The following is a 57671-nucleotide window of genomic DNA, read 5'->3' as shown; positions in this document are numbered from 1 at the left end:
AGGATCTTCAAGTCGATGCTGTCGAAGTTCATTGTGCTTCTACTTTTATTATTCGAAGTGTTTTATGCCGCCGAGCGCGGAAGTTGGGGGGTAGAACAGTCAGAAAAGTTGTTGGCTGCGGCATAGACTAATAAAAAAGCGAGGAGGGTGCCATGAGCCGTTTTGATTACATTAACCCTGTCAGTGCGCACGACCAGGCCGACATCGACGAACTTCAGGAATGGCGTGAATCCCTGGAATCGCTGGTGGCCAACCGAGGACCGCAAAGGGCCCGGCAGTTGCTCGATATGCTGAGCGACATCGCCCGTGATCCCGCGATTGCCTGGCAGCCTTCGCCTAACACGCCATACATCAACAGCATCCCGGTCGAACAGCAACCACGCTTCCCGGGCGACCTCGCCACCGAAGAACGCCTGGCCTCGATCATGCGCTGGAATGCCCTGGCCATGGTGGTGCGCGCCAACCAGGCCTATGGCGAGCTCGGTGGCCACATCGCCAGTTACACCAGTGCGGCGGATCTGTTCGAGGTGGGCTTCAACCACTTCTTCCGCGCACGGGGCGAGCGATTCGACGGCGACCTGGTGTTCTATCAGCCGCATTCCGCGCCGGGCATCTACGCCCGTGCCTTTCTCGAAGGGCGCTTGAGTGAATCCGACCTGGAGCACTATCGCCAGGAACTCAGCGCACGCAAGGCCGGTGCCCAGGGACTGTCGAGTTACCCGCATCCGTGGTTGATGCCGGACTTTTGGCAGTTCCCCACCGGGTCCATGGGCATCGGTCCGATCAGCTCGATTTTCCAGGCGCGGTTCATGCGCTATCTGCAGCATCGCGGTTTGCAGGACACCACAGACCGGCAGGTGTGGGGCGTGTTTGGCGACGGTGAAATGGATGAACCGGAAAGCATGTCGGCGCTGACCCTGGCCGCCCGCGAGGGGCTCGACAATCTGACTTGGGTGGTCAACTGCAACCTGCAGCGTCTCGATGGGCCGGTACGCGGCAATGGCCGGATCATCGATGAGCTGGAAGCCTTGTTCAGCGGTGCCGGATGGAATGTGATCAAACTGGTCTGGGGCTCGGATTGGGATCCGCTGCTGGCGCGGGACGCCAGTGGTTTGCTGGTGCGCACGCTGTCGCAAACGGTGGATGGCCAGTTCCAGACCTTTGCCGCCAAGGATGGCGCGTATAACCGCGAGCACTTTTTCGGACAGGACGAAGCGCTGGCCAGCCTGGTAAAAGACCTGAGTGATGAGCAAATCGACGGCCTCAAGCGCGGTGGTCACGACATGCTCAAGATCTACGCCGCCTACCGCGCGGCGAGTCTGCACGAAGGCAAGCCGACGGTGATCCTGGCGCAAACGAAGAAGGGCTTCGGCATGGGCGCGACCGGGCAGGGCAAGATGACCACGCACCAGCAGAAGAAGCTGGATCGCGAGGCGCTGATTGCCTTTCGCAACCGCTTCCAGTTGCCGCTGACGGACGATCAGGCCGCCGCGTTGAGCTTCTACAAACCGGCCGACGACAGCCTCGAAATGCGTTACCTGCACCAGCGCCGTGCGCAACTGGGAGGCAGCCTGCCGGTGCGCAACCGCGACGCGGCCAGGGTGGCAGTGCCGCCCATCAACGGTTACGCGGAGTTTTCGACCCAAGCCGACGGCAAGGAAATGTCCACCACCATGGCTTTCGTGCGGATGCTCAGCAATCTGCTCAAGGACAAACAACTGGGGCCGCGCATCGTCCCGATCGTCGCGGACGAGGCGCGCACCTTCGGCATGGCCAACCTGTTCCGGCAGATTGGTATCTATTCCAGCGTCGGGCAGCGTTATGAGCCGGAGGACATCGGTTCGATTCTCAGCTATCGCGAAGCCACCGACGGGCAGATTCTCGAGGAGGGCATCAGCGAGGCCAACGCCATCAGTTCCTGGGTCGCGGCCGCCACCAGCTATTCGGTGCACAGCCTGCGCATGCTGCCGTTCTACATCTACTACTCGATGTTCGGTTTCCAGCGCGTCGGTGACTTGATCTGGGCCGCCGCCGACCAGCGTGCCCGCGGCTTCCTGCTCGGCGCCACGGCCGGACGCACCACACTCGGCGGCGAAGGGCTGCAGCATCAGGACGGCTCCAGCCATCTGATCGCATCCACCATCCCCAACTGTCGCGCCTACGATCCGGCGTTTGCCGGTGAGTTTGCGGTGATCCTCGATCACGGCATGCGCCAAATGATGGAACGCGAGGTCGACGAGTTCTACTACGTCACCCTGATGAACGAAAACTACGCGCAACCCACGTTGCCTGAAGGGGTCGAGCAATCGATCATTCGCGGCATGTACCGCTTGAGCGAGCATGCGTCGCCGACAGCGCGAGGCCAGGTGCGGTTGCTCGGTTCCGGCACGATCCTGCGCGAAGCGCTGGCCGCCGCCGAGTTGCTGGCGAGCGAATGGCAGATTGAAAGCGAGGTTTGGAGCATCACCAGTTTCAGCGAACTGGCGCGGGAAGCTCGCGACGTCGAACGCTGGAATCGCCTGCACCCGCAACAGATCGCGAAAAGCAGCCATCTGGCCGACTGCCTGCCAAAAGGCGCGCCGGTGATTGCCGTGTCGGACTATGTGCGCGCGCTGCCGCAACTGATCGGTTCCTACCTCGAGTCGCGCTACACGGTGCTTGGCACTGACGGCTTTGGCCGCAGCGACACACGGGCGGCGCTGCGCGACTTTTTCGAAGTGGATCGCTACCACATCGTGCTCGCGGCCCTGTCGTCATTGGCCGACGAAGGTCATCTCGATCGCAGCGTCTGCGCACAGTGCATCGAGCGGTACGCACTGGATGTGGATGGCCCTGGCGCCTGGACCTGTTGAGATGAGCAAACTCAGGCAAATGGAAGTGTTCGTCGCCGTGGTGGAGGCCGGCAGTTTTGCCGAAGCCGCCGTGCAGGTCGGTATGTCCGCAGTGATGGTGGGCCGACATATTCAGAGCCTGGAAACGGCGTTGAACACCAAATTGATTCAAAGGACCACCCGCCGGCAATCGGTCACCGGTGAGGGGCGGCTGTTTTATGAAGAGTCCAAAATCGCGCTGGAACAGGTGAAGTACGCCTTCAGCAGGGTTGAAGAAGCCACGGGTAAACCGGGCGGGCTGTTACGGATCACGGCGCCGATGACCTTGGGCGTGTCGTTGGTCGGTCCGCTGATTGCCGAGTTCATGCAGCGTTACCCGGATGTCCACATCGAGTTGATCCTGAGCAATGAAGTCGTGGATCTGTACGAAAGCACCTACGATCTGGCGTTCCGCATCTCCGAGCTGATTGGGGCCAATCTGGTTTCAACACGACTGCCGCCGTACCGGATGGTGATCTGCGCCGCCCCCGGCTATCTGGACCAGTGGCAAGCACCGCAAACCCCGGAAGACCTTTATAAACACCGGATTCTGACCCATACGTCCTGGAACAATCGATTCGCCTGGCCGCTGCGGCACGGCAATAAACAGGTGCCCTGGCCCGAGCGTGCGGTATTGAAAAGCAATGACGGTCAGGTGCTTCTTCAAGCCGCCATTGCCGGCGGCGGGATATTGATGCAGCCCGATTTCCTCGTGGCGGCTGCGCTGCTCAAAGGTGAACTGGTGACCATCATGGAGGCTTGTGTGCCAGCGCCCAAGCCTGTGCAAATGGTCTATCCACGCTCAAAGAAGTCGCTGCCAAAGCTGAATGCGTTTATCGCGTTTGTACTGGAGAGGCTGGGCGCGACGGGGATGGGATGACAGTGGGCGCCTTCCTGGCGCCCATAGCGTTCAGAACGGGCTTAGACGAACACGATTTCATACGGTAATCGAATCCGCTCCAGCAGCGCCTTGGGCAGCAGCGGGGGAATGCCGATGGCCGGTTCGCCGTCGAGTTGGCTGGCGTAGGCGTGGGTGGCGTGGCTTTTGCGGGCGATGGTCCAGGTGTCGAGGCGCACCTTGCGCGCGCGGTGCCAAGGGATCATCCCTTGTTCGCGCATCGGCCAGTGCCAGGCCCAGACGGGGAGTTCGTGGTACGCCACACCGACAATTGCCGCTGCCCTGGCGGCAGCGCGGCCGACCGCGTCGTGATCGGCGATGCCGTCTTCGCGCCAGGTACTGAACACCACATCCCCCGGTCGCAGGTAGCGTGCAATGTAGTGGCTCAATTGCTGCTCACGCTCGGCCAGGGCGTTATCGGTGAAGCCGCCGCGAATCCACTTCAGGCTGTGCATCGGCAAACCGAGGCGGCGCACGGCTTCGACACTTTCCTGCGGTCGAAACACGCTCAGGCGTTTTTCCGACCATTGCTGCGAGCCGGGGTGGCTGGCGCTGCCGTCGGTGATCGAGATCAATTGCAGGGGGTGGCCAAGGGTAGACAGCAGTTGCAGCAAGCCGCCGCACATGACCACTTCGTCGCCGGGGTGAGGCGCGATCACCACGGCGCGTGCGCCTTCGGGGACCAGACTCTGAGTGTTGATGACCGGAATGTTGTCCAGTTGCGCAGCGTTGTTCCAGATCTGTGTCGGCAGGGTACTTTCGTTGAGGTAAACCGTTTTCATGGCTACGTCCTTGTTCTGTCTCGCCCTCAGTCATGCCACTTGAATGTTCAAGCCTGGCCGACCCGTGAAGGCTGGTTGATAGCAATGTGCCGCGCTCCGAACCCTGGATTGCGGCCAGCAGAGTATTGCTCATACAAGTGCATTCGTCGCGTGACTACGCAATCTGATACGGTTTTTTTTAGTCCATCTGTACTAGATTCCGTAAAAAATCCCCGAAACCACCCCGTGCCCGACTGTCCAGACGCGCACTGGTCAGCACTTGCGGCTGATGGCTCCAGGCGATATTCGCGCCACAGCGTTCGAGCTGCCGCACCAGTTGCACATCTTCATCGCAGGCCAGCGGTTCGAACCCGCCAGCGCGCTGATACGCCTCGGCGCTGATGCCCAGGTTGGCACCGTGAATATGCCGGTGACCGTCCCGGGCCTGGTAATGCTGGCGATAGCGAATCTGTGCTGACTCGTCGAAATCGGCGGTCCACTGATCGACCGTCACCGTACCGCACACCGCGTCGGCGCCGAGGGCCAGCTGTGCCACCAGCCAATCCTTCGACACCAGGCTGTCGGCATCCGAGCAGGAAATCCAGCGTGCCCCCTGTTCCAGCAGATAGCGCGCCCCGGCAGCCCGGGCTTCCCCGACATTTCGGGCGTTGATCGCGAGGCTGTGCACCGGGTATTGCGCGACGATCTGTGCCGAGCGGTCCGTGCAACTGTCGAGCACCACCAGCACCAGCACCGGTTCACCCTCCAGCTGTGCATGGCACCCGGCCCGCAGGGCCGCGCGGATGCACGGTTCGAGCAGGTCTTCTTCGTTATGCGCCGGGATCAGGATTCCAATCATCGCAAGCCCTCCAGAGACGCCACGGAGCGGGGTTCTCGGCTCCAGAGTTCCAACAGGAAATCCGCTTCCTGATGCAAGACCAGGCGCGGCAAGTGCAAATGTTCGTGGAGCAAGTCATGGACCTGGCGGGCGTTCAGCGGGCAGCCGTCGATAGGCGGACGCCAGTGGCAGGCGAGCAGTTGGCCGTCGGCCGTCAGTGACTGCTCCGCCTGGACGATCAGGCGTTTCAGGTCGTCGGCATCCAGGTAGTAACCGATCTCGCTGATCACAATCAGGTCGAATTTTTCCTCGGGCCACTCGGCGGGCAAACGGCTTTGCCGGACTTCGGCGTGGTCGAACAGGCTCAAGCGTGTGCGGGCCAATGCGACGGCGGCGGCCGCGGTGTCACAACACAGCAAGCGGTCGCAGCGGCCGGCCAGTTCGGCGCTCAGCTCACCGTTGGCGCAGCCCGGTTCGAAGATCGCGCGGTAATGCGGTCGGGGCAGGGCGGCGAGGGTGACCGCGCGTTTGCGTTGTTCGTACCAGCGTTGGCGAAACGCCCACGGGTCATCGCTGCCTGAGAACAACCCGTCGAAATAGCGATCCTCGACGCTCATAGAAACACCACTTCGAAGGGTTGCAGCAATCGCTCCAGCACATAGGGCGCGAGCACCGGCGGCAGACCGACCTGCGGATCGCCTTCCAGCTGGCTGGCGAAGGCGTGGATGGCGTGGCGCTTGCGCGCGACCAAATGCGGGTCGAGCAGAATCTTCCGGGCGCGATGCCACGGTACAAAACTGTCTTCCGGGGTTGCCCAGTGCCAGGTCCAGACCGGCAGTTCATGCAGGGTTGCGCCGACCCGCTTGGCCGCGTCGGTACTGGCCCGCCCCACGGCTTCGTGGTCGCAATGGCCGTCCTCGCGCCATGTGCTGAAGACCACGTCGTCGGGGCGCAAGTGACGTTCGATGAACGCGCTCAACTCGGCTTCCCGCGCCGCTACCTGACTGTCGGCAAAGCCTCCGCGCAGCCATTTCAGGCTGTGTAGCGGCAGGCCGAGCCGGCGCAGGGCTTCGGCGGACTCCTGAGGTCGCACCGCGCTCAAACGCTCCACGGGCCAGCGCCGGGAGCCGGGGTGACTGGCGCTGCCATCGGTGACCGAGATCAACTGCAAGGACCGGCCAGCGGCGGCGAGCAATTGCAGGAAGCCGCCGCAACCGAGCACTTCGTCATCCGGGTGCGGGGCGATGATCACCGCGCGAGCGCCTTCGGGCACCAGTTCCAGAATGTCGATCACCGGCAATTGCGCCAGATGCCGGGAGGTTTGCCACAGGTGCAGCGGCGTGCCCTGGCCGACGATGGGGTTGGCTTTCATAGCGTCCATGCCCCGTTGACCACCTGTTGGCCGAGGGCGGCGAGGTCCCGTTCGGCGTGGCTTTGGCGCAGGAACACCGGTAAGTCAGCGATCAACCGGGCGAACTGTCGATCCTTGCAATAAGGGCCGGCACCGAGGGCATGGCCGACGTGCTGGATCACCTGTTCAGCGCTGTGTTCGACCACGGCTCGGGCGCGCCGGGCCAGCAGCTCGGCGTCGTCCAGCGGTGTAGTGTCGATGGTCAAGGCACTGACCCGCAGCACTTCGGCCGCCGCGTGCAATGCACGGTCGACCGCGCCGAGATGCGCCAGGGCATGGGGTTCCGGCCGTTGCGCGCAGTGCCGGCGCAAGCGCTCGGCAATGCTCTGCGCCGCGCCATACCAGCACGCGGCAATCCCGATTCCGCCCTGCCAGAAACCGGGCCGCTGCAAATAGTCGCCGGGGTTGCCGATGGCTTGGGCTTCGGCCCCTTCGAACAGCACTTCGACGCTGCCGGTGGCGCCCATGCCCACCGCGTGCCAGCCATCAGCGGTGATGTTCACCCCCGGCTGGTCCAGCGCCACCGCCACCAATTGCTGGCGGTCCTGCTCATCCCAGGCCGTGAGCAACGCATGGCTGAGGACCGCCGCGCCCGAGCACCAGGCCTTGCGCCCATTGAGCAACACCATGTGCCCCGAAGGGCTGAGCCGAACCTTGGCTTGCGGCGGCTCGGCGGCCCACATGCCCCAGGTGCTGGCAGGCGTTGGCGAGCCGCCGAGTTGCTGGATGATGGCCAGCGCGTCGGTATGGCCTTCATACAATTTGCACAACCCGAGGTCGTGGCCACCGACCTCGGCCAAGCGCTGAAAGCGTTCCAGCGTCCGGCCACTGCCGGGCAGCGGCAACTGATCCAGGCCAGCCTCCACCAGCGCCCGCAGGCACCGACCTAACGCTTGGGTGTCGGCGTAGTCGGTGGGCTGCTGTTGCAGAAACGTCTGAAGGTCCATTTCACTCATCTTCCTCATGCTGCAATTCGAACAGCAGCAGCGAACGGCCGGTGACCGAATATTCGTGACCGATCTCGAAGCGTTCCTGACCGCGAATCGACGGCTGATTGGTGTCGATCATGCAGGTCCAGTGACCGCCATCCGGGACTTCCGGCAACGTGAAGTTGACGATGTCATGGTGGGCATTGACCACCAGCAGCAACGTCGCATCGCCACCCTTGCGACGGATGCCGGTTTCCTGGGCGCGACCGTCGAGCAGCATGCCCAGGCAGCGACCGTGGGCTTCCTGCCATTGTTCGGTGCTCATCTCGCTGCCGTCCGGGGCCAGCCAAGTCACGTCTTTTACGCCGATGTCCTCGTTGTAATTGCCCACCAGGAAGCGCCCGCGACGCAGGATCGGGTAGGCCAGGCGCAGCTTGATCAGGCGTTTGACGAATTTGAGCAAGGCCTTGCCGTCTTCGCTCAGGTCCCAGTTGACCCAACCGATGTCGCTGTCCTGGCAATAGGCGTTGTTGTTGCCGTCCTGGGTCCGGGCGAATTCATCGCCGGCCACCAGCATCGGCGTGCCCTGGGACAGCAGCAGCGTGGCGAAGAAGTTGCGCATCTGGCGCAGGCGCAGTTCATTGATTTCGGGATCGTCGGTCGGGCCTTCGACGCCGTGGTTCCACGACAGGTTGTTGTTGCTGCCGTCCTGATTGTTTTCGTCGTTGGCTTCGTTGTGCTTGTCGTTGTACGACACCAGGTCGTTGAGGGTGAAACCGTCGTGGGCGGTGATGAAGTTCACCGAGGCATACGGCCGCCGTCCGCGCTGATTGAACATCTCGCCGGACGCGGTCATGCGGCTGGCGAAGTCCGCCAGTTGCCCGTCATCACCTTTCCAGAAGGCGCGCACGGTGTCGCGGAACTTGTCGTTCCACTCGACCCAACCCGGCGGGAAGCCACCGACCTGATAGCCGCCGGGGCCGCAGTCCCAAGGCTCGGCGATCATCTTCACCTGACGCAACACCGGGTCCTGGCGACAGGCAACGAGGAAGCTGTGGCGTTCGTCGAAACCGTCGTGGTAGCGCCCGAGGATGGTCGCGAGGTCGAAGCGGAAACCGTCCACGTGCATTTCCGTGGCCCAGTAGCGCAGCGAGTCGGTGACCATTTGCAGCACGCACGGGTGACTCAAATCCAGGGTGTTGCCGGTCCCGGAATCGTTGATGTAGAAGCGTTTGTCATCGGGCATCAAGCGGTAGTACGAGGCGTTGTCGATACCGCGCATCGACAGGGTCGGACCTTGTTCGTTGCCCTCGGCGGTGTGGTTGTAGACCACGTCGAGGATCACTTCCAGATTCGCTTCGTGCAGGTGCGCGACCATCTCCTTGAACTCGGCGATCTTGCCGCTGGCCAGGTAGCGCGGGTCCGGGGCGAAGAACGCGATGCTGTTGTAGCCCCAGTAATTGGTCATGCCTTTGTGCAGCAGATGCTGGTCGTTGACGAAGGCGTGGATCGGCAGCAATTCCACGGTCGACACACCGAGTTTGCGGATGTGTTCCAGCACGTCATCGACCATCAACCCGGCGAAGGTGCCACGCACGTTCTCGGGGACGGAAGGGTGACGCATGCTGATGCCGCGCACGTGGGTCTCATAAATGATCGTTTTGTCCCACGGCACACTGACCCGATGGTCATGGCCCCAGGTGTGGGCCGGGTCGATGACTTTGCACTTGGGCACGAAGGGTGCGCTGTCGCGCTCATCGAAACTGAGGTCGGCGTCGGGGTGGCCGATGGTGTAGCCGAACAGCGCTTCGGACCATTTCAACTGGCCGACCAGTTGTTTGGCGTAGGGGTCGATCAGCAATTTGTTGTGGTTGAAACGATGGCCGTTGGCCGGGTCGTAGGGACCGTAGACCCGGTAGCCGTAGATCAGCCCCGGATGGGCGTCGGGCAGGTAGCCGTGATAGATCTCGTCGGTGTATTCCGGTAGCTCGATGCGTTCCAGTTCCACTTCGCCGGCGTCGTCGAAGATGCACAGTTCTACTTTGGTGGCGTTGGCGGAGAACAGCGCGAAGTTGACCCCCAAACCATCCCAGGTCGCGCCCAGCGGGAAGGGCAAGCCTTCACGGATTCGCGAGGCCTCGGCTTGAGGTTCTGGCGCGGCTTTCTTTGGATTGGTCATAGATGCTCCTGCAAATGGGGTGCGGGTGATGTCTGTCAGTCAGTGTGGACGACCTCTGTGGGAGCGAGCCTGCTCGCGAAAGCGGTGTATCAGTCAATATCGATGTCGCCTGATACTCCCTTTTCGCGAGCAGGCTCGCTCCCACAGGGATTGCGGTGTTTCATTTATTCCGGGCGAGTGCGCCCACAATGGCGAGCGAACTCGCCACGAGATCAATCAGGACAAGGCGTGAAGCGTCAAACCGTCGGTGGCTTTTTCGCGGCGCGAGGTTTTTTCTCGGCGGCTTTTTCACCCGGCGGGGTTACTTTGGCCGCCGCAGCAGGTTTGGCTTTGGCTTTTGCCGCCGGGGCCTTGGCATCGGCTTGACCGTTGAGTTTGCCGCCGGCTTTGGCGGCGGCTGGTTTGGCGGCAGGTGTCTTGCTGCCGGCAGCCTTGGGCGATTTCTTGGGCGCCAGGGCTTCAGCTTCGGCCAGCTTGCGCGCCATCTCCCAGTGGCGGGCGTCCTGGCCTTCGGGTTTCCCTTCCGACTCCCAGATTTGATAGGCAAATTCGCGAACGCGTTTATCTTCGGTACTCATCGCAATGCTCCTGAACTGAACTCAAGTGTCGATAGTTTGGATAAAGAGATTGACCGGGAAGTCCCCCAGCGCGGCGCTGATTTCCAGCTCCATGTTTTTTGTGACTGCTGCGTTTGAAAAAAGTCCCTTCAGGTTCTGGTTTGGGGCGGCGAACGGTAATTTCACCCGCGTATCGCCCCATCGCAGCGCGTCCACCTGAGGCGTGGCACTGTTTTCCAGCAGCCCGGCACAGCGTATCGGTACGATCACGATGGCGCGTTTGCCTTCCAGCGAGCGCGTAAACGCCAGCACTCGATGCGCCTCGCTGCCGACCACTTCAAGGGCATCATAGGCCCCTTGACGAAACAGCTCGGCGTGGTCGGCCCGACGGTTCAACGTCGTGGCGATCAGGCGTTGCTTGATGCGCCCGTCACGCCAGTTCGCCAACAGCCCGGACAACTCAAGTGGCGTCTGCAACGCCTGTTGTCGGCTGGCGTAATCCACCGGCCGGCGGTTGTCCGGATCGACCAGGGTAAAGTCCCAGAAGTCGTTGCCCTGATAGAGGTCCGGCACCCCCGGCACAGTCATGCGCAGCAAGGTTTGCGCCAAACCATTCAACGCGCCGGGCGTGGCAATCGACTGCGCTGCTTCGCCCAGCGCTGAACGCAAAGGCAGACCTTCGGGGCTCAGCAGCAAGCGATTGAGAAAGGCTTCGGTGGCCTGTTCGTAAGCGTCGTTCGGTGCGCTCCAGCTGCTTTGCAACTTGGCTTCGCGCAGGGCTTTTTGCTGCCACTGCCACAGGCGTTTGGCGTAGTCCGCCAGCGCCGCTTGATCATCGCTGCGCAGTTCCAATGGCCAACTGCCGAGGAGCGCTTGATAGAGAATCAACTCGTCACCAGCCGAGGGTGCGCTGTCGTCGCTGCGCAGTTCCCGCGCCAGGTTGCGCCAGTGTTCGACCTGTTCGGCGTACCAGTCGCTGCGTTCGCTCAGTACCGCGAGCCGCGCCCGGGTGTCTTCGCCGCGCTTGTGGTCGTGGGTCGCGGTGGCCAGCAGGTTGTTCGGGAAAGCTTCGAAGCGTTGCAGGCAGGCGTCATGGAAATCGCTGACCGGTGCACTGAACTGTTCGGTGCTGAAGCCCACGTCATTGCGCGACAGCAATACCGCCGAGCGATAGAACGCGGTGTCTTCCACGGCTTTGGCCGCAGCGGGAGAGGTCAGTTGCTGAAAGCGCACACAGGCGTGCTTGAGGATCTTGCGCTGGCGACCCACCGGACGTTTGCGCCAAGGCTCGCCGCCGAGCCAGCCGGCCAGGCAATCGAGCACCGGCCAATCGGCCTCGCCCAAGGTCTGCCGTGCGCCGTCCATGGCCTGTTGGAAAAACACATCGTCTTCCTTCGAGCGACCACAGGGGCTGATGTAGGTGCGGTACACCGGGAAGTGCACGATCAATTCCTGCAACGCCCGGCGGATCGCGCCGAGGGTCAGGTCGCGGGTCATCAGGTCATCCCGGGCCACTTGCAACAAGGCCTGGGCGACACTTTCAAAGTCCCCGGCCAGCGAACCGTTGAGGATTTGCTGCCGCGCCAATTGCGCTTCCTGGATGAACCCGGCGGGGCGTTCACTGTGGCGGTTCCACAATTCGCCCAAGGTCTCGGCGCCTGCCGGATCGTGTTGCAGCAACGACAACTGGTTCATGAATTCATAACCGGTGGTGCCATCCACCGACCAGTCCCGGTGCAGGGTTTCACCTTCGCCGAGGATCTTCTCGACGTAGATCGGCAGATGTCGCTGGGGTGACAGGCTATCGACCCGACGCCGCAGTTTGCGGCAGTAACCCCGTGGGTCGGCGAGGCCGTCGATATGGTCGATGCGTAAACCATCCACCAAACCCTCGGCGATCAGTTCGAAGATTTTCGCGTGGGTTTCTTCGAACACCGCCGGACGCTCGACCCGTAGGCCGCCGAGTTCGTTGACATCGAAGAAGCGCCGCCAGTTGATGTCGTCCGCCGCCGTGCGCCAACTGGCCAGGCGATAACTCTGGCGCTCCAGCAGGTTGTGCAGGTTTTGAAAGCCTTCTGTTGTCAGCGAGTCATACGTGCTGATGTGCTGTTGGATGGCGTGCAGGATGGCCGGGTCGCCTGCCAACTCGCGCAATTCCTCTTGAAGGAGAATCGCCAGGCTGTGGGCGTCGGTCTGGTAGCTCAGGGCCGCAAAACGATCGCTGAGGAATTTCAGTTGTTCGGTTTGTTCGGCATTCAACTGCTCGTTGGGCTTGAGCAGTTCGCCGTAGCCGGTCGGGCAAATCGGAAAGTGATGGTCGTAGTGCTCGACGTAAAACGCGCCGTGCTCGGCGTCGAAGCGCAAGGGCAGGGTGCCGTCCTGTAAGGCGACGCCGTAGTCGCTGCCCAAAAACGGCAGCAGCAACTGGCCTTCCATCAACGGGTCGGGGGAGTGCCACTGGATGTCGAAAAACTCGCCGTAAGGACTCAGGCGACCCCATTCCAGCAAGTCCAGCCACCACGGATTGTCGCTACCACCGACGGCCATGTGGTTGGAGACGATGTCGAGGATCAGCCCCATCTTTTGCTGGCGCAGGGCATCCACCAAGCGCCGCAACGCGGCCTCACCACCGAGCTCCGGGTTGACCGTGGTCGGGTCCACCACGTCGTAGCCGTGCATCGAACCGGCGCGGGCGCTCAGCAGCGGCGAGGCATAGACATGGCTGATGCCCAGACTGGCGAAGTACGGCACCAGCGGCACGGCATCGTCGAGGGTGAAGCCTTTATGGAACTGCAGCCGCAGGGTCGCCCGCAGCGGTTGGATGAGCGTCTGGTTCATTGGTCACGCTCGGCCGCCTGGAGTCGCGCGCAGGCGAGCAGTTCAAGGCGTCGGGCGGCGTCCGGGTCATCGAGCAAGGTTTCACTGGCACCGGGCAGGCGCCGTGACCAGTTGGGGTGCGTGTCGATGGTGCCGGGCAGGTTGGCTTGCTGTTCGATGCCCAGGGCATCTTCCATCGGCAACAGCACCAGCGGCGCACGGGTATGGCCCAGGAAACGGATCGCGGCGTCGAGCACTTGATCGGTTTCGTGGGACTCTTCGCGGAAGTTTTGCGGGTCCTCGCTTAACACCCGGCGCAGGCCTTCGCGCTCCCGTTCGCGGTGATGGCGCCACTCGATCTCGCCACTGGCATCCACCAGGCCGAGGCGGGCAGTCCAGTCGATGTCGTGGCCATGCCACCAGCCATTGAGCGTGGGCAGGTCATGGGTGCTGGTGGTCGCCAGGGCGTTGTCCGGCCAATCGAGGATCGACTTGAAGTGGCTGTTGTCCTGTTCAAACAACAGCACGCGCATGCCAAGAATCGAACGGGCGATGAGTTTTTCCCGCAGGCCGTCGGCCACGGTGCCCAGGTCTTCGCCAAGGACGATGGCCTGATGCCGATGGGATTCGAGGGCCAGCAAACGCAGCATGTCGTCCACCGGGTAATACAGATAAGCGCCGTCGGCGGGAGGCGCGTCATTGGGGATCACCCACAGCCGTTGCAGGCCCATCACGTGGTCGATGCGCAAGCCACCGGCATGGGCGAAGTTGGCCCGCAGCATTTCAATGAACGCCCGGAAACCATTGCGCACCAGACCTTCCGGGGAAAACGCAGAAATCCCCCAGCCCTGGCCGGAACGGTTGAGGATGTCCGGCGGCGCACCGACGGTCAGGGACGCGAGCAATTCGTCCTGGCGGCTCCAGGCCTGACTGCCACCGCCATCGGCGCCGACGGCCAGATCTGCCACCAGACCGATGCCCATGCCGGCGCCGAGGGCTGCGGTTTGCGCTCGCGCCAGGCAGCGGTCGATTAACCATTGGCAGAAGGCGAAGAAGCCGATGCGCCCGGCGTTTTCTTCGGCGAAGTCGGCCAGGGCGGCGCTGCGCGGGTCTTGCCATCGTTCCGGCCAGTGGCGCCAGTCCAGGTCTTCACCACGGGCGGCCCGGGCTTCCTGGATGGCTTCGAAGCGACAATGGTTTTCCAGCGCTTCACCACCGGCATGGCGGAAGCTGCTGAAGTCTTCATGCAAGGGATGTTCACCCTGGACAAAACCTTCGTAGAGCGCCTGCAACAACCGATGTTTGGCTTCGGCGGCTACCGGCCAATTGATCAGCGGCAGGGCTTCAAGTGCTTGCAGTTGCTCGGCCAGCCCGGTGGCGTCAATCGCATCACGCAAGGCGCGCTCGCCAAGGATCGCCCCCGGCGCGGCGTAGAGGCTGTTGAGGAACAAGCGGCTGGACGGCGAATACGGGCTGTAGCGATGGGTATCGCTGCTGAACATCGCGTGCATCGGGCTGATCGCCAGCGCCTCGGCACCCCGTTCACCGGCCACGCGGGCCAGGTCTTCCAGGGCTTGGGTATCACCGAAGCCGCCGTCGCCGGGACGCCGCAGGGAATACAACTGCACGCTCAAACCCCAGGTGCGCGGGATCGGGCTGTCCACGGCATCGCCGACGCTGTAGCAGCGCTCGGGGGCTACGGCCAGCGTGAAGGATTGGCCGTCGATGCTGACGTGTTGATAGCCGACCGGAATCAGGCCCGGCAGGATCGCCTCGGCATCGAGTTTCAGGTGCAGGCGCGAGCCGTCTTCAAGATGCACCTCGCACGGCGTTTCAGGTTCGAAATAGCGCGCCAGGTCGAGGCCTTTGCCGACGTCCGCGGTGATCAGCGGCGGCAGGTGGCGGGTCTGTTGCACTTGCTGCAATTGCAGCAGGCTGGCGTCGATTTCCTGAGTCGTGCTGGCCGGGTGGCCGAGCCCGATCAGCACCGCGCGCAACACGGCCGGAGCGACTTTCTGTGGGCGTCCGTTGGCGTCGATCCAGTCGACTGCCAGGCCAGCACGGCTGGCCAGTATTTCCAGTTGCGCATCGCTCATAGGCGCTCTCCATCAGGTAGCAAAGGGTTTGCAGCCGTGAGGCTGACGAGCACGCAATAAGGGGCGAGGCTGCTCTGGTTCAACAGGCCGGACGCGGGTGGGTGTTCGAACAACAGCGAAGCATCGGCCTGTGGAGGGTGGACCACGGGCGCGTCGCTGAGGTTCAGGTCAATACGCAGCAGATTGCCGTTGCCCAGGCGCCAACTCGCTGAAACGGCGCCTTCTCCCAGCACTTCAGTGCCCAGGGCACGGGAGCCGGGCAGGTGCGGAATGATGTGTTCATGACGCAGCTTCAGCAGTTGCCGATACAGGTCGTGAATGGCCTGTTGCGCCGGCTCATCTGCCGGGCGTGGCTGCGACGCTTCAAAGGTTTGCGGCGCATTCGGGTCGGGAATCTGCTCGCGTTTGTGCGGATCCTGGAAGGCACTGAACGCCGCGAATTCGTTGCGTCGGCCTTCGCGCACCAGTTCCGCCAGTTCGCCGTGGTGGCTGGTGAAAAACAGGAATGGTTGCTCGGCGGCGAACTCGTCACCCATGAACATCAGCGGAATCATCGGCGACAACAACAGCAGCGCCGTCGCCGCTTTCAACGCGTCGGTCGGGGCCAGTTGATGCAGGCGTTCGCCAAAGGCGCGATTGCCGATCTGGTCGTGGTTTTGCAAAAACAGCACGAAGGCACTCGGCGGCAAGTGACCACTGGGTTCGCCCCGGGACTCACCGTGGCGATTGATGTGGCCCTGAAACACGAAGCCTTCGCTCAGGCAACGGGCCAGTTGTTCCGTTGGGTTTTCGGCGTAGTCGGCGTAGTAGGCGTCGGTTTCTCCGGTCAGCAGCACGTGCAGGGCGTTGTGGCCGTCGTCGTTCCACTGCGCATCGAAACCTTGCTCCAGCAGGCTGGCCTGGTTGTGTTCGTTTTCCAGGTTCAACCACACGTGCCGGCCCGGCGCGGCCTGTCGGCGTACCCGTTGCGCCAATTCCTGGAGGAAATCCGGGTCTTCGATGGCGTGCACCGCGTCCAGGCGCAAACCGTCGAAGCGGTATTCGAGCAACCACATCAGCGCGTTTTCAATGAAGAAGTCCCGCACTTCGCGACGGCGGAAGTCGATGGCGGCGCCCCACGGGGTGTGTTTGTCTTCGCGAAAGAAGCCTTTGGCGTAGCGATGCAAATAGTTGCCGTCGGGGCCGAAGTGGTTGTAGACCACGTCGAGAATCACCGCCAGACCATGGCCGTGGGCGGTGTCGATCAGGTGTTTGAGTTGTTCGGGAGAGCCGTAGGAGGCTTGGGGCGCGTAGGGCAGGACCCCGTCGTAGCCCCAATTGCGCTCGCCGGGGAATTGCGCCAAGGGCATCAGTTCGATGGCGGTGATGCCCAGTTCAACCAGGCGCGCCAGGTGTTGCTCGACCTCGCTGTACCCACCGAGCGTCCCGACGTGCAGTTCGTAGATCACCGCTTCATTCCACGGCCGACCTTGCCAGTCGTTGTGTTGCCAGTGGTAGGCGAGGGGATCGACCACCACGCTGTGGCGGTCGAGGTCCCCGGCCTGGGCGCGGGAGGCCGGGTCGGGCACCTCCAGTTCGCCATCGATGTTGTAGCGGTAACGCGTGCCGGCCGGGCAGCGGGTCTTGATCACAAACCAGCCATCACCCTGGGGCTGTAGTGGTATGGAGTGTCCATCATCCAGTTCGACACTGACGTCAAACGCATCTGGCGCCCACAAGGCAAAACGCGTGTGTTCTGCGTCCAGCATGATTGCGCCGTGGGGCCAGGTCTCAAGGGTCCGTAACGGCATCGTTGAAAGCCTCTGATTTATTTATGGCCCGATTTGCCCAAGGCTTTGCCTACCAGTTTTTCGTAGAGTTCGGCATAGGGTTCGACGGCCTTGCACCAGTTGAACGGCGCGGCCATCGCGCGGCAGCGCATGGCGTTCAGCAAGTCGGGGAAGGCGAAGACCTTGAACGCACGGCCCACGGCTTCGCGGTAGCTTTCGACGGTGGATTCGTCGAACAGGAAACCGGTCACACCGTTTTCAATGGTGTCGGCCAGGCCGCCGGTGTTACGCGCCACCGGCAACGAGCCGAAGCGCTGGGCGTACATCTGGCTCAGGCCGCAAGGTTCGTAACGCGAAGGCATCAGCAGGAAATCACTGCCGGCGAACATGCGTCGGGCATCGGTTTCGTTGAAGCCGATACGCACGCCGACCTGGCCGGGGAAACGCAGGGCCAGTTCACGCATGGCTTGTTCTTCTTCCGGCTCGCCACGGCCGATGATGGCCACCTGGCCGCCGTTTTCGACGATGAAATCGGCCACGGCTTCCGTCAGGTCGAGGCCTTTCTGGTACACCAGTCGCGAGACCACGGCGAACAGCGGGCCTTCGGAATCTTCGAGGCCGAACAACTCGCGCACATGGGCGGCGTTGACCGCTTTACCGTCCCAGTCACCGATGGTGAACGGGCAGAACAGGTGCGGATCGGTGGCCGCGTCCCAGCTCTCGTCGATGCCATTCGGAATGCCACTGAGCAGGCCTTGCTGGGTCTTGGCGGCGAGAAAACCGTCGAGGCCGCAGCCGAAGGCCGGGGTGGTGATTTCCTGGGCGTAGGTGGCGCTGACCGTGGTGATGTGGCTCGAATAGGCCATGCCGGCCTTGAGGAACGACATCTTGCCGTAGAACTCCATGCCTTCCTGTTGCAACGCGTGCATCGGAATGCCCAGCTCCGGGCAAGAGCCGAGACTGGTCACGCCCTGATAGGCGAGGTTATGGATGGTGAACAGGGTCGGGGTGCGTTGTCCACGCCAGTGCATATACGCCGGGGCCAGGCCAGCAGGCCAGTCATGGGCGTGCACCAAGTCCGGGCACCAGTGGATTTGTGCGAGGTTGGCGGCAATGTCGGCAGCGGCCAGGCCCAGGCGGGCGAAACGAATGTGGTTGTCCGGCCAGTCGCGGCCGTTGTTGGCGCCGTAGGGTGAACCCTCGCGCTCGTAGAGTTCGGGGCAGATCAACACGTAAATGACCAGGCCATCCGGCATGTCCATGCGCCCGATCTTGCAGGGTGGCAACGCCGCATGACCGCCCAGTTCACCAATAATGTGGATCGGGTTTTCGCTGTGCAGCACTTGCGGATAACCGGGGATCAACACGCGAACGTCGTGCAGATGAGCCATGGCCCGTGGCAGTGCTGCGGAGACGTCACCCAAGCCGCCGGTCTTGACCAGGTCGGCGATTTCCGAGGTGACGAATAAAACCTTTTTGCGGTTGGGGTTCTGACTGGCGATCGGTGCCAGCGTCTTGGTGCCGGGAACGCTGATCGTCTTGGTGCTGGGGGCATTCACGGCGCTCGATTCGCCGACCTGCTGATGAGCACGTTCTCCCTGAATATCTAAAGCCGCACTGATCATATGAATCTCCCGTGTTGTTGATCTAATTCTAGGCGTGGCACAAACAGTGTCCGTGGCCAAATCCTGTGGCCGGGCGCAAACGCGCTACGCATTGAGGAGCAATGGCTGCCCAATACGCTAAAGCACAAAGGGTGGAGCGGCTCATACAAGGGCTATTGCAAGGATTGCACCAGTCGGAACGCACCTGTCTAAGAGAGGACTCTGCACAACAGGTAAAAGTTTCGACTATTTTCCCGCTTTGTGACCGACCGGTTTCAACCCGCGAAAATCAGTCTAGGCCAGAACTTAGAGCGGCACAGACCAAATGGCAAAATTGTTCGACAATCGGTTTAAAGAGGTACGGACGTGCAAATACGCAGGGCTAACGCACCGACGAAGGGCATGTTTTTTTAGGATTGCGGGCCAAAATGTCACGCGCAAGTCACATGGGTGTGCGAGGGGGGAAGAGGTTTTGCACCATTGCGGTGCGTCTTGATTTTAGGGATTTAGTGGTTGGGAAGGCCTCATCGCGAGCAAGCTCGCTCCCACAGTAGATTGGTGGTGTACACAAAACGCGTGTTCACAAGAAATCCCTGTAGGAGCGAGGCTTGCCCGCGAAGAACGATAACGCGGTCTTAGCTCAACAACCGAACCGGCGCACCCGCCGCCCAAGCCTGTATGTCATCAATCATCTGCGCAAAAAACTGATGATAATTTTGCCGGCTGACATACCCGACATGGGGCGTGGCCAGCACATTGGGCAGGGTGCGGAACGGGTGCAATGCGGGTAACGGCTCCTGATCGAATACATCCAGCGCCGCACCCGCCAGGCGATTCTTCTGCAACGCCTTGATCAGCGCCGCTTCATCGACAATCGGCCCGCGAGCGGTATTGACCAGCAGCGCCGAAGGTTTCATCCAGTCCAGCGCCTGGGCGTCGACGATTCCACGACTGCGGTCGCTGAGCACCAAATGCACCGACAGCACGTCGGCCTGCTCGAACAGTTCCTGTTTGCTGACATAGGTCACGCCGACCTCGGCGGCCCGTTCGGCAGTAAGGTTTTCACTCCAGGCAATCACCCGCATGCCGAACACCTGACCAAACTGCGCCACGCGCTGGCCGATGCTGCCCAGGCCGAGGATCGCCAGGGTCTTGCCATGCAGGTCGCCGCCCAGGCCTTGTTGCCACTGGCCGGCGCGCAGGGCGTTGGCTTCGGCCACCAGGTTGCGGGTGGCGGCCATGATCAGCGCCCAGGTCAGTTCCGGGGCGGCGTGTTTGTAGCTGTCGGTGCCGCTGACCTGAATGCCCAGCGCGGTGGCGGCTTTCAGGTCGAGGGCGGCGTTGCGCATGCCGCCGGTGACCAACAGTTTCAGTTTCGGCAAACGGCGCAGCAGGTCTTCGTCGAACCGTGTGCGCTCGCGCATCACGCAAATCACTTCGAACGCGCCCAGGCGTTCGGCCAGAACGGCGTTGTCGGCCGGATAGTCGTGGATAAAACTGACCTGGCCAATGCTCTCCAGCACCGACCAGTCCACCACGCCGCTGGCCACGTCCTGCCAGTCATCGATCACCGCAATCTGCACTGCCATCAGCCTTACCTCATCCGCGAACAGGGTTGTATTTGCTTAGCCAGCCCAGCAGGGCCTGGTGGAATTTTGCCGGTTCTTCCATCTGTGGCGCATGGCCCAGGCCTGGAAATTCGATCAACGTCGATTGCGGGATAAGCCCGGCCACCTGCTTGCCGAGCACTTCATAGTGACCAATCTTCGCCTTGACCGCCGGTGGCGCGATGTCCTTGCCGATGGCCGTGGTGTCGGAGGTGCCGATCAGCAATAGCGTCGGCACCTTCAAATCCTTGAACTCGTAGTACACCGGTTGGGTGAAGATCATGTCGTAGATCAGCGCCGAGTTCCATGCCACCTGAGTCTTGCCCGGGCCTTTGCTGAGCCCGGCGAGCATGTCGACCCAGCGGTCGAACTCAGGCTTCCAGTGCCCGGCGTAATAGGTGCTGCGTTCGTATTCGCGGATGCTGTCGGCGCTGACTTTCAGTTCACGCTCATACCATTGATCGACGGTGCGGTACGGCACGCCGAGGGCTTTCCAGTCTTCCAGACCGATGGGATTGACCAGCGCCAGTTGTTCGACTTGTTCCGGGTATTGCAACGCATAACGGGTGGCGAGCATGCCGCCGGTGGAGTGCCCGAGCAACGTGGCTTTCTGGATGCCCAGGGCCTTGAGCAACTGCTGGGTGTTGGTCGCCAGTTGCTGGAAGCTGTACTGATAGTTGTCCGGTTTGCTGGAGGTGCAAAAGCCGATCTGGTCCGGCGCGATCACCCGGTAACCGGCCTCGCTCAGGGCCTTGATCGAACTGTCCCAGGTGGCGCCGCAGAAATTCTTGCCATGCATCAGCACCACGCTGCGCCCGTTGGCCTTGCCATGGGCGGCGACGTCCATGTAACCCATTTGCAGGGATTTGCCCTGGGACTGAAAGGCAAAGTGCTTGACCGTGTAGGGGTATTCGAAGCCCTGGAGTTCCGGGCCATAGGCCGGACCTTCGGCGTGGGCCAGCAGGGGCAGGGCGGCGGTCAGTAGCAGGCTGGGCAGCCAGCGGGAAGGGGGCATAGGTTCACTCCATGTAAATGAGGCGATGTTGGGAGGACGCGATTACGCCGACATTAAACACCGGCCCCTGTGGGAGCGAGCCTGCTCGCGAAGAGGCCAGCAGCTTCAAAATAAATGTTGTCTGGAGCACCGCTTTCGCGAGCAGGCTCGCTCCCACAGTTTTAAGCCATCCAGCCCAATGTAATGGCTGCCAGCACCCCATAACGGGCACCCTTGGCGAAGGTCACAATCAGCAGAAATCGCCCCAGCGGCTCGCGCATCACACCCGCGACGAGGGTCAGCGGATCACCGATCACCGGCACCCAACTGAGCAGCAGCGACCAGTGACCATAGCGCTGATAATGTTTTCGCGCTGTTTCCAGGTGCCGGGGGTTGACCGGGAACCAGCGCCGCTCACGGAAGCGTTCGATGCCGCGGCCTAACCACCAGTTCACCAGCGAGCCCAGCACATTGCCCACGGTCGCGACCGCCAGCAGCGACCAGAGCCAATAACGATTGCTGAGCAACAGCCCGACCAGCAGCGCTTCGGATTGCAACGGCAGTAGCGTTGCGGCACCGAATGCCGCCAGAAACAGCCCGATCAATGCGCCGGACATCAATGGGCGGGGTAGTCCGCCACCACCGTGTCAGTCCCGTCTTTTTTCAGGCCGATGATTTGATAAGCATCGCTCATGCCGTCCATTTCCATGCCCGGCGAACCCATCGGCATGCCCGGCGCGGCAACCCCCAGCAAATCATCACGCTTGCTCAGGGCCAGCACTTGCTCGGCCGGCACATGGCCTTCGACAAACTTGCCGTTGATCAGCGCCGTGTGACAGGACGCCAGGCGTGGCGGCACGCCGTGCTGTTGCTTGAAGGTGCTCATGTCGGCTTCGACGTGATCTTCGACCTTGAAACCGTTGGCTTCCAGATGGCTGATCCATTTTTTGCAGCAACCGCAATTGGCGTCGCGGTGGACTTCGATGGGGATCGGGTTGGCGGCCTGGGCCAGGGAGGAAATGAACAGGGCGCTCAGGGCGAGCAGACGCAGGTGGGTTCGCATGGGGGGATCTCGGCTCGGGTGGCGGTCAAAAAAAGAGGCATTTTGACGACTTTAGCCAACGAAGCGGGGCGAGAGTGTTTCGAAGTAATACAAGAACGACACCCATCCTGTAGGAGCAAAGCTTGCTCGCGAAGGCGTCGTGTCAGCCAACATCATTGTTGGATGTACCGTCGCCTTCGCGAGCAAGCTTCGCTCCTACAGGGGTTGTGCGGACTAGCGGACTTTGAACCGTCCCATGATCGCGCTCACCCGGCTATTGGCTTCCAGCAACTGCTGGGTATTGAGTTCGCTGGCGTGACCACTTTTCACCAACTCATCCACCATATGGCGGATCTGCACCATGCTGCGGTTGATCTCTTCGGTGACCGCACTTTGCTGTTCGGCGGCGGTGGCGATCTGGGTGCTGAGGCTGTTGATGTGGCTGACAGAGCCGGCCATTTCATCCAGGCCGGAGTTCACCCGTGCCGTCGCATCGGCGGCGGACTGGCAGCTGGCCTGGGTGTTTTCCATGGCCGCGACCGAGGAACTCACGCCCTGGGTCAGGCGTTTGAGCATTTCGTTGATTTCCGACGTGCTGGCCTGGGTCCGGGCGGCGAGGGCGCGGACTTCATCAGCCACCACCGCAAAACCACGACCCTGTTCACCGGCCCGCGCCGCTTCAATCGCCGCGTTGAGCGCCAGCAGGTTGGTTTGCCCGGCAATCGCGCCAATCACCCCGAGGATTTCGGTAATCCGCTGCGCGTCCTGCTGCATGTTTTCGACTTTATGCGTGGCGCTGGCCACTTCTTCAATCAACGCCACCACACTGCTGGAGGCTTCACCGACCACCACCCGCGAACGATCCGCGTGTTCGCTGGCGCGCTGGGTGAACGATGCGGTTTCGGCGGCGTTCTGCGCCACGCTGTCGGCGGTGGAACTCATTTCGGTGATGGCGGTGACGGTCTGATCGGTTTCCGAGGCGTGACGCACCAGGATCTGACTGGTGTGCGCCGAGGTCCGTTGCAGGTTGTCCAGGCTCGACGCCATGGCGCCGGTGGCCTGGGTCACTTCGCCGATCATGTTCTGCAAGTAGATGATGAAGGCGTTGACCGAATGGCCGATGGCCCCCAGTTCGTCCTCGGCGCGGATGGTGATGCGCTTGGTCAGGTCGGCATCGCCGGCAGACAGGGCGTCGATGTTGGCCTTGAGGATTTTCATGCGGTGGATCAGTTGGCGAATCGCGTAGATCTGCAGCAGCACCAACAGGATCACCATCGGAATCTGCAACAGGCTCAAGGTGTTCAGTACATCGTCACGTTGGGCGGTGATCAGTTTGGTCGGCAGGGCGGTGGCGAGGTACCACGGCGTGCCTTCGATCGGGCGCATGAAGAAGGTGCTGGCGTCACCGTTGTTGTCGAATTCAACGCGCTGGGCCTTGTCACGGTTTTGCAGGCCGGCCTTGACCTGGCTGGCGAACGGCGAGTTGCCGGCCAGTTCGCTGACGTTCTTCAGCACGATCGGCCCGCTGATGCGCGAGCTGTTGCTGATGATTTTGCCGTCGGCCTCGACGATCAACATCTCGGCGCCGAGGTCTTTTTCCTTGCGGGCGATCAGGTCGTTGAAAAAGCCCAGGGTCACGTCGATGGTCGACACACCGTAGGCCGCGCCGTTTTTCTGGATGGCCATGGCGCAGTTGGTGCGCGGCTCGGCACTGGCGTCATCTTTATAGGCCGCGGCCCAGGCGCACTGGCCGCGCGGGGTGGCCATGCCGCCCTTGTACCAGGTCTGGTCGTAGTAGTTGGGTGCCGCGTCGCTGTTCCAGAAGGTGTTCACCGCCAGTTTGCCGGAGCTGTCGCGGTGCCAGAAGGTACTGAATTTGTTGCGGCCCGCTTCACGCTGGCCGGGCAATGGCCAGATCCCGCCGCCAAACACTTTCAGCTCGCCGTACTGGTCCACCAGACCGGGCAACACCGTATCGATGGCGGCGCTGTCGAGCAGGGGAATGGTCTGGGTGATGCTGCGTTGCTGGGCTTGCACCTTGTTCAGTTCGCCCTGGATTTGCTCGGCGACTTCAGCAATGCGGTTGAGGGCCACCTGTTCTTCGGTATGCCGTAGTTTCGGCGCGACCAGCTGGCTGATGCCCACTACCGTGAGCACCGACAGCAGCAGGATGAACAGGACCAGAAACAGCGTGTAGCGAGCCTGAATGGTACGGAATGCGGGCATGGGACTGGTCCTTGTGCTGCGTTTTTATTGTTGGGTGTCGTATTTGAAAGCGCGGCTATCCATGGCTTATCGGCCCGCCGTGGGCGAGCTTTAGTACGCACGTACAAGAAATGGGACAGGGGGACAGACGGTACAGGAGGGGTGAGTATCGAAATCGCTACAAACGGACAGGATCTGTAATAAATGACAATCAATGTAGCGGCTATACCAAGATCAAAAATTTCATATAGGCCAATGAAACCGGGCACTTGGTGATTTGTATCGAAAATGTACGAGAATTGTAAAAAGTCGAAATATTAGTAGGTGGACCGTCGTTTCGCGCCGATACTTCCCCGCAATCATCTCGCTCTAACAAGGATTTTTTATGTTCCAGTCGAAAGGAGTACGGTCATGACTATTGGTGTGGTCGGCAACTGGACTGCTAAATCGGGCCTGCTGGTACGCCAGGGTTCGCCCAATGCCAAACCGGTTTCCCAGAGCGCCAAGGTGCGGGAAATCCTGACCATGGTCGGTACCAACCCGACGATCCTCGACCGGACGAAAATGGACAGCTTGCAGCTGTTCAAGCAGGTCAAGGGCTTTGATCCGACGAACATCTCGACCAAGCAACTGGGCAACATGAGCACCTTCCTCAAGCAGAACGGCATCATCGGCGATGTGACCGCGCTGACCTTGCTCAACGCTGGCTCCCAGTTTGACAAGTTTGGTATTCCGAACGACCCCGATGCCAAGTTCAATGCGCTGGAATACTTTGCTACGCAACTGGACTCGATCCAGAACAACAACCTCAAGGGCAACAAGTACGCCAACTACCTGGTGCCTGAGTTCAAGAAAGCGATCTACGTGCTGCAGAACCTGAAGACCTACGGCGAAGGTAACGGCACGACGGTCAAGAAAAAAGACAAATGATCTTCAGCCCCGCTCAACACATTGAGCGGGGCTGAAGTCGATGGATCAGCGGTCGAGCATTTGCATCACCGCTTGCGGGTAACGCAAACCGGCCGTGGCATCCGCCGGGAAGATCGCCTCCAGCGCCTGCAACTCGCCGGCGCTCAGTTTCACCTCCAGCGCCGCGATATTTTCCTCCAGGTATTTACGTTGCTTGGTCCCGGGAATCGGGATCAGGTAGTCGCCCTGCGCCAGCACCCAGGCCAACGCCAGTTGCCCTGCGGTCACGCCCTTGTCGGCGGCCAGTGCCTGCACCTGCTGCACCAGCAGCAGGTTTTTCGCGAAATTCTCCCCTTGAAAACGCGGACTGAAGCGCCGGTAATCGTCCGCTGCAAAGTCGTCCGGGCTTTTCAGCGCGCCGGTCAAAAAGCCACGACCCAATGGGCTGTACGGAACAAAAGCGATACCGAGGCGCTGGCACGCGGCCAGGCAACCGTTGTCTTCCTGATCACGGCTCCACAGGGAGTATTCACTTTGCAGTGCGCTGATCGGATGCACCTTGTGCGCCCGTTCCAGAGTCGCCGCCGAGGCTTCGCTCAAACCCAGGTAACGCACTTTGCCGGCCTTCACCAGTTCCGCCATGGCGCCGACGGTTTCCTCGATGGCGACTTGCGGATCGATCCGGTGCTGGTAGTACAAATCCAACGTGTCCACGCCCAGGCGTTTGAGGGTGCCGTCGATGGCCTGGCGAATGTAGTCCGGGCGGCCATTTACGCCCCGTGCGGTGGGGTTGGCCGGGTCGCGCACGATCCCGAATTTGCTGGCCAGGAACACTTGGTCACGTTTGCCGGCAATGGCCTTGCCGATCAGCTCTTCATTGGTGTGCGGGCCATACATGTCGGCGGTGTCGAGCAGGTTGATGCCCAGTTCCAGCGCCCGATGCAAGGTGGCGGTGGCTTCGCGGGTATCGGTGCCGGTGGTGTAGAAATCGGTCATGCCCATGCAGCCCAAGCCGATGGCGCTGACTTGCGGCCCGTTCTTGCCCAGTTGACGTGTTTGCATGAGATCAGCTCCTTGAAAGGTGAGCCGCCATTGTTCCCCTCGACAGAAACAAGATAAACCGGCTAAAACTGCTATCACTATTCATGATTTCTAAATAATCGGCAGGTGCCCCCGAACCATGGACCGTCTCAACGCCATGCGCGTGTTTACCCGGATCGTCGAGCTGGGCGGCTTCGCCAAGGCTGCCGACAGCCTGCAAATGCCCCGTGCTTCGGTGACCATTCTGATCAAGCAACTGGAGGCACATCTGGGTGTGCAACTGTTGCAGCGCACCACCCGGCAAATCAGCCTGACCCTCGATGGCGCCGCCTATTACCCCCGTTGCGTGCGATTGCTCGCGGACCTTGAGGAAACCGAAGCGGTATTTTCCGCCGCCCGGCACAATCCCAAAGGCTTGTTGCGGGTAGACATGCCGGCGGGGATCGGACGGCTGATCGTGATTCCGGCGCTGCCGCAGTTCACCGCCCGCTACCCGTTGATCGAACTGGAAATCAGCCTGAACGACCGCACGGTGGACCTGATTCGTGAAGGTGTGGATTGCGTACTGCGGGGCGGCTCACCGCTGGATGATTCGCTGGTGGCGCGCCCGCTGGTGATGCTGGATCAGGTGACCTGCGCCAGCCCCGACTACTTGCAGCGTCACGGCGTGCCCGAGTGTCCGGCGGATTTGCAGGGGCATCAGATGGTGGAGTATTTCTCCGCGACCACCGGTTCGCGCTTCGGGCTTGAGTTTGTGATCGACGGGCAGGTGCAAGCGGTCAATCTGCCCCGGCAGGTGTCGGTCAACAGCGCCGATGGCTACATGGCCGCGTGCGAGGCCGGTTATGGCCTGGTTCAGGCCCCGTACTACCACGTCGCCCGACAGTTGAGCGAAGGGCGCTTGTGCGAGGTGCTCAGGGATGCGCCGCCACCGGGAATGCCGTTGACGGCGCTGTACCCGCCACACCGCCAGTTATCCCGGCGGGTGCGGGTGTTTGTCGATTGGCTGGTTGAACTCTGCGCGCAACCGGGCCAGCATTTTTATAGAAGCGACTCAGGCAGCTGAGCGATCGGTCTGAGTCACGTTACGCGAAGCGTGCTGCAGATGGTCATGCAACCGTTGCATGTGCGGGCAATGCAAGTCCAGGTGGCGTGACCGGGCGCCGCGATGGAACAGGGCGAACCATCGATCGTGATCGGGTGCGGGGATCAGCCCGGTAAAGATCAATCCCTTGATGCTCAAGCGCTGAAAGTCCTCGGCAAAGCTCGGTGACAAGGCAAGCCTGAGCGAAATCATCCAGCCCTGGGGCAACTCGATCAGCTGATCGAGCAAGCGTTTGTCCAGGCGCTCAATGACCACATCGACCCTGTGCTTATGCTGCTGCATGTGCAGGGGTTGCGCCGGATAAACCGATGCGCCCTGGGTGCTGCCAAACACCGAGCACATATGTTGCATGAACCCCCGGCAACTGTCCGGCCACACAATGTCCGGCAGCGGGCGGGTGTGGCCGTCGAGCAGATGCACACCGACCACGAGGCTCTCGGCTAAAGGACTGGCGAAAGGAGAGGGCACGTAGTCCGGCAATAAACCGGTGCAGTGGAACCTCAGGGTTTGCGCCATGCGCTGGGTATAAGGGTGATGAGAGACCTGCTTGATCAACACGCAGCGACCTGCGACAGCATTGGCGTGTTCCAGCAGTTCGCGGCCCAGTCGGGTGGCGATGCTCTGCCCGCGGGCTGCCGGGTGCACGGCAATGAGGGCCAGTTCGGGGCTGTTGGATGGGTGCCCGTCACGGATTAACGCGGCGTGGCCGAGTACTTCGCAACCCTCCACCGCGACCATCGATTGCCAGCGACCGTCGTTGTTGTGCTGCATGATCAGCTTCGGCAAATACACGTCCGGCTGCACGTAATGATCACCGTAGACCCGACGAAACAGGCGACTGATGGCGCGTGCGTCAGAGGCCCGGAAGGGGCGGAAAATCATCGCTCGACCTCCGGCGCGGACGCGTACACCCGCAAGTCCAGAACCCGCAGTTGCTTGCCCGAGCGCGCGTGCAGTGCGAGTTCGCTGGCGCTACACGACTTGACCTGGAAATTCAGCAAGCCGTCATGGCTCAACGTGCTGATGGCGGGGTAGTGGGCGACGAGTGCATCGCGCAGTGCATCACTCAAGTGTTCGATGGTCCGGGAGCCGGTCTCGGGTACCCAATTCACGCTCAATTGGTCGATGTATTCCACCTGTTCAATGCGTATTTGCCACTGCTCGCTGCCGGTAACACGCTGGACAATCCCGTGTATTTCATCCGTCATCAGTGACATCACGCCCACTCGCACCCGCTGGCTATGGGCGCTGCGGCCTCTGAGGGCGAACTTGCGTCTGGGGCTGGCAACGGGGTCGAGCCAGCAGGCGCGGTCGCCCACTGGGTAGCGCAACAGCGGCATCAGGCAGCGACTCAGATTGGTCACCACCAACAAGCCCACACGGTTGCATTCTTCGATGATGTCGCCGCTTTGTTCGTCGATGATTTCCAGCAAGGTGTGCTTCTCGAACACCCGATGCTCGCCCAGGGCACAGTCGCGATCACTGTCGCCGATCAATCCGGCGTCAACACTGGCGTAACCGATGGAGGCGACGCGGGCATTGGGGAAGACCCGGGCGAAGATCGCCAGTTGCCCGGCAAATACGCTTTCCCCGCCATACAGCAGCGTGTCGACGTCGCTCAGCACGCAGTTGTGTTCGGTCAGGTAGGCCGCGAACTTCAGCAACTGCGCCGGGATGCCCGCCAGCACATTGATCCGATGGTCGCGAATCGACGCCGTCAAACCTGGAAAATCAGCGTTGCCGGTGAAGGGGAACTCGCTGATCGAGACGTTAACGTGGGCCAGCGAGTCGTGGATGAACAGGAAACTGGCGCACAGGTCGCCGGTGAAAAACATATTGGCCACCCGATCGCCGCTGCTCAGTTGTGACGAGAGGCTTTGACCGAACGCCGTGACCAGGGTTTGCCATTCCGCGTGGGTGTAGATCGCCAGTTTGCCCTGGCTGGTGGTTCCCCCGGTTTTAAACAGCAGCGCGTCATCGACCGGGGCCGTGAGGACGGGCCAATTCGCCAGGTCGTGGCTGCCGGCCCAATACGTATTGCCGTCGATCAAGGGGATATCGCCTGGGGTAAATCCCTGCGGCGGTAAGTGTTCAAGGTGCTTGTTATAAAAACGCGAGTGTTCGCGTATGTATTGCACCAGTTGCTCTAGCGTGAGCAGTTCGTTCATTGGAATTCCTTTTCCGTTATTTGGCGTTGGCGCTGGTCGATGACCAACGGCGTCTTGCCGCTGTGTTTGTTGCGTTTGAATTGAGTGGCGGTGCAGGTGTTCACTTCCAGCACCAGCATTGCGGTATCCACGGCATTTTTCAGCGCGGTGTCGAACAGCAATTGGTTGTAAACCTGATCAGCTTCGGCATCGGCATGCACCACCAGGCGTTCAACCCCGTTGGGCGCATGGTCCAGCACCATTTGAATCGGTGCACCGGCGTAGCGAGCCAGTTGTGAGGGGGAAATGAACTCGGTGCCAATCCGCAGCCATTGCCCATGACGTTCCAGCAATTCGAAGCGTGGCGAACTCAGCCCGCAGGGACACGGCCCGACTACCCAGCGCCCGGTGTCACCGACTTCGTAGCGCACAACGGTCTGGCTGTGGCGGGCCCGTGATGTGAACAGCAGACGTCCGACTTCACAGCCCTGAACCGGCACATCCTGCTCAAGATGAACGATTTCCAGATGTTGGGTATCGCACATCAGGTGAAAGATGCCATCGGTGGTCGCCGCGCAGGCATGGCCCAGGGGACCGGCGTCGACAGAGCCGTAGATCGCTGAACGGATCGTCGAGACACCGCAGCTTTCCATCAACTGGCGGCTGGCCAGCCCCGGATGCTCGCCACCGAGGAACACCTTGCGGATCCCCCCATACGCCCGCAGGGTCTCTTGCTCGTTGAGAAACAGACGATGCAGGGTGCTCGGCATGCCGATCAGCACGCTGACCTGTTGCTGCACGATCATCCGGGCGATTTCACTGAAGTCATCGTCATGCGGTGCGCCCATGGGGAAATGCGGCGCGCCCATGTGTTGCAGGATCCAGGAAAAACTGGAAAAACCACCATAAAGGTTGCCGCTGTAGAACAGGTTCATGACCCGGTCCTGTGACGGATCCAGCCCCGCGGCGAATAGCCCGTCAGCCGCTGAGCGCATTTGCCGGTGGAAATCGCGGTAGCTGAAACCGGCCAGCGCGGGGGTACCGCTGCTGCCGCCGGAACGGAAGTACAGCTGGGCCGTTCGATCGATGGGCTGGGCCTGAAACGCCGTTTTGTCCATGATCGCAAGGCCCCAAATGTCCGGGGCTGCGGGCAGTGCATCCAGGCTGGCATGGTTGCTCAACACCTCTGCGGGCAGGCTCACCGAGATCCGGCGGCTCAATCGCGTCAGCGCGAACACGCCATCGTGGGGCTCACCAGGGTAGCCGTCATGGATCGACCGGACAGGCGCGATGCGGGTGACGCCGGCGTTGACCAGCGTGCGCACCAGTATCGGGGTTTGTGCTGGCGGGCAAATCAATGCGCAGCTTTGCAGGACGGTGCGCCAGGGCAGCAGCGTTTCGGCAATCAGCCGCTGCGGCACCGGTTTAAGCACCAGCGTGCGAAACAGCGGTGAAGGCGCGAGGGTCCGATGATGTTCCCAGATGACCCGCCATCCCGCTCCGGCCCAGACCTCACCGGTTTGCCCGGAAAAACATTGACCCAGCTTCGCCATCGCGCAGCGCGTGGTGATTTCCGAGGCTTCCTGATCGGTTGGAATTAGCGCCGGCCACTGAGCATGGCGTCGTTCGAACGCCTGGGCCAGGCACGTACCCACGTCCCGCAGAACGGCCGGGTCATCGCTGTCCACCAGCACCCACTGGGGGCTGGAGCACGCTTGCTGGTCCAGGCGACAGATTTCATCCACCAAGGCATCGAGTGCCTGGGGTTGCGCAGCGTCCGGGCACAGATAAGCGAAACTGATCCGATGACCCCAGTCGATCCAGCGGCATCCGCCGGGCAACTGCTGACGAATGGCCTTGAGCGCGGTGTCGCCGCCCCACGCGGCCACGGCGTCCGCCCGGGTGCAGAGGCGCGCAATGTGCGCGGTTTCCACGGGCAATACCGCGATAAAGTCGGCGAGCCTGCCGCTGCTGTCACATTGGCCGAGGGCGTGTAGCAAGCGTGCCGTCAGCCCTTGGTCGGTGGAGCTGGGGCGTAGCCAGTTGATGTTGCCCGCCAGCAGGCTTTCCAGCACTGCACAAAATGCCAGCGTCGGCGCATTGCCCGGGGTGATATGCACCACCAGCCCCAGGGGATGCCAACTCTCGAGGCGCGGTTGCTGGTAATCGATACGCCGCAGGGACCGAGGTTGCATCCCCAGTTCGCGATCAAGTTTGTGGATCAGGTGGTCGGGTTGGCAGAAATCGATCAGCACCAGGCGTTGATCATCCTCCAGGTCGATGTCCAGTTCGCGGGTCTGCAAGTGCTCGGCAAAGCGAGTGGCTGCGGCGATCACCGTGTCACCGTCGATTGGCGCCTCCAGCAGTCGCGGCAAGACCTCGTGCAGGCTCTCGAGAGTGGGGTCGAGGGCAAGGTCGGCGTGCAATTGGCCATTGATCAAAAACATCTCAAGCCCTCCCGATCAGTTCGCCGGCCGCCATGGCACAGCTTCGTCCGGGGCGGGTGCCGGCGCGTCCGTGCAACTGGAACCAGTCGCTGGACAGGCCACAGCCGCACTGCTCGCCGGGGTACAAAGTGGCCAGGTCGCTCATGACCACGGCATGGGCCGGGCTCGACGAAATATAGGGTGACACGAAGGTCAGCAGGCCACTTTGGCCGTAAGGCTGGACGCTGAAGTCGGCGGGATTGCGCACGAAAACCTTCGCGTAAACCGGGACATGAAAATGGTGTCGGGCACATTCGATGTAAGGCACCGCGTGCTCGACCGCGCCGTAGCCGTCCCGACAGCGGGCCGTCTCGATGCCCAGTTGTTGCTCGATCCGCTTATACAGGCGAGCACGGGGAATCTCTTGGGCGGCCTGGTTTTTCCAGCCACCGCCGAGAAACACCAATGAGCCTGCGGGCAATGTCAGTGGCGCAACGCCGGTCGCCTCCATCCGTTGCAGCACCTGCCAGAGCAGCGCGGGAAAGCCAAAAATGCGCGCGGGCAGTGGCTGCTCGGCGAACGCCTGCAAGGCGCGGATCACGCCGAACAGATCGAATTCGTGGCCATTGCCGGTGCTGCGCAGGCCATAGACGACTTGGTTGATCGGCGCATAACGACACAAAAACTGGTCGGTGTATGAGGTGCCCAGACGGTTGTCGGCTTCGGGTTCGTAGCTCAGCAACAGGTAATTGCACGGAGTGTCCGGCGTGTCCCAGCCATAATGCTGGAAAATCCGGGTGACCATGCCTTGGGCGGCCGCCATGCTCCGCGTGTCATAACGCATACGGCTTTTCTGGCCGCTGGTGCCGGACGAGGTCAGCTCCAGCGCACCTTCACCCGTCGGGCTGATCAGTAGCTGTTGTTTGAAAAAGTTGGCGTAGATCGGTGGCAGGCAGGACCAGTCATCCAGTTGATCCAGGGCCTGGGCATCCAGGTCATGGCGCTTGAGCCAGTGCTCGTAACCGGGGGTGTGGTGGCAATGAAACAGGCTGATTTCAGCCATGGCACGGTCGAACAGGCCGGGCGGCACAGCGTCCAGGTCGTAAGGCTGCGCCAGCGCACAGAGCGCGTCGGTGTGGGGAAGTTGAATCATCAAAAATCCTTTTTGGTTAATTCAGACGGCGGCCGTGTTGCGGCAGCCGTGCAGGAAGTGTTGTAAAGGCAGAAGGCAGGCAAGGCCGGCGACACTGGCGATGAGCGCAAACGAATCGAGGCTGTCACCGGCACCGAACGCCGCGATCATCGACCCGAGGCCGCCCATGATCGAGATCGAAATCATGCCGATCATGGCCGACACCAGTCCTTTGCTATCCGCGCTGGAAAACAATGCCAGCCGATACAGCGCGGCATTGCTCATGCCCAGTCCGACGCCGTAAAGCGCCAGGCAGCCCACCAGCCATCCCGTCGAAGCACCGTAAATGCCGACGATCAGCAGGGCGACGAGCCCGCCGCAAAATGGCCAGAGTGCATAGCGGATCAATTGCGTCAGGGCTGTACCGGCGATCAGTCGATCGAGCAGCAGATTGCCGAGAATCACCGCGCCGAACACCGGGATCTGCCAGAACCCATAATCCAGCGTCGATAACCCCTGACCCTGGATCAGTAACAGTGGCGACAGGCCAATCCAGGCAATCAGCGTCAAGCCCAGGGCAACGGACGACAGCACAAATGCCCGATTGCGCAACAACCTGCCGTAGCGGCGCAGAATCGCGCGTAAATCGAAGGGCTTGATCGGCGTTCGCAGGCCTTGGGTATGCGGCATGAACCCATACAACCCAAGCCAGACCGCGAGGCCAGCGATACCCAGCACAAGGAACAGTTCCCGCCACGAGAGCCATTGCAATAGCAGACTGCCGAGCAAGGGGCCGAGCAGCGGAGAAAGCAGGGCGATGTTCCCCAGCCAGGCCATGATCCGCACGGCATCGGCCTCGCAAAACAGCTCTTGCAAGGCGGGATAGCTGACCGCGATGACAAATCCGAGGCCCATGCCCTGAATCAATCGCAAGCTGTTGAACGCCTCAATACTCGGGACCCAGTAGGTTACGAGGCACGCCAAGGCAAATAGCGCGCTACCGATCAGCAGCAGCGGACGGCGCCCATACTGATCGGACAGCGGCCCGACCAGCCATTGCAGCAGCATGCCCCCGATCAAATACAGCGTGAACGCATACGGAACATGCGCAGGGCTGGCGTGCAGTTGTTCGGTCACGCTCAACATGGCGGGCATGACCAGATCGCTGGCCATGTAGGTCAGGAGTTCGAATGCCGCAATGGCCAGGCAAAAACCGGTCAATCGAAAGGGCCGGATGTTTATAGATGATGTGCGCATGACTTCCTTGTCGATACTGAGTGTTTAAGGAGGTACTCCTCTAACGGTGTATCGAGAGTAATCATCGCTATGGCAGTGCTCTAGCGAGCGTTTGAGACTTGGGGTTTCAATGGTTTGCCGTGTATTGCAAGTGACCGGAACGGCCCAGGCGAGCGGGAGATCTGGATCCAAAGTTACATGGGTGCGAACAATCCGCTGTACGAAAAATGCCCGCTACGGGGCGGGCATTTGTTCAGGGTGGGTAAAAACGATTTGATGTCTTACAGATGATTAAAGGTATGGATTACCGATGTTGGTAATAACCCGGTCCGCCACGATCATAGTGGTGGTCCCCGTGCCAGCCGCCGTGGGGGAAAATGATACAGCCGCTCAGGGAAAGCAGAGCGATCAGGGGAATCAGCAGTGTGATTCGACGGAACATTTCAAAATCCTCATGGTTATCGCCGCAATGAAGCCAAATCTCTTCATCGGCTGTAACATGAGACTGCGTTTGCCGGCGTTTATCCCCGTCCGAAGGTAGGGGCTTGGCATGCAAACGGATACAAACCGGATACATTTCAAGATTCAGGAACCCGCAATGACCCAGTCGCAACGTTTGAAATACTCGATTCTGATCTCCCTGGTAGTGCTGGGGATCATGTTCGGCCTTTCGTATCTGCAAAACGCAGGGATCATCAGCGAGAAGCTGTTTCAGTACATCGCCATTGGCGTGGCGGTGATCGTCGTGGTCGTCAATGGCGTGATGCGCCGCAAGGTCAAGCCTTGAGCGAAGCGTCCGAGCCCGATTCGCTGTAGAGAATGGCAATGGCCTGCGGATGCAGGCTGTAGCTTTTGTCCGGATTGAGCGTGATCACGCCCTCACTGCATAACCGCTTCAACACTTCCCGCACACTCAGGAAGGACAGGGGAATATCCAGGTCCAGCAAATACGTGTGCACGCCGCGCACGCCCAGGTTGCGCTCGCTTTCGGCGGCATTCAGCAAGGCGTCGATGACTTTCAGACGAATCAGGCTGGTCCTCAGGCCAAAGCTCTTGAGCAGTACCCGGATACGTTCGTTTCCGTGGCGCTCAGCCTTTTCTACAAAAATTCCTGTGCCAGCATTCATGGAAACACTCTTTGGTACACGTCTACCGTCCGTTGGCAGTTGCGAGTTGTACATGCAAAAACTCCTTATCAGAGCCTGATCAGGAAAAGTGATGGTGCTCTCAATCATTAAGACGAACGAGCACGGCAAATCATGAAGGCTCAAATGTAGAAAATTTGTCGAGGGGATGTGACTTCTCTGTGACGGGATCGCCGTTGATCGTTGCGCCGGCTAAATTTGCTGATGATTTTTTCGTTCCTAAGGCCAGGCACATTCCGCGCAGCGCGCAGCGCGCAGGGTGTGATTTTTCCAGGTCATGTCCATCAGGAGCGAGCGTGATTATTAGCAGGCAGTTAACCCGGTTGAGTCTTGCAGGTGTGTTGCTGGGGCTGAGTGTTGCGGCAAACGCCCGCAGTGAACTGCAACCTTCGGCCGTGGATATTCGTCGCACCAGTTTCGGCGTGCCGCACATCCGCGCCGAGAACGAGCGCGGGCTCGGTTACGGCATCGGTTACGCCTACGCCCAGGACAACCTGTGCCTGATGGCCAACGAGATCGTCACCGTCAACGGCGAGCGCTCGCGGTACTTCGGCCCGGATCAGTTCACGATAGAAGAGCGTGCCAACCCGGCCAGCGATGTGTTTTTCAACTGGCTGAATACCCCACAAGCGGTCGCCGGTTTCTGGCAGGCACAAACCCCTGAAGTGCGTGATCTGATCGACGGTTATGTGGCGGGTTACAACCGTTCATTGGCCGAGCGTCAGGCCCAGGGCCTGCCGGCACAGTGCCAGGGCGACTGGGTACGGCCGATTGCCGCCGAAGACCTGGTGAAGCTGACGCGGCGCCTGTTGGTCGAAGGCGGGGTCGGGCAGTTTGCCGAAGCCCTGGCCGGCGCCACGCCACCGACCGCAGTCGCTCAAGCGGCGGACGGTGCGCAGTCGTTCCAGCTTGCCGCCGAACGTCAGCAACGCTTCGCGCTGGACCGTGGCAGCAACGCGGTGGCCATCGGCAGTGAGCGTTCGTTCAACGGTCGCGGCATGTTGCTGGCCAACCCGCATTTTCCTTGGGTCGGCGGGATGCGCTTCTATCAGATGCACCTGACCATTCCCGGCAAACTGGATGTGATGGGCGCCGCGTTGCCCGGTCTGCCGATGATCAATATCGGTTTCAACCAGCACCTGGCCTGGACCCACACGGTGGATTCGTCCAAGCATTTCACCTTGTATCGCCTGCAACTGGACCCCAAGCATCCAACCCGTTACGTGCTCGATGGCAAGTCGTTGCCGCTGGATAAACAAACCCTGACGGTGAACGTCAAACAGCCCGACGGCCAGGTAAAACCGGTTTCCCACGTAATCTATAGCTCGGTGTTCGGCCCGGTCGTGCAATGGCCCGGCAAGCTCGATTGGGACAACCAGTTCGCCTACAGCCTGCGGGATGCCAATCTGGAAAACGACCGCGTCCTGCAGCAGTGGTACGCGATGAACCGCGCCACCAGCCTCAAGGATTTGCAGGCCTCGGTGCACACGATCCAGGGCATTCCGTGGGTCAACACCCTGGCGGCGGACGATCAGGGTCAGACGCTGTACATGAACCTGTCGGTGGTGCCGAACGTCAACGCCGACAAGCTCGCCAAGTGCAGCGATCCGCGTATCGGTTTGAAGATGATCGTGCTTGATGGCTCCAACAGTGCCTGCGCCTGGGACATTGATCCGAACGCCGCACAAAAGGGCATTTACGCAGCGGAGCAGTTGCCGCAATTGCTGCGCAAAGACTTTGTGCAGCATTCCAACGACTCCGCGTGGCTGGTCAACCCGGCGCAACCGCTCACCGGTTTCTCGCCTTTGATCAGCCAGGACAGCCAGCCGCTGGGGCTGCGTTCGCGGTTTGCGCTGGATCGCCTGGGCGCTCTCGCCAAGACCGGGAAACTGGCAGCCGCGGACCTGCAACGCATGGTGATGGATGATCAAGTGTATCTGGCGGCCCAAGTGCTACCGGACCTGTTGAAGTTTTGCAGTGCCGATGCCGCGGCGCAGGCCTCGGTGTGTGCCAGCCTGAAGGCGTGGGATGGCCGGGCGAATCTGGACAGCGGTCCGGGCTTGGTGCATTTCCAGAATGTGATGCAGACGCTGCAGCAATCGCCTGACATCTGGCGTGTGGCTTTCGATCCGAAAGATGCGCAACACACCCCGCGCGGGCTGGCGTTCGAGCGGCCGGAGGTGGCCAACGCCCTGCGCGAAGCGATGCTCGCGTCGGCGGAACTGACCACGAAAATGGGGCTCAAGCCGGACAGCCGCTGGGGCGATATTCAGGTGGTCAGCAGCGGCGGGCAGCAAACGCCGATCCACGGTGGACCGGGCCCGCTAGGGATTTACAACGCAATCCAAAGCGTACCGAGACCCGACGGCAAGCTTGAAGTGGTCAGTGGTACCAGTTACCTGCAAATCGTGACCTTTGATGAAAAAGGTCCGCATGCCCAAGGCTTGCTGGCGTTCTCGTTGTCGAGTGATCCGGCATCAAAATATGCCCGGGACCAAACGCTGGCGTTCTCGCAGAAACAGTTGAGCGTATTGCCGTTCACCGAGCAGCAGATCAAGGCTGATCCGCAGTATCAGGTGCAGACAATTCGCGAGTCGGACGAAAAAACCGGGACGGTGGCGGCACAGTAAAAACCGCTCTGTTTGCAGCAAACACGAAGGCCGCACCCCTCAGGGGTAGCGGCCTTCAGCTTTTTGGCGCTTGCTTGGGAATCGAATTGAGCACCGGGTTGCCGTTCTCATTGCGAGTCAGGTAGACCGGCAACACTTTGGGCAGATTCGTCACCAGATTGTTAATTTCCTTGATGTTATAAACACCGCCGAGGCGGATCGAAGCCGTGCTGTTGTCGGCCACCATCACGGGCTTGGCCAGGTAGCGATTGATCAGCGGCAATGCATCGCTCAGCGGCAGGTCATCGAGCACCAGTTTGCCGCTGCGCCAGGCCAATGAGCTGTCGTTGGCGTAGGTCTCGCTGATCTGCGGCATGTAGTCGCCGTGGCGAAAGCGCGCTTGCATCGACGGCCCCAGTCGCAAGCCGTCGCCGTCGAGGGCGTCGTTGCTGGTCACCAGCACCGAGCCTTCGATCAGGTTCACTCGCACCTGGTCTTCATACAGCCAGACGTTGAATTGGGTACCGGTCACCCGGATCCGGCCTTCAGCAGCCCTGACGATGAAGGGGTGTTTCATGTCGTGGCTGACGCTGAAGAATGCTTCACCTTTTTTCAGCGTGACCCGACGTTCATCCTTGTAGTTACGGAAGGTCAACTCGCTGCCCAGATTCAGCTCCACCTGACTGCCGTCGCTCAGGGTGACCTGGCGCACATTGTCAGTGGTTTCGAAATGCTGATAGGCGTTGGGCAGCCAGCCGAGGTTCCAGCCGGTGTACGCCGCCAGTGGCAGGGCCAAGGCACAGACCGCAGCGGTGATGCCGAAGGTGCGCCAGGACGTTGAGGATTTGCCGGGCAGGGGCGTTGTGGCCGACTCCGGACGCGGCAAATCCCCGGCGACATCCCAGATCTCCAGCATGGCTTCGTATTCGAATGCATGCAGCGGATGAGCATCCCGCCACTGTTCGAACGCCTGGCGCTCCTCGGCGGTGCAGTCGATGGCGTGCAGACGCATGCACCAGTGCGCAGCGGCATCGGTGACGGCGTCGTATTCGGCTTCCGAGAAGGTGTGTTCGGTCATTGACTCATCCTGATTTGCTGCATTCTAACCTTGAGGGCGAGGTGGCGAGAACATCCGTCATGGCATTTGCCCATCAAAGTGGAACTTATTTTTCCCGACAAGGCCCTAAAAAACAGGACTTCAACGCACAGTATCCACAAATGGAGTGAAAAAATGATCAAGAAAACCTTTGCTGCCGTCATTGCCGCTGCAACGTTGTTGAGTGCCGGTGCAGCTATGGCGGATCGCCCTGGTGCCGGCTGGATTTCGATCGAGAAGGCCATTGAAACGGCGAAGACCAAGGCCGGTTATGTCGAGGTCTATGAAGTCGAAGCCGATAACAACGGCTATTGGAAAGGCGAGGGCCGCAAGGCTGATGGCGTGGTCTATGAGTTCCGCATCGATGGCGCTTCCGGGAACATTCTGCGCGATCAGAAGGATTGAACCACTCGCTGTTGGGGCGCGGCTTGATACGACTGAAGCACTGGCGCGCAACTGACTGAAAGCAAAATCCCTGTGGGAGCGAGCAAGCCCGCTCCCACAGGTTTAGTGCCTCAGGTCAGGCTTTCAGGGTGTAGTGGTGTGGAGCTGGCGCCCCAGATGGCTGATCAGCCACGACACCGAATCGGCGTTGCCCAACTGCACCGCCAGCCTCACCGTTGCGTTCTTCTTGAAAATGTCCCGGGCACCGGCCAGCGTGTCCTTACCAGTCAATTTCAAAACGTGGGCCAGTGCCCGATCGCTGTACTCGAACGTGGTATTGCCAAAATCTTCCCAGGTCCGGTTTTCGCCGTTGTAGAGCGTGAACAATTCCGTATCGGGGGTTTTCATCGACAGCGCCTTGCTCTGAAGCCTCGTCAACTCGACCTTGAGCGCGATGGCGCGCAGGTTCGAGGTTTCGATCAGGTCGGCAAAGGGGCGCGGCGCATCCAGATACGCAATGTCCTCGGTCTTGCAGATCATGTGGGACAGCTCATGGATTAACGTGGTGGCTCGGGCATGGGCACTGATCGGAAACGCAGCATCGGTCATGTAGTTACGGTAGTGATCGAATTTGGGGAAAAAGAACTTCTCCGTGAGGTAGATCTTGTTCCTCGCGTCTGCGGGGATCGCGAACGCCAAGACGTTTTCCGGATCGTCCTTGGCCACACCGATGACAAACCGATTGGATTTCTCTTGCCGCAGTGTCGGATCAAGCAACGCCCCGAAGATCTCCTCCACGACTTTTTCAATCATCGTCACGTGTTCGGGCAGCACCGACGGTACATCCAGAAAATCCTTGATCAGTTGATGGACCGGTGTGATTCGAGTCCCCGACGTTTTCAATAACTGGAGATTGCGAAAGCTGTTCCAGGCGTACGTGGTTGCCAGGTCGAGGCCCTCGTTGATCAATCGGGCCCGGACCGGAAAGAGCCGCTGAATATCAGCCATGCCATCTGCCTGGACATTCATTCCATGGCTGACCGCCTCCCAGGTTTTCAAACGGCGCAGCAGGCTATAGCGCTGTGTCTGAGCATCTGAGTCCACTACCCATTTTTTCGCCGAGTCCTGCACGGCATAAGGGCCGTCCACCTGGTTGCTGCGGATGATCCAGCGCTCGCCACGCTTCTGGATCGGATACACCTTGCCTTCAATCGGCGCGTAATGCTGCCCGGTGGTCGAATGGGCGTACAGCGCCCGTGTGCTGTCCAGTGTCAGGTCGCCCAGATCGACATCGGTGCTTTCGTGACGCTGCAACCGGGTGCGTTCGGGGGCGGTGATGTCGATCCGTTCACAGGGCGTGGCGGTGTCGGCGGCTGGCGGCGATGGCTCGCGAGGGGTCATCGACTCGCGCAACATGGCCAGTTGCGTCATCCCACGAATGAAGGCTTGCAGCGCGGCCCCCCATTTATGTTGTTGCAGGTTTTCGGCCGACACCTTGATGTCACGATAGCTGCGCCATACGGTGACCGGGTAGGCCAGTTTGCCGGTAACGAAGGTCAGCGCCTGATCCAGGTCTTCGCCCAAGACCTGTTTGATGGTTGCCCATTCGCCTTGCCCGTCGGTGTCCGCCTGGCAGCCGAGCAAGCGGGCCAACAGCTTGGCGTTGTCGTTGAACAACTGCTTGAACAACGATCCTTTAACCGGATTGGAGGCCAGGTTGACGCCCGCCGAGGCCGCCAGGCGACTTTTGCACAGTGCCCGATCGGATGGGGACAGACTATTGAGCACCCAGCGCTGCAACGCACCGGCCGTTTTCAACTCGGCCAGCAGCGTGCTTTCGCTTTCATACTCTTTCACCCCGTGTTCCGGGCTATAGGGCGCCAACAGGACCTGCGGTGCGTTCGCGTCCTTTTTCGGCCCGATCAGGTAAACCCCCGGCACTGTGACTGTCGACTCACCGCTGGCGCCCAGCAGCTCAAGCGGGCGGATCAGTGCATTGCTGCCGTCCACCGCGTCACGGGCAATGGCGTCGGGCATGTCGATGATTTGCCGAATCAGGTCAAACCCGGTTGCGCTCAGGCGTTCCTGGAGTTTCTCGGCATGGGCGTACTGCAACAGTTGCCAGGGCAATTGCGCGGCGAAGCGCTTTCTGCGTGTGGCGGCGTCGGCATGGGCGTCGGCGAATGCCTTGCTCAGTTCGGTCCGCTGATGTTCCCCGGGCTTGAGGTGGCGGATCAGGTTTTTGATGTAGGTTTCGTCTACCCCGGCAGGCAGGGCCTTGTTGGTCAGCGACGCCGGTTTGAAGCTGTGACTGTCCAGCGTTTGCAGGTGGATCAAGGCAAAGGCCGGTAACGGTTGCGTTCGTGCATCAGCGGTTGCGCCAGGGTTGATGCGGATTTCTATCGTGTCCGGGTCGATGTCGTGCTTGTCGGCCTTGAGTTGCTTGTGTAATTCATGATGAGCCGTACGCTCCAGAGAGCGAATGCCACTCAGGTAGTCCTTGTCCTCCTTGACGTTGTTCAGGTACTGCGCCAGCAGTTCAGTGTGCAGTATCTGATCTTCCAGCGAAGCGTTGGCCAGCCATGCCGGGAGTTTTTGTCGGGTGATCAGGGACCGGGCAATATCCGTCGCCCGTTGCAGGCCAGTCTTGGGTAAACCCAGCGCCATCAAACTCAACAGATCGGCCCGATGTCGGGTCGGCAGGCTGGAGGCCAATGCGCGTTCGACGGAGGTTTTATCCAGTCGAACATGGGGCTTTTGCAGGTGGTCGAGGAAATCCTCATGAATCAGTTGCAGCGGCGCGAGGGTGAACGCCCGACCCGGGGCGCGTTCGGCACGTTCCAGGTTTTCCAGCAACCCGTGGCGTTCCACCTCACTTTGCAAGCGTCGGTTGACCTCGGCCAGCATCGGGGGCAACGAAGGAAAGGCTTCCAGCCCCCGGGCCGGGGTCCACAGCACGGTTTTACCGGAATGGTCCGGGTCCAGGCCACCGCGTTCGGTGAGCACAAAACAGCTCGCCAGTTTGAGTAACGCGTCAGCGCCGTCAGCCTTCAGCGCCAGGCCAAAGACGTCCGGCAGAAACCCGTTCAATGCGCCGCGCTTTTGCCGCACAGGCGTATCGAGCACCGTCTGCACCATCGCTTGTTCTACGTTTCCCAGGCTGCGGCTCAGGGTTCGCAGCTTGAGTTCGCTGCGCAACGCCGCCGATAACATATGGGCAAACTTGGGCTTGAGTAATGCCAGAGAGTCCTGAACACCTTCTTCGGCCTGCTCGATCGTGCTGACAGCGCTGGAAATGACCGGGAATCTTTGCAGCAGTTGTTCGGTGGAGTTCTCCAGGCTGGCCAGCAGGGCCAGTTGTTGCTTTGCCGAGTCGGCACGCACGGTCGCCGGTTGCGCACTCCAGCGCTGATCGGCACGGGTACTCCAGCGGCCGTTGGTTTCGGCAGTCAGCAACCTTTTATCAATCAACGCGCGCACGTCCAGCGCGTTGTCGAGCAATGCGTGGGGATCCAGCACACCGGCGCTTTCGCGATAACGGCTCAAGGCATGACTCAGGTTTTGCAGTTGCTTGGCGACGATATCCGCCATCAATTGATGGAACACCGGACCGCTGATCGGTGCCCCCACAATCGTGCGTTGTTGCGCCTCCAGCGAGATAAACAGGTCGCGTTCTTCGCGCGCGAGAAAGTTGAACAGATGGTCGTCGTGGCCCTCGCTTTTCAGCATGCCCAGAAAGGTGTTCTTGATCTGGCCAAGGTTGCCGCTGTTCTCTACGCCCCGGGATTGGGTGTACAGAAAAGCGCTGGTTTTGTCGGTGCCGATCATCAGGGTGGCGGCGGGCTCGACGTAGTGTTTGAGCGGCGCGGTGACGCGTATTTTTTCAATCTTTACCGGGTCGGTCGAGGAGGTTGAATCATCGGTGCCCGCCCGATTGACCTCCATCAACCGTTGGTATTCCTCGGTGCTCAGCACGCTTTGCTGGCGTTTGAACAACAGGTCCACGCAATAGGTGTCTTGCAGGCTCTGGGCGAAAAACTCCGAGCGAGCCAGGCCGTTGCTCATGGGACTGTTCCAGAATGTCTCGAGCAAGCTGCGCAGATGCGGCGTCAGGCTTTGCGCAATGCCCTTGATCGCCACTTCCCACGCTTGATTGTCCGCGTCGCCGACGATGTCACGGCCAGGGTGAACGAAAACCCTGGAATCGCCCTCTGGCCACTGGTTGTTCAAGTAGAAGTGCAGCACCGCATCGCGCAATGACAGCGAGGATACTTTGCGCTGCGGTTCACAGCCGGCAAAGCTGTCCAGTCGCGTGCGACGCTGGTCCAGTGCCGGGAAATGCTTGGCCAGGGCGTTTTTAAGCACGTCATCGAGCATGGATCGCAGGGTCGGGAACTTGATCAGCTCGGCCAGCATCGTCTCAATGTTGTGGTTTTGATTGCGATGGATGACGGCTTCCTGATCTTCAAAAACAGCACCGTCAATCGTTTGGGTGGAAATGCTCAACGTCCGGGCCGCCAGAAGGCTGCAGCGTTGTTCGATGGACTGATAGCGCAGCAACTCGCGTTTGCCGGCCGATCCGCCCAGCCATGTTTTCACGGTGCTTTTAAGGTCATTGATGTCTGCGTATTTGATCAGGCCTTTCCACGGGGTATAGAGCATCGCCTCGCCATCGTCAGGCTTGCTCATGGAAAACGCCCCGGCCAGGGCGATCGCCGAGCCGTTGTCCGGCGTCAATAACAGCCGGTGGACCTGCATGCCGGGCTTGTGGGCGACGCGGGAAGTATCAGTGGCCAGATAAACGGCCATCAGCCATTTGAGCTCATCAATGGAAAAATCCAGTGCTTTTTCTCGATCGCCAGGCTGCTTGAAATTCGAAGCCCGTGCGGCTTCGTCAAAAAAATAAGGTAGCTGGGGGATGCTCATGGTTTTTCCTCTATAGGCCGGAATCGCCGGCCATTGGATTGAGGAAAAACAGTAAGGCCGGGGCAAAGCCTTGGTGCGGTACATATTGCTTGCGTCGATCTGTCGCCGAGGCTTGACAGGACACCTCTAGAACAGCGCTTAATCGGCGATGTTTGACCGGGTTGCCGCGCAACCTTCGTTTCAGCCTGTTGCCCGAACTCAATAATAAAACTGGAGCCTCAGATGACCGCAACACCCGTCAGTTCGAACACCGAACCCCTTGATTTCGATTCACTCGTTTTGTTGCTCGAGCAAGTCTTCCTGCGCCATGGCACCTCGGCCGACGTCGCCAGGACATTGGCGCTCAACTGCGCCGGTGCCGAGCGCGACGGTGCCCACAGCCACGGCGTGTTCCGGATTCCCGGTTATGTGTCGACGCTGAAAAGCGGCTGGGTCAATGGCCAGGCAGTGCCGGTGGTCGAGGACGTGGCCTCGGGGTTTGTCCGGGTCGATGCGGCGAACGGTTTTGCCCAACCGGCGCTGGCCGCCGCCCGGCCGCTGTTGGTTGAGAAGGCCCGCAGCGCCGGGATTGCGGTGTTGGCGATCCGCAACTCCCATCACTTCGCCGCGCTCTGGCCGGATGTCGAACCCTTCGCCTATGACGGCCTGGTGGCCCTGAGCGTGGTGAACAGCATGACCTGCGTGGTGCCCCATGGCGCCGATCGTCCGCTGTTCGGCACCAACCCGATCGCCTTCGCCGCGCCAAGGGCGGACGGCGAGCCGATTGTCTTCGACCTGGCCACCAGCGCCATCGCCCATGGCGACGTGCAAATTGCCGCGCGCAAGGGCGAGCGTTTGTCGCCGGGCATGGGCGTGGACAGCCTCGGCCAACCCACCCAGGACCCGAAAGCGATTCTCGAAGGTGGCGCGTTGCTGCCGTTTGGCGGGCACAAGGGTTCGGCGCTGTCGATGATGGTGGAGTTGCTGGCAGCGGCGTTGACGGGCGGTAACTTTTCTTTCGAGTTCGATTGGTCGAACCATCCGGGCGCCAAGACGCCGTGGACCGGGCAATTGCTGATCGTGATCGATCCGAGCAAGGCCGCCGGGCAAAGCTTTGCCGAGCGTAGCCAGGAACTGGTGCGGCAGATGCACGGGGTCGGGCTCAAGCGTTTGCCGGGGGATCGGCGTCATCATCAACGGGCCAAGTCGGCGGCTGAGGGGATTCGGTTGGAGCCGGAAGTGTTGGCGAATCTGCGGGAATTGGCTGGGTTCTGAGGTAGTACAAAAACCTGTGGGAGCGAGCCTGCTCGCGAAGAGGGCATTACATTCAACATTAATGCTGACTGTTACGCCGCTTTCGCGAGCAGGCTCGCTCCCACAGGGAGAGGTGTGTCTGGCAGGTCGGTTTAGCGACGACCGAGCAACAACCCCACCACCAGGCCGAAACCGGCGGAGATGGCGACGGTTTGCCACGGATGGCCACCGATGTAGGTTTCAGTGGCATCGACCGCGGGCTTGGTGCGCTCGCGCACACTGGTGACGGATTCCAGCGCCTGTTGCAACTTCTGGGCGACTTGCCCACGCAACGTATCGGCTTCTTCACCCACCAGTGAGGCGCTGCTTTTGAGCAGTTTGTCCGACTCTTCAATCAGCGCTTGAAGTTCACTGAATGCCTGGTCCTTGATTTGGTCTGCTGCGGCTTGTACGGCGGTTTTGCGGGCCATTGAGTAACTCCTTGCGGATAAGTGGGCAGTGAACAATGGAGTCTGCGGCGGTTGAAAAAGTTGCAGTCAATTTGCGTGTTGACTCAACCCAGGAGAAAAATCCAGGGTCGGAGGATTCGTCCTACAGTGTAAGATGTCGCCAATTTACGCAGCAGGTATTTCCCATGAGCTTCAATCTGGCCGACAAACCCCTTGCCGAGCGCGCTGCGCTTGAAGACGAAAAATCCCGTCTGTTCGACCTCTGGCAAAGCAACCTGGGCAAGTCCAAGGGCGAAGCCGCACGGTTGTTCGGTGAACGGGCCAAGCGCAAAGGCAAATGGGCCGAATGGGTCCGGTCCGAACTCGATCTCCTGTCGCCGCCCGAGTACGCGAACATGGTGCGCAGTGAAGTCAATCGCCTGATGGCCGCCAAATAATTCCTGACACCGATCCCCGTAGGAGCGAGGCTTGCCCGCGATGGCGTCCGTGAGATCGCTATCGCGGGCAAGCCTTGCTCCTACAGGTCGTGTCCTTGAGATCGCTATCGCGGGCAAGCCTTGCTCCTACAGGTCGTGTCCGTGAGATCGCTATCGCGGGCAAGCCTTGCTCCTACAGGTCGTGTCATTGATGACGCCTTCGCGGGCAAGCCTCGCTCCTACAACGGCATGCCGTTTTCAGGGTCGCCATCGTGGGCAAAGCTCGCGACAATCGCCTCGCGCACTTTCAGCACCACCGGATCGAGCTGGGTGCTGGTGCGCCAGCCCAGTTCGATCGGGTAGCGCGGCAATGCCAGCGGGCAGGGCAGCAGTGCCAGGCCCGTGAGCGCGGCGATGCTTTGCGCGGCGTGGGCCGGAATGGTCGCCACCGCCTGACTGCCCTTGAGCAAATACGGCAACGCGGCAAAATGCGTGGTCGAGGCGCACACTCGCCGACTCAGCCCCAGCGCCGCCAACCCCTCATCGGTGATCCCGATAAAACCGCCGGACGACACCAGAATGTGCTCCCGCGCGACGAACTCCTCCAGGCTGATGGTCTGCTGTCCCTCAGCCAGACTGGCCTGATCCACCAGGCACAAATACCCCCCTTCGCCCAACACCTGACGGCTGAGCAACCGCTCGGCAAACCCGCCGGCGGTAATCGCCAGATCGATACTGCGATCCAGCAACGCATGGGCGACGATCTGGCTGTGGGTCTGGCGGAAAATCAGTCGCAGCTTCGGCGCACGGCGGGCGATTTCCTCCATCAGCCGCCGTCCGTAGGCCATCTCGAAATCGTCCGACAGGCCCACGGCGACCGAACGTCCCTCGTAGTGTTGGGCGGCCGGATCGATCATCGCCAGGCTCTGTCGGCATTTGTTCAGGGCGTCGCTGACCACCGGTTTCAACTGATTGGCCCTGAGGGTTGGCGCCAGACCCCGGCCGGTGCGCACAAACAACTGATCGCCATACAACTCTCGCAGTCGGCGCAACGCGGCGCTGACTGCCGATTGCGTGACCCCCAGGCGCAGGGCGGCGCGGCTGGCGCTGGACTCTTCGTGCAGGGCTTCGAAGACTTTGAGCAGATTGAGGTCGACGGTGGCGATATTCATCGTGTTCATATCATTCAGCAGTGAACGGGGCTTTATTCATGATCCGGTGAGGGCGGAAAATCAGCAACACCTCATTGCCGTCGGAGTTACCGAGATGTCCAAGTCAATCGTTGCAGCCCTGCAAATCGGCGCCTTGCCCGGTGGCAAGGGCGAGACACTGGAACAGATCCTTTCCTGGGAAAACGCAATCATCGAGTCCGGCGCCGCGCTGGTGGTCATGCCGGAAGCGCTGCTGGGCGGCTATCCCAAGGGCGAGGGGTTTGGCACGCAACTGGGTTACCGCTTGCCAGAAGGCCGTGAGGCGTTTGCGCGGTACTTCGCCAACGCCATCGATGTTCCGGGCGTCGAGACTGAAGCGTTGGCCGGATTGTCGGCCCGCACCGGGGCCAATCTGGTGCTGGGGGTGATTGAGCGTGCGGGCAGCACGTTGTATTGCACGGCGCTGTACTTCGACCCTGCGGCTGGCCTGGTCGCCAAGCACCGCAAACTGATGCCGACCGGCACCGAACGGCTGATCTGGGGCAAGGGCGATGGCTCGACGTTGCCGGTGATCGACAGCCAGGTCGGGCGCCTGGCGGCAGTGGTGTGCTGGGAAAACATGATGCCGCTGCTGCGCACGGCGATGTACGCCAAAGGCGTGGAGGTGTGGTGCGCGCCGACCGTGGACGAGCGCGAGATGTGGCAGGTCAGCATGCGTCACATCGCCCATGAGGGCCGGTGCTTTGTGGTCAGCGCGTGCCAGGTGCAGGAATCGCCCCAGGCGTTGGGCGTCGAGATCGCCAACTGGCCGGCGGACCGACCGTTGATTGCCGGCGGCAGCGTGATCGTCGGGCCAATGGGCGACGTGCTGGCCGGGCCGCTGCGGGGTGGGCCGGGTTTGCTGACGGCTGAAATCGACACCGACGAACTGATCCGTGCGCGTTACGACTTCGACGTGGTCGGCCACTATGCGCGGCCGGATGTGTTCGAGCTGAGCGTGGATGAACGCGCCAAACCCGGCGTGCGCTTCACCGCATGAGCCACTGATTGATTGCCGATACCCTTGTAGGAGCATGGCTTGCCCGCGATGGCGATCTCGAATACGCCATCGCGGGCAAGCCTTGCTCCTACAAGGGGTGGGCGGGTCTACCAGGTCGCCGCACTCGGCCCCGGCAACCTCAGCTTGCCCGTATCCACAAACCGCATCGTGCCAAACAACCCGCCGGCCAGTTTGCCGCGCAGTACGTAGGGCAGGTTGTCGAGGGTTTGGGTCTGGCTCAGGCCGAGGGTCTGGCGCAGTACCGAGAACGCCGAGACGCTCACCGGCACGGTCAACACCGTTTCGGAAAACCGTGGGATTGTCCCTGACTGATCGCTGACACCGGAAGCCAGTGGTTGACCGTTGACTTCCAGGTCCAGCGCCACGCCGTTGTAGTCGATGGCGGTTTCATTCGGGTTTTGCACGCGGATCTTTACCGCGAAACGCACTTCCAGATCCTGGCTTTGCAGCGGTTCGATCCCGACCACGTTGATGTTCAGCGGATCGCGATTCGGGAACAGCGCGCAGGCGCTCAGGGAGAGCAACAGCAGGGAAAGGGACAGGGCAAGAAGTCTGCGCATGAAGGGCTCTCGACAGAAAAAGGGACTGAACCGCCCTTGAAGATTATCGGGCGGTTCACCTGTGCGACCACGCTCACTGTGAGGGGTTCGCCCGAGGCTGTCACTTGTTCATGATTGCCGGCGGTTTCAACTGCCCTTGACCGGTGTCGGCAAGGTCACGAGGTTCACATAGCCGTCCCAGAATTTCTGCTGGTCGATGGCGAACACCACTTTGGCTTTTTGCGTACCCACCGGTGGGCTTTTCTTGTAGCCCAGTGCGCGGCCGTAATTGGCGCCGAACTGCGCGTCCACATCCACCCACAAATCCCGGGATTCGGTGACGATGCCCGGCTGCACCAGAAACAGCGCCGGCAGACTGTCCCAGGTGAAACTGTGATACGCCGGATCCTTGTCGAACAACGGGCCGAATTCGTGCTTGTACAGGTCGGCAATCGGCCCCGGTTTCGCGATCACCCGTTTGTACACTGAGGCATCGAAGGTGACTTTCTCGCACACGTCGTTGGGGAAGATCACGTGTTCGATGGGCGAGCGCAGGACGATCTTCGCCGCCTCGGGGTCGAACCACCAGTTGAACTCGGCGGCCGGGGTGGTGTTGCCTGGAATCTCCAGGGCGCCGCCCATGTACACGATGCGTTTGATCAGCGGCACGATGTCCGGCGCGGAACGGATCGCCAGCGCAATATTGGTCAGCGGCCCGACCGCCAGCAACGTCACTTCATGGGGATTGGCGCGCACGCTCTCGACGATGAACTGCGCGGCGGTTTCCTTGCGCAGTGTGGTGTGGGTGGCCAGGCCATCCGGCGGCGCGACCAGTTGCGCGGCAGAGGTCGGACGCGGCGCCTTGAACGCCCCCGGCCAACCGGCGCCGAACAGGGCTTTTTCCTGCTCATAGGTGGCGAAGTCATGCAGCAGCGGATACGCCGCGCCGGAATACACGCCGATGTCTTTTTCCACGCCCATGCGCTCCACGGCTTTGAGCGCATCGACCTGTTCCTGATCGACCCAGGCGTTGCCGCTGACCAGGGTCATGCCGAGCAAGTCGATGCGTTTTTGCGCGTGCAACTGGGCAAGCATGATAAAGGCCTGGCCGTCATCATTGAGCACGTTGAAATCGGTGTCGAAGATGACTTTTTCCGCGGCTTGCAGGGACCCTGCACACAGGCCGACGGCGACAAGCAGGGCACAGCGTTTGATCAAACCTTGCATAAGAGGCACACCCGATAGGTTGGAATGAACACCTGTAGGAGCAAGGCTTGCCCGCGATGGCGATTTCAACGACGCCTTCGCGGGCAAGCCTCGCTCCTACAAGTTTTGCACGCATCTGTAGGAGCGAAGCTTGCTCGCGAAGACGATCTCAAGGACGCCATCGCCAGCAAGCCGTGCTCCTACAAAAGTAGTGTGGTGTCAGCGGTTGACCAGTTTGGCCGGCAACGCAATCACCAGGAAACTACTGAGAATCAGGCACCCGGCAAAGAACCACAACGCCCCGGCGCTGCTGCCCGTCACGTCAATCGCCACCCCCATCAGCGAGTTGCTCACCAACCCGGCAATGTTCGCCAACGAGCAGGCGAGGGCAAACCCGGTAGCCGCCGCCGTACCCTTGAGAAACGTCGCCGGCAGGCTGAAAAACACCGGCACCGCGCCAATGATCGCCGCCGAAGCAATGGCGAACAGCGCCACGGTCGCCACCACGTTGTGCACGAAGAACGGCGCCGTGGCCATCGCCGCCGCGCCGACCAGGAACGGCACGATGATGTGCCAGCGGCGTTCGCGGTGTTTGTCGGAGCTGGCACCGATCAGCAGCATGCCCAGCAGCGCGGCGACGCTCGGCAACGCGGTGAGGATGCCGATGTGGAACGTGTCGACGATCCCGGCGTTGCGGATGAAGGTGGGCATCCAGAAACCCATGGCATAGGCGCTGAGCAGGATCGAGAAATCGATGCCGCCAAGCATCCACACTTTCAGATTGAAGAACCCGTCGCGAAAGCTGTGTTTGCTGTCGCCGGCACTGGCTTCGTCGGCGCGCAGTTCCTGTTCCAGCAGGGCTTTCTCTTCGTCATTGAGCCACTTGGCTTGTTGATAGCTGTTCGGCAGCGCCCAGAAGGTCAGTACGCCGAGCAACACGCTGGGCACCGCTTCGATCAGGAATAGCCACTGCCAGCCGCGCAAACCGCCGAGGCTATCGAAATGACTCATCACCCAACCCGAAAGCGGCCCGCCAATCACGCTGGACAACGGCAAGCCGATCATGAACAACGCGATGATGCGACCCCGTCGATAGGTCGGGAACCACGTGGTCAGGTAATACAGCACGCCGGGCAGGAACCCGGCTTCAGCGGCACCGAGCAAGAATCGCAGGACGTAGAACTGGGTGGTGGAGGTCACCAGCATGGTGCAGGCCGAGAGCAGGCCCCAGGTGATCATTATCCGGGCGATCCAGATCTTCGCGCCGACCTTTTCCAGCACCAGGTTGCTCGGTACTTCGAACAGGATGTAGCCGACAAAAAACAGCCCGGCACCGAGGCCGAACGCGGTTTCGCTGAAGTGCAGTTGATCGAGCATCTGCAGTTTGGCGAAGCCGATGTTGATCCGGTCGAGGTACGCGGCCAGGTAGCAGAAGCACAGGAACGGAATCAACTTCCAGGTGATCTTGTGGTACAGCGCTTGAATCGGGTCGGCGACCGTGGTCGCGGGTGCTGCGTTCGCAATGGGCATCGGATGTCTCCTGGCGGTGACTTATGGTTTTTATACAGCCGCTTTTTCCAGCGCTCTGGCGCGCTGAAAGCGGCGTCCAAAGGCAGTGTCAGAAGACTGAGGTCGCACACCCTGTGTAGGAGCAAAGCTTGCTCGCAATGGCGTCAGTGAAATCGCCATCGCGGGCAAGCCTTGCTCCTACAACGGATCACCCGTAGGAGCAAAGCTTGCTCGCGATGGCGTCAGTGAAATCGCCATCGCGGGCAAGCCTTGCTCCTACAACGGATCACCCCGTAGGAGCAAAGCTTGCTCGCGATGACATCCTCGAAATCGCCATCGCGGGCAAGCCTTGCTCCTACAACGGATCACCCCGTAGGAGCAAAGCTTGCTGGCGAAGGCGTCCTTGAAATCGCCTTCGCGGGCAAGCCTCGCTCCTACAACGGATCACCCGTAGGAGCAAAGCTTGCTCGCGATGGCGTCAGTGAAATCGCCATCGCGGGCAAGCCGTGCTCCTACAGAACGTACACCTCAGTTTTGTCACCAAGACCTGCGCTCTATGGCGCGGTTCTTGTGGCACGCATTACATTTTTTCGAAGTGGGCGATGGCCTCCTGTTTGCTGATGACATCGCCATACTTGCTATCGATGTCGAACAGATTGGCTTCGTGGGGCGCCGGATGCCGGTCGCCGACGCACTGGCGCACGACGATGGTGCGAAAGCCGTGTTGCACCGCGTCCACGGCCGTCGCCCGAATGCAGCCGCTGGTCGAGCAGCCGGCCAGCACCACCGTGTCGATGCCTTGGGCGTGCAGCATCGAGGCCAAACTGCTGCCGAAAAACGCACTGGCGTACTGCTTGCTGATCACCACTTCATCCTTGGTTGGCAGCACCTCTTCACAGAACGCCGCCAAGGGATTGCCCTCGACCATGTCTTTCATCACTGGCGCTTTTTTCACCCAGATCCCGCCATTGGCGAAATGGCCGGGATGGTAGCGGATATTGGTGTGCACCACCGGGATGCCGTTACGTCGGGCGCTGGCCAGCAACTCGACGCTTTCAGCCACGGCACTGACCACGCCGGGAGCAAACAGCGGCGCGCCTTCGGTGGTGTAGCCGCGCATGAAATCGATCATCAGCAACGCAGCCTTCTGGCCAAACCCGATGCGCTGGCCCCACACGCCTTGATAGTTGTCGTTGGCGGTTTGTTCGCTCATGTCACTCACCCCTTAATAAGCGCCGGAGAGCAGGGCGCCGGCGCCGGGAACGATGGGTTCCAGGTCCAGGGCCTTGAGCATGGCGTAAGTCGTGGCAATCGCTGCGGTGAGCACCGGTTTGCCGGTTTGCGCTTCGACTTGCGCCACCACCGGCAGCGACTGCATTTGCACGCAGGCCGACAGTACGATCACATCCACCCCTTCCAGATTCATGCCAGCGACGATGCCGGGCAGATTCGCCGGGTCGTGCCGGGCCACGGCCAAGTTGTCGGGGATCTCCAGGGCGCGCCAGTCCACCACTTCAAAGCCTTCTTCGCGAATGTAATCCACCACCAGTTCCGTCAGCGGCTTCATGTACGGCGCGACAATGGCGATGCGTTTGGCGCCCATGACTTTCAAGCCTTCGATCAAAGCGCCGGCACTGGTAATCACCGGGGCGTTCGCGTCGTTATCGGCGGTGGCTTTGCGCAGCCGCTGCTCAGACTGGCGATGATAACCGAGCCCCATGGCCATGATCGCCACCAGGCAGGCATAACCCAGCACATCGACCTTGGCGTCGGACAACTCGACGGCGCAACGGTCGGATTCGCCGTCCATCGCCGCCAGTTCTTCCTTGCGTACTTGTTTCATGCGCATGCGGCTGGAGTGAAAGGTGAAGCGCTCCGGGCGGATCAACTGGCGCGCGTTGAGCATCGCCGGAATCTCGGTTTCCATGGTGGTGTTGGAGCTCGGCACAATCTGGCCGATGCGGTAAGGCTTGAGCATAAAAATCTCCCAGATGCGTTTAGTTCAGGCGCGGGCCAAGGAAATCACCGAAGGCGCTGAAGAAGCCTTCGAGGTCATCCCAAGGAATCATGTGCCCGGCGTTGGCGACGTGGACGCTGCGAATGTTCGGCTGCAGGTCGAGGATTTCCGCTTCGTCCTCGGGCGCAATCACACCGCCACGACCGGCAATCATCAGCAATGCAGGTTGCTGGAGTTTCGGCAGGTCCTGATGGAAATCCACGTCATGAAAATCGTTAAAGGCGCGCACAATCGCCGGTTCGTAGCAGGTGTGCAGCCATTCGGCGCGCAGTTGCAATTGCTCATCGGTCCAGGTGGCGCAGAAGGCGCGCATGGCCTCGGCATCCATCCCGATCAATGACTGGCGGATCGAATCGACGTACCACGGCAGTTTGCTCGGGTATTCACGGCGACCGGGGCCGGAGACGGGCGGGTCAATCAACACCAGGCGATTGACCCCGGCCGGATGTTTCACGGCACTGCGCACCGCAAAACGGGCGCCCATGGAGTGGCCGACCAAGTGGTAGCTGTCGAGGTTCATGGCGTGGGCGAAAGCACCAATGTCATCGGCGCAGGTGTCGGCGCTGTAGTCCAGCTCCGGGCCGGTGGAGGAGAGGCCGCGACCGCGCACATCGAGCACATAAGTGTCGAAATGCTCGCCTAGGCGTTCCGCGACAAACCCCCAGGTAATCGCCGGGCTGGTAATGCCGGGGATCAGCACCAGTGCCGGGCCTTTGCCCCCATAACGCAAGTAATGCTGGCGAATGCCGTTGGCCTGGACGTTGCCGCCGTGGACGAAAGAGCTCACGCGGCCACCCCCGATTTCAACTGTTGGGCGTACAGGTCGTAGCCATAGACCCAGGCCGGGTCTTCCTGAGTGCGCAGCCAGGTGTTGGCGTTGGACACGGACTGAACGCGGGAGGCGCGTTCCTTGCGGTTGGCTTCATACAGTTCGAACGCGGTGCGGTAGTCGCCGAGGCCGGTTTCCTGCAAGCAACGAGTCAGCATCGCCGCATCTTCAATGGCCATGCCGGCGCCTTGGGCCATGTGTGGCTTCATTGGGTGGCAAGCGTCGCCGAGCAATACCAGACGTCCACGACTCCACAACGGCAACGGATTGCGGTTGCGCAGCGGCCATTTGGTCACGCTTTCGGTGGATTCGATCAGCGCCTGGACCGTCGGGTGATAGCCCTGGAACGCTTCGAACATTTCTTCGCGGCTGCTATCGACAAACGCGCCCTGGAAATCCCACTCCGGGTGCGGCACGCCGGTGACGTAGTAGTACTCGTCGCGCTTGCCGGTGGTGTAGTAGACCATCATGTGCCGGTCCTCGGTCCACCACTTGATGCAGTCCTCGAACTTCAAATCGTACTTGGCCAGTTGATCGCCACGGATCAATGCGCGGTGTGCGACCCAGCCGCTGTACAGCGGTTTTTCCGCGCCCAGCAACTCTTCACGAATCTTCGAATTGATCCCGTCGGCACCGATCACGATGTCGGCGTAGGTGACTTCGCCGTCGCTGAAAGTCAGGCGCACCTGGGTGTCGGTTTCTTCGAGGGTTTCCAGGCGTTTGTTGAAGTGCACGGTGCCGGGTTTGATCGTCGACATCTGCAAGGCATGCAGGTCGCCACGGTGCACGGTGACGTAGGACGCGCCGTATTCCTTGCGAGCGAAATCACCCAGCGGGATGCGCGACAGGTAGTCGCCGCTCAAGCCGTCACGGCTGAACCAGTGATCCGGGTGCGAGCCCATTAGGTCGAGTTGCTGCTCGATGCCCATGCGCCGGAAGATTTTCATGATGTTGGGGCCCATGTGGATCCCGGCGCCTAGGCGGGAGAACTCCGGGGCCTGTTCGTAGATGTCCACCTGGAACCCGGCTTGTTGCAGCAACGTCGCAGCGGCTGCACCGCCAAGACCTGCACCGACGATGGCGATTTTTTGTGTTTGGGCCATTGGGCTTGTTCCTCTTCTTCGAATGGTCGCTGGCGGGTCGCCGCAAGGTTTTTAAAGTGTATACGCTGTATTTTTCAAAAAGAAAGAGCCGTTGGTAAAAATTAATTTTTGGCGTTTTTTGCCCGTAGTCACCGAATGTAACCTTTGTTTGTTGGGTTTGTGTGGGTTGGTAACGTTATGGTCCGGCGCTTGCAGTCCGCTCGCATTTGATGTCTTATCGATAACAAATGGCGTACACGCTATAAAAATGCACTATGGTGAGGCAGGGCGCCTCGACTTGGTGCGCAGCAGACGATTGAGGAGACAGGAAATGCCGGTAAGCGATTGCGAACTGACCCAGATGTTCGAACACGTGTTGAAGCTGTCGAAGGTCGACTCGACCCAGAGCGTCGCCGTGCTCAAGAGCCACTATTCCGACCCGCGCACCGTGCGTGCCGCGATGGACGCCGCGCAGCGCCTGGGCGCCAAGGTCTACGCCGTGGAATTGCCGTCGTTCAACCATCCGACGGCCATGGGCAACGACATGACCGCCTACTGCGGCGACACCGCGCTGACCGGCAATATCGCCGCGCAACGGGCGCTGGAAGCGGCGGACCTGATCGTCGACACGATGATGCTGCTGCATTCGCCGGAACAGGAGCAGATCCTCAAGACCGGCACGCGCATTCTATTGGCCGTCGAACCCCCGGAAGTACTCGCGCGCATGCTGCCGACCGAGGCCGACAAGGTGCGGGTGATGGCGGCGGAGAAGCTGCTGAAACAGGCGCGTTCGATCCATGTCACGTCCCGCGCCGGCAGCGATTTCCGCGCGGCGTTGGGGCAATATCCGGCGGTGACCGAGTACGGTTTCGCCGATGAACCGGGGCGTTGGGACCATTGGCCCAGCGGCTTCCTGTTCTCCTGGCCCAACGAAGAAACCGCCGAAGGCGTGCTGGTGCTGGACATCGGCGACATCGTGCTGCCGTTCAAGACCTACACCCGGGAGAAGATCACCCTGGAGATCGAAAAGGGTTTCATCACCTCGATCCATGGCGGTTTCGAGGCTGAATACCTGCGTGATTACATGAAGTATTTCAATGATCCCGAGGTGTACGGCATCTCCCACATTGGCTGGGGTTTACAGCCAAAAGCCCAGTGGACGGCCATGGGTTTGCACGACAAGAACGACGGCATGTGCATGGATGCCCGGGCGTTCTACGGCAACTTCCTGTTCTCCACCGGGCCGAATACCGAAGTCGGCGGCAAGCGCAAAACCCCGTGCCATTTGGATATACCGCTGCGTAATTGCGATGTGTACCTGGATGATCAGGCAGTGGTGATTGGCGGGGATGTGGTGGCGCCGGAGGCCTCCCGAGTTCGCTGAAATTGACTTGTGTGGACTTGCTGAAACGCTGAAACCTGTAGGAGCAAGGCTTGCCCGCGATGG

General features: G+C 60.9%; 45 protein-coding genes and 2 pseudogenes (1 of these 47 running past the window's edge). 11 read left to right on the top strand and 36 right to left on the bottom strand.

All coding sequences use genetic code 11. From position 1 onward, the window contains the following. Positions 1 to 32 carry the start of an Lrp/AsnC family transcriptional regulator gene (locus BK667_RS16295; RefSeq protein WP_123509646.1) on the bottom strand. Its footprint begins 439 nt before the window's first position, so the window shows 32 of its 471 coding nt (coding positions 1-32); it begins with the start codon at positions 30 to 32; its stop codon lies beyond the left edge, outside the window. Between the two features lie 120 nt (positions 33 to 152). On the opposite strand from BK667_RS16295, the gene mdeB reads away from it, so the two are divergent. Together mdeB and BK667_RS16285 are read left to right on the top strand one after the other, a co-directional pair. Further along, positions 153 to 2852 carry an alpha-ketoglutarate dehydrogenase gene (gene mdeB / locus BK667_RS16290; protein WP_123598246.1) on the top strand — a complete coding sequence of 900 codons (2700 nt, stop codon included), beginning with the start codon at positions 153 to 155 and terminating at the stop codon, positions 2850 to 2852. Between the two features lies 1 nt (position 2853). Further along, positions 2854 to 3750 carry a LysR family transcriptional regulator gene (locus BK667_RS16285; RefSeq protein WP_123598245.1) on the top strand — a complete coding sequence of 299 codons (897 nt, stop codon included), beginning with the start codon at positions 2854 to 2856 and terminating at the stop codon, positions 3748 to 3750. Positions 3751 to 3791: 41 nt separating this feature from the next. Here the strand turns inward: BK667_RS16285 and BK667_RS16280 are convergent, their stop codons facing one another. From BK667_RS16280 to BK667_RS34140, 17 genes and pseudogenes are all read right to left on the bottom strand, one after another. Continuing rightward, positions 3792 to 4550, bottom strand: a complete 759-nt coding sequence (locus tag BK667_RS16280; RefSeq protein ID WP_123509643.1) for a PIG-L deacetylase family protein — start codon at positions 4548 to 4550, stop codon at positions 3792 to 3794. Positions 4551 to 4728: 178 nt separating this feature from the next. Next, on the bottom strand, positions 4729 to 5388 hold the full coding sequence (locus BK667_RS16275) for a glycosyltransferase family 2 protein (RefSeq protein WP_123509642.1): 660 nt from the start codon (positions 5386 to 5388) through the stop codon (positions 4729 to 4731). Next, positions 5385 to 5984, bottom strand: coding sequence for an SAM-dependent methyltransferase (locus BK667_RS16270; protein ID WP_123509641.1), 600 nt, complete (start codon positions 5982 to 5984; stop codon positions 5385 to 5387). The genes BK667_RS16275 and BK667_RS16270 overlap by 4 nt, the downstream gene beginning before the upstream one ends. Continuing rightward, entirely contained in the window at positions 5981 to 6739 is a 759-nt protein-coding gene (locus tag BK667_RS16265; RefSeq protein WP_123598244.1) for a PIG-L deacetylase family protein, read from the bottom strand. The genes BK667_RS16270 and BK667_RS16265 overlap by 4 nt, the downstream gene beginning before the upstream one ends. Continuing rightward, positions 6736 to 7725: an acyl-CoA dehydrogenase family protein gene (locus BK667_RS16260; RefSeq protein WP_123598243.1), complete on the bottom strand. Its 990-nt coding sequence runs from the start codon at positions 7723 to 7725 to the stop codon at positions 6736 to 6738. The genes BK667_RS16265 and BK667_RS16260 overlap by 4 nt, the downstream gene beginning before the upstream one ends. Before the next feature lies 1 nt (position 7726). Beyond that, positions 7727 to 9886 carry a glycogen debranching protein GlgX gene (gene glgX, locus BK667_RS16255; RefSeq protein WP_123509638.1) on the bottom strand — a complete coding sequence of 720 codons (2160 nt, stop codon included), beginning with the start codon at positions 9884 to 9886 and terminating at the stop codon, positions 7727 to 7729. Between the two features lie 236 nt (positions 9887 to 10122). Beyond that, positions 10123 to 10464, bottom strand: coding sequence for a DUF2934 domain-containing protein (locus BK667_RS16245; RefSeq protein ID WP_123598242.1), 342 nt, complete (start codon positions 10462 to 10464; stop codon positions 10123 to 10125). 21 nt (positions 10465 to 10485) lie between these two features. Beyond that, positions 10486 to 13281: a malto-oligosyltrehalose synthase gene (locus tag BK667_RS16240; RefSeq protein ID WP_123598241.1), complete on the bottom strand. Its 2796-nt coding sequence runs from the start codon at positions 13279 to 13281 to the stop codon at positions 10486 to 10488. Further along, positions 13278 to 15356: a 4-alpha-glucanotransferase gene (gene malQ / locus BK667_RS16235; RefSeq protein WP_123598240.1), complete on the bottom strand. Its 2079-nt coding sequence runs from the start codon at positions 15354 to 15356 to the stop codon at positions 13278 to 13280. The genes BK667_RS16240 and malQ overlap by 4 nt, the downstream gene beginning before the upstream one ends. Next, the gene (gene treZ / locus BK667_RS16230) at positions 15353 to 17146 is read right to left on the bottom strand and encodes a malto-oligosyltrehalose trehalohydrolase (RefSeq protein ID WP_123598239.1); all 1794 of its coding nucleotides are present in this window, start codon (positions 17144 to 17146) and stop codon (positions 15353 to 15355) included. Before treZ ends, malQ begins: the two co-directional genes overlap by 4 nt. Before the next feature lie 17 nt (positions 17147 to 17163). Then, a complete protein-coding gene (gene glgA / locus BK667_RS16225; protein ID WP_123509632.1) occupies positions 17164 to 18750 on the bottom strand; it encodes a glycogen synthase GlgA in 1587 nt (528 codons plus the stop codon). A gap of 614 nt (positions 18751 to 19364) precedes the next feature. Beyond that, positions 19365 to 20318 (bottom strand): D-2-hydroxyacid dehydrogenase family protein, encoded by a 954-nt coding sequence (locus tag BK667_RS16220; RefSeq protein WP_123598238.1) that lies wholly within the window; start codon positions 20316 to 20318, stop codon positions 19365 to 19367. A 10-nt stretch (positions 20319 to 20328) separates the two neighbouring features. Beyond that, positions 20329 to 21351 carry an alpha/beta fold hydrolase gene (locus tag BK667_RS16215; protein WP_123598237.1) on the bottom strand — a complete coding sequence of 341 codons (1023 nt, stop codon included), beginning with the start codon at positions 21349 to 21351 and terminating at the stop codon, positions 20329 to 20331. A 161-nt stretch (positions 21352 to 21512) separates the two neighbouring features. Next, positions 21513 to 21947, bottom strand: a complete 435-nt coding sequence (locus tag BK667_RS16210) for a YqaA family protein (RefSeq protein WP_123598236.1) — start codon at positions 21945 to 21947, stop codon at positions 21513 to 21515. Further along, the gene (locus BK667_RS16205; protein ID WP_123509628.1) at positions 21947 to 22393 is read right to left on the bottom strand and encodes a DUF411 domain-containing protein; all 447 of its coding nucleotides are present in this window, start codon (positions 22391 to 22393) and stop codon (positions 21947 to 21949) included. The genes BK667_RS16210 and BK667_RS16205 overlap by 1 nt, the downstream gene beginning before the upstream one ends. A 213-nt stretch (positions 22394 to 22606) precedes the next feature. Further along, positions 22607 to 23134 (bottom strand): annotated as a pseudogene (locus tag BK667_RS34145) (methyl-accepting chemotaxis protein); the annotation flags it as partial. Positions 23135 to 23470: 336 nt separating this feature from the next. Continuing rightward, positions 23471 to 24598: pseudogene (locus BK667_RS34140) on the bottom strand (HAMP domain-containing protein); the annotation flags it as partial. Positions 24599 to 24988: 390 nt separating this feature from the next. Here BK667_RS34140 and BK667_RS16190 point away from each other — a divergent pair. After that, positions 24989 to 25507, top strand: a complete 519-nt coding sequence (locus tag BK667_RS16190; protein WP_123509626.1) for a hypothetical protein — start codon at positions 24989 to 24991, stop codon at positions 25505 to 25507. A 45-nt stretch (positions 25508 to 25552) separates the two neighbouring features. Here the strand turns inward: BK667_RS16190 and BK667_RS16185 are convergent, their stop codons facing one another. Continuing rightward, positions 25553 to 26548, bottom strand: a complete 996-nt coding sequence (locus tag BK667_RS16185) for an aldo/keto reductase (RefSeq protein WP_123598235.1) — start codon at positions 26546 to 26548, stop codon at positions 25553 to 25555. A 118-nt stretch (positions 26549 to 26666) separates the two neighbouring features. On the opposite strand from BK667_RS16185, the gene BK667_RS16180 reads away from it, so the two are divergent. Beyond that, complete coding sequence (locus BK667_RS16180; RefSeq protein WP_123509624.1) at positions 26667 to 27593, top strand: LysR family transcriptional regulator; 927 nt, start codon at positions 26667 to 26669, stop codon at positions 27591 to 27593. Here BK667_RS16180 and BK667_RS16175 read toward each other — a convergent pair. The 5 genes from BK667_RS16175 to BK667_RS16155 are packed head-to-tail and all read right to left on the bottom strand — an operon-like array spanning position 27582 to position 34594. Continuing rightward, a complete protein-coding gene (locus tag BK667_RS16175; RefSeq protein WP_123598234.1) occupies positions 27582 to 28514 on the bottom strand; it encodes a GNAT family N-acetyltransferase in 933 nt (310 codons plus the stop codon). The two genes, BK667_RS16180 and BK667_RS16175, sit on opposite strands and share 12 nt — an antisense overlap. After that, positions 28511 to 29800 (bottom strand): phenylacetate--CoA ligase family protein, encoded by a 1290-nt coding sequence (locus BK667_RS16170; RefSeq protein ID WP_123598233.1) that lies wholly within the window; start codon positions 29798 to 29800, stop codon positions 28511 to 28513. The genes BK667_RS16175 and BK667_RS16170 overlap by 4 nt, the downstream gene beginning before the upstream one ends. Continuing rightward, positions 29797 to 32226: an acyl-CoA reductase gene (locus BK667_RS16165; protein WP_123598232.1), complete on the bottom strand. Its 2430-nt coding sequence runs from the start codon at positions 32224 to 32226 to the stop codon at positions 29797 to 29799. The genes BK667_RS16170 and BK667_RS16165 overlap by 4 nt, the downstream gene beginning before the upstream one ends. A 1-nt stretch (position 32227) precedes the next feature. Next, positions 32228 to 33358: a LuxE/PaaK family acyltransferase gene (locus BK667_RS16160; protein WP_123598231.1), complete on the bottom strand. Its 1131-nt coding sequence runs from the start codon at positions 33356 to 33358 to the stop codon at positions 32228 to 32230. Positions 33359 to 33379: 21 nt separating this feature from the next. Next, the gene (locus BK667_RS16155) at positions 33380 to 34594 is read right to left on the bottom strand and encodes an MFS transporter (protein WP_123598230.1); all 1215 of its coding nucleotides are present in this window, start codon (positions 34592 to 34594) and stop codon (positions 33380 to 33382) included. Positions 34595 to 35171: 577 nt separating this feature from the next. On the opposite strand from BK667_RS16155, the gene BK667_RS16150 reads away from it, so the two are divergent. Next, the gene (locus BK667_RS16150) at positions 35172 to 35360 is read left to right on the top strand and encodes a hypothetical protein (RefSeq protein ID WP_054046397.1); all 189 of its coding nucleotides are present in this window, start codon (positions 35172 to 35174) and stop codon (positions 35358 to 35360) included. On the opposite strand, the gene BK667_RS16145 is transcribed toward BK667_RS16150, so the two are convergent. Beyond that, entirely contained in the window at positions 35350 to 35754 is a 405-nt protein-coding gene (locus BK667_RS16145) for a fe2+ zn2+ uptake regulation protein (protein ID WP_123598229.1), read from the bottom strand. The genes BK667_RS16150 and BK667_RS16145 overlap by 11 nt on opposite strands. Before the next feature lie 260 nt (positions 35755 to 36014). Between BK667_RS16145 and pvdQ the strand changes: the two genes are divergently transcribed. Continuing rightward, positions 36015 to 38348, top strand: a complete 2334-nt coding sequence (gene pvdQ, locus BK667_RS16140; protein WP_123598228.1) for a bifunctional acylase PvdQ — start codon at positions 36015 to 36017, stop codon at positions 38346 to 38348. Positions 38349 to 38403: 55 nt separating this feature from the next. Here pvdQ and BK667_RS16135 read toward each other — a convergent pair whose 3' ends face one another. Beyond that, entirely contained in the window at positions 38404 to 39405 is a 1002-nt protein-coding gene (locus BK667_RS16135; RefSeq protein ID WP_123598227.1) for a FecR family protein, read from the bottom strand. Between the two features lie 153 nt (positions 39406 to 39558). On the opposite strand from BK667_RS16135, the gene BK667_RS16130 reads away from it, so the two are divergent. Next, entirely contained in the window at positions 39559 to 39828 is a 270-nt protein-coding gene (locus BK667_RS16130; RefSeq protein WP_054046388.1) for a PepSY domain-containing protein, read from the top strand. A gap of 123 nt (positions 39829 to 39951) precedes the next feature. On the opposite strand, the gene BK667_RS16125 is transcribed toward BK667_RS16130, so the two are convergent. Continuing rightward, a complete protein-coding gene (locus tag BK667_RS16125) occupies positions 39952 to 44733 on the bottom strand; it encodes a dermonecrotic toxin domain-containing protein (RefSeq protein ID WP_123598226.1) in 4782 nt (1593 codons plus the stop codon). A 222-nt stretch (positions 44734 to 44955) separates the two neighbouring features. On the opposite strand from BK667_RS16125, the gene BK667_RS16120 reads away from it, so the two are divergent. Further along, positions 44956 to 45987 carry an Ldh family oxidoreductase gene (locus tag BK667_RS16120; protein WP_123509614.1) on the top strand — a complete coding sequence of 344 codons (1032 nt, stop codon included), beginning with the start codon at positions 44956 to 44958 and terminating at the stop codon, positions 45985 to 45987. Positions 45988 to 46118: 131 nt separating this feature from the next. Here BK667_RS16120 and BK667_RS16110 read toward each other — a convergent pair whose 3' ends face one another. After that, positions 46119 to 46436, bottom strand: a complete 318-nt coding sequence (locus tag BK667_RS16110) for an ElaB/YgaM/YqjD family protein (RefSeq protein ID WP_123509613.1) — start codon at positions 46434 to 46436, stop codon at positions 46119 to 46121. Between the two features lie 164 nt (positions 46437 to 46600). On the opposite strand from BK667_RS16110, the gene BK667_RS16105 reads away from it, so the two are divergent. Continuing rightward, a complete protein-coding gene (locus BK667_RS16105; protein WP_054046380.1) occupies positions 46601 to 46852 on the top strand; it encodes a hypothetical protein in 252 nt (83 codons plus the stop codon). Positions 46853 to 47070: 218 nt separating this feature from the next. Here the strand turns inward: BK667_RS16105 and BK667_RS16100 are convergent, their stop codons facing one another. Continuing rightward, positions 47071 to 48012, bottom strand: coding sequence for a LysR family transcriptional regulator (locus BK667_RS16100; protein WP_123598225.1), 942 nt, complete (start codon positions 48010 to 48012; stop codon positions 47071 to 47073). An 85-nt stretch (positions 48013 to 48097) separates the two neighbouring features. Between BK667_RS16100 and BK667_RS16095 the strand changes: the two genes are divergently transcribed. Next, positions 48098 to 49021 (top strand): carbon-nitrogen hydrolase family protein, encoded by a 924-nt coding sequence (locus tag BK667_RS16095; RefSeq protein WP_123598224.1) that lies wholly within the window; start codon positions 48098 to 48100, stop codon positions 49019 to 49021. Between the two features lie 107 nt (positions 49022 to 49128). On the opposite strand, the gene BK667_RS16090 is transcribed toward BK667_RS16095, so the two are convergent. From BK667_RS16090 to BK667_RS16060, 7 genes are all read right to left on the bottom strand, one after another. After that, positions 49129 to 49602 carry an LEA/WHy family protein gene (locus BK667_RS16090; protein WP_123598223.1) on the bottom strand — a complete coding sequence of 158 codons (474 nt, stop codon included), beginning with the start codon at positions 49600 to 49602 and terminating at the stop codon, positions 49129 to 49131. A gap of 126 nt (positions 49603 to 49728) precedes the next feature. Continuing rightward, complete coding sequence (locus BK667_RS16085; protein ID WP_123598222.1) at positions 49729 to 50808, bottom strand: nucleoside hydrolase; 1080 nt, start codon at positions 50806 to 50808, stop codon at positions 49729 to 49731. A 198-nt stretch (positions 50809 to 51006) separates the two neighbouring features. After that, positions 51007 to 52317: an MFS transporter gene (locus BK667_RS16080; protein WP_123598221.1), complete on the bottom strand. Its 1311-nt coding sequence runs from the start codon at positions 52315 to 52317 to the stop codon at positions 51007 to 51009. A 559-nt stretch (positions 52318 to 52876) separates the two neighbouring features. Further along, complete coding sequence (locus BK667_RS16075; RefSeq protein ID WP_123598220.1) at positions 52877 to 53509, bottom strand: N-carbamoylsarcosine amidohydrolase; 633 nt, start codon at positions 53507 to 53509, stop codon at positions 52877 to 52879. Positions 53510 to 53521: 12 nt separating this feature from the next. Beyond that, positions 53522 to 54274 (bottom strand): maleate cis-trans isomerase family protein, encoded by a 753-nt coding sequence (locus tag BK667_RS16070; protein WP_123598219.1) that lies wholly within the window; start codon positions 54272 to 54274, stop codon positions 53522 to 53524. 19 nt (positions 54275 to 54293) lie between these two features. Then, positions 54294 to 55100, bottom strand: a complete 807-nt coding sequence (locus tag BK667_RS16065; protein WP_123598218.1) for an alpha/beta fold hydrolase — start codon at positions 55098 to 55100, stop codon at positions 54294 to 54296. After that, entirely contained in the window at positions 55097 to 56245 is a 1149-nt protein-coding gene (locus BK667_RS16060) for an FAD-dependent monooxygenase (protein WP_123509604.1), read from the bottom strand. Before BK667_RS16060 ends, BK667_RS16065 begins: the two co-directional genes overlap by 4 nt. A 310-nt stretch (positions 56246 to 56555) precedes the next feature. Between BK667_RS16060 and BK667_RS16055 the strand changes: the two genes are divergently transcribed. After that, positions 56556 to 57608, top strand: coding sequence for a 2,5-dihydroxypyridine 5,6-dioxygenase (locus BK667_RS16055; RefSeq protein ID WP_123598217.1), 1053 nt, complete (start codon positions 56556 to 56558; stop codon positions 57606 to 57608). Positions 57609 to 57671: the final 63 nt, after the last annotated feature.

It is taken from the genome of Pseudomonas frederiksbergensis (assembly GCF_003732705.1).
In the GTDB taxonomy this organism is placed as follows: domain Bacteria; phylum Pseudomonadota; class Gammaproteobacteria; order Pseudomonadales; family Pseudomonadaceae; genus Aquipseudomonas; species Aquipseudomonas frederiksbergensis_F.
Note: the sequence above shows the minus strand (reverse complement) of the source record. Positions and strands in the feature narration are given on the sequence as shown.

Excerpts from the sequence above, each read along its gene's own strand:
- mdeB (WP_123598246.1), top strand. The coding sequence starts at position 153 with ATGAGCCGTTTTGATTACATTAACCCTGTCAGTGCGCACGACCAGGCC.
- BK667_RS16285 (WP_123598245.1), top strand. The coding sequence starts at position 2,854 with ATGAGCAAACTCAGGCAAATGGAAGTGTTCGTCGCCGTGGTGGAGGCC.
- BK667_RS16280 (WP_123509643.1), bottom strand. The coding sequence starts at position 4,550 with ATGAAAACGGTTTACCTCAACGAAAGTACCCTGCCGACACAGATCTGG.
- BK667_RS16275 (WP_123509642.1), bottom strand. The coding sequence starts at position 5,388 with ATGATTGGAATCCTGATCCCGGCGCATAACGAAGAAGACCTGCTCGAA.
- BK667_RS16270 (WP_123509641.1), bottom strand. The coding sequence starts at position 5,984 with ATGAGCGTCGAGGATCGCTATTTCGACGGGTTGTTCTCAGGCAGCGAT.
- BK667_RS16265 (WP_123598244.1), bottom strand. The coding sequence starts at position 6,739 with ATGAAAGCCAACCCCATCGTCGGCCAGGGCACGCCGCTGCACCTGTGG.
- BK667_RS16260 (WP_123598243.1), bottom strand. The coding sequence starts at position 7,725 with ATGGACCTTCAGACGTTTCTGCAACAGCAGCCCACCGACTACGCCGAC.
- glgX (WP_123509638.1), bottom strand. The coding sequence starts at position 9,886 with ATGACCAATCCAAAGAAAGCCGCGCCAGAACCTCAAGCCGAGGCCTCG.
- BK667_RS16245 (WP_123598242.1), bottom strand. The coding sequence starts at position 10,464 with ATGAGTACCGAAGATAAACGCGTTCGCGAATTTGCCTATCAAATCTGG.
- BK667_RS16240 (WP_123598241.1), bottom strand. The coding sequence starts at position 13,281 with ATGAACCAGACGCTCATCCAACCGCTGCGGGCGACCCTGCGGCTGCAG.
- malQ (WP_123598240.1), bottom strand. The coding sequence starts at position 15,356 with ATGAGCGATGCGCAACTGGAAATACTGGCCAGCCGTGCTGGCCTGGCA.
- treZ (WP_123598239.1), bottom strand. The coding sequence starts at position 17,146 with ATGCCGTTACGGACCCTTGAGACCTGGCCCCACGGCGCAATCATGCTG.
- glgA (WP_123509632.1), bottom strand. The coding sequence starts at position 18,750 with ATGATCAGTGCGGCTTTAGATATTCAGGGAGAACGTGCTCATCAGCAG.
- BK667_RS16220 (WP_123598238.1), bottom strand. The coding sequence starts at position 20,318 with ATGGCAGTGCAGATTGCGGTGATCGATGACTGGCAGGACGTGGCCAGC.
- BK667_RS16215 (WP_123598237.1), bottom strand. The coding sequence starts at position 21,351 with ATGCCCCCTTCCCGCTGGCTGCCCAGCCTGCTACTGACCGCCGCCCTG.
- BK667_RS16210 (WP_123598236.1), bottom strand. The coding sequence starts at position 21,947 with ATGTCCGGCGCATTGATCGGGCTGTTTCTGGCGGCATTCGGTGCCGCA.
- BK667_RS16205 (WP_123509628.1), bottom strand. The coding sequence starts at position 22,393 with ATGCGAACCCACCTGCGTCTGCTCGCCCTGAGCGCCCTGTTCATTTCC.
- BK667_RS16190 (WP_123509626.1), top strand. The coding sequence starts at position 24,989 with ATGACTATTGGTGTGGTCGGCAACTGGACTGCTAAATCGGGCCTGCTG.
- BK667_RS16185 (WP_123598235.1), bottom strand. The coding sequence starts at position 26,548 with ATGCAAACACGTCAACTGGGCAAGAACGGGCCGCAAGTCAGCGCCATC.
- BK667_RS16180 (WP_123509624.1), top strand. The coding sequence starts at position 26,667 with ATGGACCGTCTCAACGCCATGCGCGTGTTTACCCGGATCGTCGAGCTG.
- BK667_RS16175 (WP_123598234.1), bottom strand. The coding sequence starts at position 28,514 with ATGATTTTCCGCCCCTTCCGGGCCTCTGACGCACGCGCCATCAGTCGC.
- BK667_RS16170 (WP_123598233.1), bottom strand. The coding sequence starts at position 29,800 with ATGAACGAACTGCTCACGCTAGAGCAACTGGTGCAATACATACGCGAA.
- BK667_RS16165 (WP_123598232.1), bottom strand. The coding sequence starts at position 32,226 with ATGTTTTTGATCAATGGCCAATTGCACGCCGACCTTGCCCTCGACCCC.
- BK667_RS16160 (WP_123598231.1), bottom strand. The coding sequence starts at position 33,358 with ATGATTCAACTTCCCCACACCGACGCGCTCTGTGCGCTGGCGCAGCCT.
- BK667_RS16155 (WP_123598230.1), bottom strand. The coding sequence starts at position 34,594 with ATGCGCACATCATCTATAAACATCCGGCCCTTTCGATTGACCGGTTTT.
- BK667_RS16150 (WP_054046397.1), top strand. The coding sequence starts at position 35,172 with ATGACCCAGTCGCAACGTTTGAAATACTCGATTCTGATCTCCCTGGTA.
- BK667_RS16145 (WP_123598229.1), bottom strand. The coding sequence starts at position 35,754 with ATGTACAACTCGCAACTGCCAACGGACGGTAGACGTGTACCAAAGAGT.
- BK667_RS16135 (WP_123598227.1), bottom strand. The coding sequence starts at position 39,405 with ATGACCGAACACACCTTCTCGGAAGCCGAATACGACGCCGTCACCGAT.
- BK667_RS16130 (WP_054046388.1), top strand. The coding sequence starts at position 39,559 with ATGATCAAGAAAACCTTTGCTGCCGTCATTGCCGCTGCAACGTTGTTG.
- BK667_RS16125 (WP_123598226.1), bottom strand. The coding sequence starts at position 44,733 with ATGAGCATCCCCCAGCTACCTTATTTTTTTGACGAAGCCGCACGGGCT.
- BK667_RS16120 (WP_123509614.1), top strand. The coding sequence starts at position 44,956 with ATGACCGCAACACCCGTCAGTTCGAACACCGAACCCCTTGATTTCGAT.
- BK667_RS16110 (WP_123509613.1), bottom strand. The coding sequence starts at position 46,436 with ATGGCCCGCAAAACCGCCGTACAAGCCGCAGCAGACCAAATCAAGGAC.
- BK667_RS16105 (WP_054046380.1), top strand. The coding sequence starts at position 46,601 with ATGAGCTTCAATCTGGCCGACAAACCCCTTGCCGAGCGCGCTGCGCTT.
- BK667_RS16100 (WP_123598225.1), bottom strand. The coding sequence starts at position 48,012 with ATGAACACGATGAATATCGCCACCGTCGACCTCAATCTGCTCAAAGTC.
- BK667_RS16095 (WP_123598224.1), top strand. The coding sequence starts at position 48,098 with ATGTCCAAGTCAATCGTTGCAGCCCTGCAAATCGGCGCCTTGCCCGGT.
- BK667_RS16090 (WP_123598223.1), bottom strand. The coding sequence starts at position 49,602 with ATGCGCAGACTTCTTGCCCTGTCCCTTTCCCTGCTGTTGCTCTCCCTG.
- BK667_RS16085 (WP_123598222.1), bottom strand. The coding sequence starts at position 50,808 with ATGCAAGGTTTGATCAAACGCTGTGCCCTGCTTGTCGCCGTCGGCCTG.
- BK667_RS16080 (WP_123598221.1), bottom strand. The coding sequence starts at position 52,317 with ATGCCCATTGCGAACGCAGCACCCGCGACCACGGTCGCCGACCCGATT.
- BK667_RS16075 (WP_123598220.1), bottom strand. The coding sequence starts at position 53,509 with ATGAGCGAACAAACCGCCAACGACAACTATCAAGGCGTGTGGGGCCAG.
- BK667_RS16070 (WP_123598219.1), bottom strand. The coding sequence starts at position 54,274 with ATGCTCAAGCCTTACCGCATCGGCCAGATTGTGCCGAGCTCCAACACC.
- BK667_RS16060 (WP_123509604.1), bottom strand. The coding sequence starts at position 56,245 with ATGGCCCAAACACAAAAAATCGCCATCGTCGGTGCAGGTCTTGGCGGT.
- BK667_RS16055 (WP_123598217.1), top strand. The coding sequence starts at position 56,556 with ATGCCGGTAAGCGATTGCGAACTGACCCAGATGTTCGAACACGTGTTG.